Here is a 57671-nt window from a genome sequence, read left to right as displayed (position 1 = left end):
GGCCGCGTTCTTGCCCGATTACGCGCTGCAGTACCTGTTGCCGAGCCGCTACTGCCCGAGCGACCGTGCGTTCCAGCAGGCGCAGGCCATCGTGGAGGCTGCCGGCTCCCGTTCCGGCCAGGTCGGCGCCATTGTGGAATGGATCCGCACGCACATCGCGTACCGGTACGGCGTGAGCGACCCCAGCACGGACGCGCTTGGAACCATGGAAGCAGGGGCGGGCGTCTGCCGCGACTACGCCCACATCGGGATCATGCTGTGCAGGAGCCTGCGCATTCCCGCACGCATGGTGGTGGGCTATCTGTACGAGCTGGAACCCATGGACTTGCACGCTTGGTTCGAGGCCTACCTGGACGGCCGCTGGTACACGTTCGACCCGACGCAAGCCGCGCCCCGTGGCGGCCGGATCGTGGTTGCTTACGGTCGCGATGCGGCCGATGTGGCGTTCCTGACCAACTACGGTTGGCTGCAGACGGTGGACATGCAGGTATGGGTAGGTGAGCGGACCAATGACGTTTCACCCTCATTCTCGGGTGATGCTGGATAACCGTCGAGCCCCCTTTCAAAGCGTTGTGTTTACTGCGGAGCAGGGCCACGTCCGCTTCTGGCCGCTAGCGGACATGGCACAAAGTTAGCCAGTGATCTCGAGCGCTAGGCGCTCGACCACCTGTCTCAATAGTTCACCAATCGAGTGGTCGGAAGCCATTTGCAGCCGGGTTTTTCCTAAGGCAGACCGGAACAATGCTGTGAACCGGAACCCATCGAAGTCGCCGTCGAGGCGACGCTCGGGTCTGAGATTGGGCTCACATTACGCTCCGAGCGGCCGCTTCGAGGGCTTCCGAGGTAAGCATATGATTTTGCGGGAAATCTGTTTCCGCAGCTGCCAACTTATGCAGGAATTCTCGGATAAGTTGACTCAAATGAGACAACTTTTGCAGGAATGCACACCTTGCGGTTCGCAGCTGATTGGTTGGTGGGCCCACCAGGACTCGAACCTGGAACCAAAGGATTATGAGTCCTCTGCTCTAACCATTGAGCTATAGGCCCGACGATGCTTTCAAGCGGATGTGTGCGATGCCCGGTGCAATCCGGTATACCCCTGCTTCCGGAAAGCCGGTTCCGCAGCGGTCCATCGCGCGCCGCATTGGAGCCGCGTGAGTATAGCGTTCGGCCATTGCGTGAGTCTTCCAGCCCCTTGTCGGCGGGTGGGTGCAGCGTCCTCACCCGCGCGCGTGGCGTTCTTCACGGTAGCTCGGTTACGGGACATGGCCCGTTGCCAGTGGCGTTCCGTAGCCCGACGTCTCGACGGTTGAAATGGGCGCGTCGCGGAATAGAATCCGGCGCGTGCGGTACGGGGTTGGATGAAGCATGACGGTGAAGACGATCACTGAGAATGGACACCAGCTGACAGTCCAGATATTGCAGAGGACCGACGCTTCCGGATTGAGCTACTGGCAGGCCCGGGCTATGTTTCGTGTGGCGAACCAGACCGCCAGGGGCGACGTGATCACGACATCCCGGCACGCCTCGACGGAGGCGGCGGAGCGGGCGGCCATTCGACTGGCGCGGGACCATGGCTGGGGCCGGAGCTGAGCCGGAGCGGCCGATCAGGCGTCGTTGACGGCGGCACCGACGGTGCCAAGGCGCCTTGTCCCAGGTCGCTTAGGCAAGAAGCGGAATTCGCGGCATGCCGAAAAGCCCCGGCAGCATCGGATCACGCGTCCTCTGCGCCGACCATCGGGCCATAGCTCCTCAGCGACGGCGTTGTGCCGGAGGCTTCAACGATTGAAGGCATGCCCTCGCTCCGGGAACGAAGTTCGAGCGCGCGGGCGAGCACGGGCGGGGGCGTGGTGTCCTCCGGGGTGCGGAACCACCCTGCGGCACACAGGCGGCCTCCGACTCGGGGCGACGCGGTCACCATGTTGATCGGCACCGACAGCACCATGCCCAGGATCACCGGCGCCATCCACGCCGCCAGCGCCGGCGACACGAGGTAGGCGAGCACGCCGCAGAAGAGGCCGAACAGCGTCAGCCCGGCATATCGCCGCACAAGGCCGGCGAGCGCGACGCTGCCGTCGTCGCGACGCTGGGTTTCCCAGCCCGAGTCGCGGCCGGCCAGCACTTCCGCCACGCCACGCGACTGCACGTACATGGTGACGGGTGCCATCAGCGCCGCCATCGCCGTTTCCAGCAGCGCACTGCCGGCGATGCGGGCGGCGCCGCCACATTGCCGCCGGAGCGCAGGGTCCAGCATCGTGGCGATGCAGCCCATCACTTTCGGGGCAAGCAGCACCGCCATGGTGAAGTAGAAGACCCACAGGAAGCGTTCGGGGTCGCCACCGCGCCAGTACAGCGCAGGCGTGAATCCCGCCAGCTGCGGCTGGTCCAGATGGAAGCCCGCCTGCTGCAGCGGGATCGCCAGGCCGACCAGCATCAGCATCGCCCACATCGGCGCGGTGAAGTAGTGGCCGATGCCCACCAGCAGGTGCAGGCGACTGATCCAGTGCAGGCCGCGTGCGGGCAGCACGGCACCATGCTGCAGATTGCCCTGGCACCAGCGCCGGTCGCGCACCAGCATGTCGGTCAACGAGGGCGGGCCCTCTTCGTAACTGCCGCCCAGGCCCGGCGCCATGTGCACCGCCCAGCCGCCCCTGCGCAACAGCGCGGCCTCGACGAAATCGTGGCTCAGCACCGCGCCCTCGAACGGCTTTCCGCCGCCCAGATGCGGCAGCCCTGCGTGCCGCGCGAAGGCCGCGGTGCGGATGATGGCGTTGTGGCCCCAGTAGTTGCCTTCGGCACCATGCCACCACGCGATACCGTGCGCGACGACAGGCCCGTACACGCGGCCGGCGAACTGCTGCATGCGCGCAAAGAACGTGCGCCCGTTGACGATCATCGGCAGTGTCTGCACGAGCGCCAGCGCGGGCTGTCGCTCCATGGCCGCGGCCAGCCGGACCAGCGTATCGCCGGTCATCAGGCTGTCGGCATCCAGGATGAGGAAGTGCGGATAGGCGCCGCCGAAGCGACGGACCCACTCGGCGATGTTGCCCGCCTTCCGCTCGGTGTTTTTCTGGCGACGCCGGTAGAACACGCGGGCGCCGCTGCCGAGCCGATGCAGCAGTTCCCGCACGGCCGCGAGTTCTTCCTGCTGCGTGTCCGGCTTGGTCGTATCGCTCAGGATGAAGAAGTCGAAGCGATCCCCCTGACCGCTCTCCGCCAGCGATTCGTGCATCGCCTGGACGCCCGCGAGGACCCGCCACGGATCTTCGTTGTAAGTCGGCACTAGGAGCGCGGTGCGCTGGGTCAGCGCGGGCAACGGCGCATCCGGATCGATACCCAGCGGATGCGGACGCCTCGCGAGCAGCATGACGAAGCCTGCCAGGGCGCTCGAGAACGAGAGCGCAATCCACGCGAACAGCGCGACGAACAGCACGAGCAGGATGCCCTCGAGTACGTCGATGCCATCGCCCCGCAGCACCCACCACACCTGGTAGGTCGCGAAGAGCGTCAGCATCGCTGCGACGCCCATAACCAGCGCGCGACGCCCTCCAATCCCCGAGGGGGACGTGGGCGGAACACGCGATGGAAGACGACCCTCGCGCAGTTCCTGCACGGGCATGGGCAGGGGGGATTCGAGGGGCAGCCACTCATTCTGCAGAGGGGAGGAATGCGGGGTTCGGTCGTTCATGGCGGGCTCCAGCGGTACAGCCAGGTTTCGGACAGCGGCACGTGCCCCTCCAGCACGCGCGCATGCAGTTCCACATCATGTCTGTCCCCATGAGGACGGAATTCGAAGCTCAGCCGCCATCCGCCCGCTTCCGGATTCGGATACGCGACTGCATTCACGACGTCGCCATGGGCCGCCCACACGTCGGGCGTCAGCGTCGTGTCGTGGGCGATGGATGCCAGGCGCCCGCCTTCCAGGTCGATCACCACCAGGCGCCGCGTCGCGTCCGGGGCCGCGCCGATGCGGGTGGCGCCGACGGTGGCCAGCGCTGCCTCCCAGCTGTGCGTGTCGCACCAGTGCATGCGGTAGTCGAAACGGTATTCGCGGCCGGCACGCAAGGGCTGCTGCGGCCGCCAGAACGCCACGATGTTGTCGTGGTATTCGTCGGCGGTGGGAATCTCCACCAGCGTCACCGCGCCGTCGCCCCAGTCGCCCACGGGTTCGATCCAGAGGCTCGGCCGCTGGTGGTAGCGCGCTTCCGTATCCGCGTAGTCGGCGAAGTGGCGCTTGCGCTGCATCAGGCCGAAGCCTTTCGGGCGCGCATCCGCGAAGCCGCTGATCCTGACGCGCGGCGGATTGCCCAACGGCCGCCATATCTGCTCGCCTGCGCCATTGAGGATCGCCAGTCCGTCGGAATCGTGCACGGCAGGACGGTAGTCGTCGATACCGACACGGTCGCCGGCGTCGAACTCGAACATGCTGGTCAACGGCGCAATACCCGCACGGGGAAGATCCACGCGCGGATACAGGCGCGACTGTACATCGATGATCGTCTCTCCGCCGGGCCGGATCGCGAAACGGAATGCACCCGTGACACTGGGACTGTCGAGCAGTGCATGGACGACCAGATGGTCCGCGCCGGATGCGGGCTGCTCTATCCAGAAGGCGCGGAAGACGGGGAACTCCTCCGCGCCGGGATCGCCGCTGCCCAGGGCCAACCCGCGCGCGGACAGACCGTAGAGGTGTCCTTTGCCGAGCGCGCGGAAGTAGCTTGCGCCCAGGAAGACGATCAGTTCGTCATACACCGTCGCCCGGTTGAGCGGCGCATGCACACGGAATCCCGCAAACCCGGTGTCTTCTCCCAACTCCGCGCCGACGCCGGGTGGCAGCGAGAACATTTCCGGCGAGTAGACGAGCGGCGTGGCAACGCCGTCGTGCACCAGATGCAGATCCACGTGCTGCTTGAACAGGAAACCGCGATGGAACATCTGCAACTGGAACGGCAGGGCTTCGCGGCGCCAGATCGCCTGTTCCGGATCGAAGCGCAGGTCGCGGTAGGCATCGTAATCGGCGGCCAACGCGGCAGGCAGGCGGTCGTCCGGCGCGCGGAAGGGCTGTTTCGCCATCTCCTCCGCGAGGCGTGGAACCGTTTCCAAGTCGAATCGTGCAAGTGGTGCGGCGGTGTTCGCCGCTGTGGAGGCCTGCGCCATCACGCGGGGCATGGTGCCCAGCAACGCCATGGCGAGGACGGATTTCACTGCGTCCCGTCGCTGCACGCGGAAGTCTTGCTCGTGGGGTACCGTCAGTCTATGCAGGCGTGCGTGATGAAGATGAAAAGGCTGGCGTCATGGCGTCGCGCGGCCTGCACCAAAAACAAACGCGGCCCATCGGGGCCGCGTCTGTTTGGTGCATCTCGTTGCTGGATGCGTCAGTCGATGTCGAGGAAGCTGCGCAGCTGCTCCGACCGCGACGGGTGGCGCAGCTTGCGCAGCGCCTTCGCTTCGATCTGGCGGATGCGCTCGCGGGTGACGTCGAACTGCTTGCCGACTTCTTCCAGCGTGTGATCGGTGTTCATGTCGATGCCGAACCGCATGCGCAGCACCTTCGCCTCCCGCGGGGTCAGGCCGGCGAGCACGTCGCGGACCGTTTCCGAGAGATTGATGTTGGTGGTGTTCTCGATCGGGGACTCGACATTGGTGTCTTCGATGAAGTCGCCCAGGTGGGAGTCTTCATCGTCGCCGATCGGCGTTTCCATGGAGATCGGTTCCTTCGCGATCTTCATCACCTTGCGGATCTTGTCCTCGGGCATGTCCATTTCCTTGGCCAGCTCCTCCGGCGTAGCCTCGCGGCCGTACTGCTGGAGCATCTGGCGGGAAATGCGGTTGAGCTTGTTGATCGTCTCGATCATGTGCACCGGGATGCGGATGGTGCGCGCCTGGTCGGCGATCGAGCGGGTGATGGCCTGGCGGATCCACCACGTGGCGTACGTGGAGAACTTGTAGCCGCGGCGGTACTCGAACTTGTCCACGGCCTTCATCAGGCCGATGTTGCCTTCCTGGATCAGGTCCAGGAACTGCAGGCCGCGGTTGGTGTACTTCTTGGCGATGGAGATGACCAGGCGCAGGTTGGCCTCGACCATTTCCTTCTTCGCCTTGCGCGCCTTGGCTTCGCCATAGGCCATCGCGCGGCTGATGTCCTTGATGTCGGCCAGCGTCAGGTGCATCGCCTGTTCGACGGCGATGGTGGCTTCCTGCTCGGCGACGATCTGCTCGCGCACGTCGCGCAGGCCGGACGACCACTTCTGCTTGCGCTTCAGCACTTCGTCCACCCAACCGAGGTTGGTCTGGTTGCCTTCCCACGCGCGCAGGAATTCCTTGCGCGGCATCTTGGCGACGTTGGCGCACAGGTGCAGCACGCGGCGCTCGTGGTCCTTCACCTGGGCCACGACCTCGCGCAGCTTGCGGACCAGCGTGTCGGTCAGCGGCAGCGGCAGCTTCAGCGTGACGAAGGTCTCGGCCAGTTCGGCGCGCAGCTTGGCGACCGCCTTGTTGTCGGCACCGTTCTTGGCGTACGACTTCTTGAACTTGGTGTAGCCGTCGGCCAGCACCTGCATGCGGCGCGCGACCTCTTCCGGATCCGGACCGGTCGGCGCGGCTTCCTCGGCGGTGTCGTCGTCGCCGTCCTCGTCCTCGTCCGCCTCTTCGGCAGAATCCGAGGCTTCTTCGGCGGCCGGCACTTCAGGCGTCGGCTCTTCGACGTCGTTGAAGCCGACCACGACTTCGGCCAGGCGCTTCTTGCCGGCCTTGTGCAGTTCGTACTCTTCCAGCAGCAGCTCGATGGACCACGGGAAGTTGCCGAGCGACGCCTGCACCTGGCCGAGGCCTTCCTCGATGCGCTTGGCGATGGCGATCTCGCCTTCGCGGGTCAGCAGCTCGACGGTGCCCATCTCGCGCATGTACATGCGCACGGGGTCGGTGGTGCGGCCGCCTTCGGTGTCCAGCGAGGTCAGCGCGGCGGCCGCTTCTTCGGCCGCGGTCTCGTCGACTTCGCGGTTGCCGGTGTTGCCGTCGGCGAGCAGCAGGGTTTCGGCATCGGGGGCAACTTCATGGACGTCGATGCCCATGCCGTTGATCATGCCGATGATGTCCTCGATCTGCTCCGGGTCGACCAGGTCGTCCGGCAGGTGATCGTTGACTTCGGCGTAGGTCAGATAGCCCTGCTCCAGGCCCTTGCTGATCAAGAGCTTGATGTCGGACTGCTGCGCAGGACGTTCGTTGGCCATGGAGGTTGCGCCACCGGGAGTGAGGAAGGGAGAACCCCGTATTATACCAGCCCGGACCGGCTTGGGTTCCTGCTACCTGGTGCCCGGCAAGGGGGAAACGTCAGGGACGGAGCAGGAAGGTCACGGGCCCGTCGTTGACGAGGCTGATCACCATATGGGCACCGAAACGGCCCGTTTCCACCCTTCCGGCGTGCATTTGGCGACAGATTGCGACCAGCTGGTTGAAGCCCTGTTCAGCCTCGGCGGGAGGGGCGGCCGTGGTGAAGCTGGGGCGCATCCCCGACCGGGTATCCGCAGCCAACGTGAACTGACTGACCAGCAGCAAGCCACCGCCGGTATCGGCGAGGGAGCGGTTCATGCGGCCCGCATCGTCGGCGAAGACCCGGTAGCCCAGCAGCCGCTCGGCCATGCGCGCGATCTGCGCCTCGCTGTCGCCCGGCTCCATCGCCACCAGCGCGAGCAGGCCGCCGTCGATGGCGCCCACGACGACCTCATCGACGGACACGGAGGCCCGGGTCACGCGCTGGATCAGGGAAAGCATTGGGCAACGTTCCGGACGGGAAGGCGACAGGATAGCGGGCCCGGCAGGCCGCGCCAGCGGAAGCATCGCGCCGGTTGGCTACACTCGACGGATGAAACCGGACACCCTTGCCGCCCTCGGCTACCACGCTGCCGCCCTGCTCGGGCGCCTCCCCTGGTCCTGGTTGCGCGCGCTCGGCGACCTGATGGCATGGGCGTGGCGCAAGGCGGATGCGCGGGAGAGCCGGGTGACGCGGCGCAACCTCGAGATCGCCTACCCCGATCTGCTGCCCAGCCAGCGCGAGGACCTGCATCGCGCGATCCTCCGCACGACGGCCAGGCAGGCCCTGGAAACCCTCCGCTTCTGGACCCGCCCGCCCGCCGAGAACCTCGCCCACCTGCGCGAGCGCCACGGCGAGGCGCTGTATGACGCCGCGCTGGCCAGCGGCAAGGGCGTGATCGTCGCCGCGCCGCATTTTGGCAATTGGGAACTGCTCAACCAGTGGCTGGCATCGCGCGGCCCGCTGGCCATCGTCTATCGCCCACCAGCCTCGCCCGCGGGCGACGCCTTCCTGCTGCGCGTGCGGGGCGCCGACAACATCCGCCAGGTGCGCGCGGAAGGCCCGGCCGTGCGCCAGTTGTGGAAAGTGCTCAAGGAAGGCGGCGCGGTCGGCATCCTGCCGGACCAGCAGCCCAAGGCCGGCGACGGCGAGTTCGCACCGTTCTTTGGCAAGCAGGCGTTGACCATGACGCTGGTATCGCGGCTTGCCGAGCGCACCGGCGCGGTCGTCCTGTTCGCCTGGTGCGAACGGATCGGACCCGGGCCGGACTTCGCGCTGCACGTCGAACCCGCATCCCCGGCGATCGCGGATGCGGATCCGGTGGCAGCGGTCACCGCGCTCAACGAAACCGTCGAACGGATCGCGCGCCGCGATCCCGCGCAGTACCAGTGGACGTACAAACGCTATACGCTGCGGCCTGCGGGCAGCGGCGAGGACACACCCTACCGCTGAGGGGAACGGACAGGGGACGACGATGCGGATACGGGGATGGCTGACCGGGATGTTGGCTGGCGTGCTGGCGCTGCCGGCATGGGCGACACAGGACGTGTCCACGATGAACGACGTGTCGCGGACCTGGGAGCGCTACAGCGCCCTGAGCAGCCAGGACAAGATCGAGTCCGTGGACATGCTGTCGGCGTCCAGCCTGGCGCATGTAGGGTTTCTCCGCGACATGGCGCTGTATGCCTCGACCGAGCAGCTGCGCCGCCTGCCGGTCCTCGATCGCATCGTCGTCTACCTTCTGCGGGCCTCCCAGACCGACGACGCCCTGCAGGCCATGGACGCTCGCGCGGTTGCCACGCTGTGCGTGAGTCGCGGCTGGATCAATGTGCGGGCGCCCCAGGCGGGAATGGCGTTGCCTAGCCTGTCGCATGTCACCGTCCTGGGCGACCAGGCCATCGGGGAACTGAGCCCGCCGACGGAAACGCAATTCCATTTCGGGCCGGCGTTCGTTCGCGAAGACGGCCATTGGCGCTTCCTCTACATGTCGATGGTGGGTGATATGTCCACCGTCATGGACGAGCAGATCCGGCGTACCGGGATGAACGAATCCCGTGTGCTGGAAATGTCGATCTCCAATGCACTGAAAGGTCCGGCGCCCAGTCTGGCCACCCTGGACCGCGCGCCGCTGGACGACGCCGCCAGGCGGACACGGCTCAACGAGGCCTGGCCCGACTACGCCCAGTGGCTGCAGCTGCGCGTGCGTGCCATTTTCCGCAAGGCGGAGGATGGCGATGCGCTCGCGCAGTACGCCGCGGGCAGCATCACCTACGTGGGCGAGATGCCGGCCATCGCGCCCAAGGACGAAGCCGCCGGCCTGGCATGGTGGGAGAAGGCCAGCCAGAACGGACATGGCCTGGCGGCCTGGATGGCCTTCATGGCGATCACCGACGGCAAAGACGGGCAGACGGACGCGGCCGCGCTGCGCGCCCTGCCCCACCTGCAACGTGCGGCCGCCCAGGGCACGCCACCCGACGCGTTGCTGGCCCAGTCCAACTACTACCTGGATGGCATGGCCGGGCTGCCGCGCGATTGCAGGCAGGCCGCCGAGTGGGCCACGCGCGCCGAAGAAGCCGGCGTGGAAAGCGCGCGCAACGAGCGCGTCTGGATCTGGGCCACCTGCCCGGTGGACGGCCAGCGTGATCCTGCCCAGGCCCTGGCACTTGCGCAGTACATGATCGACCGCGAAGACACCCTGAAGTGGCATGAACTCGACACGGTGGCCGCAGCGCTGGCCGCCAACCGCGACTTCCCGCAGGCGGTCCGGTTCCAGCAGCTTGCCGTGACGAAGATGGGCGCGGATCCCGAGTACACGGGCCGCGACCGGACGGCGACGCTGAAGCGGATGAAGGCGCGCCTGAACCGCTATCGCGCCGGGCGCGACTATGTGCTCGACTACCGCATGATCGACGAACTCAGGACAGGCAAGCAGTGACATCCCCCGGCATTGATGCACCTTCGACCGACGCGTGGCATGCCTTGCCCGGCCGCGGCGCCTGGCTGGCCGCACTCGGCGGGGCGGCGCTGCTGTTCCCGCTCGGTTTCCCGGTGTTCTTCATTTCCCGGTCGACGGATATCGTGTCGCCCTGGCTGGCGGTGCCGGTCGCGGCCATCGTCGGGGCCGCTGTGGGCGCCTGGGTCGCCGTCAAGCGCCACCGGCGCACGCGCTGGCGCCTCGACGACCGCGGCTTCGCCGTGCGCCGCGGCAACTGGTGGCAGAGCGAAACGCACGTGCCGATCTCGCGCGTGCAACATCTCGACCTGAAGCGCGGGCCGCTGGAGCGCAGCGCCGGGCTGTCCACGCTGGTCGTGCACACGGCCGGCACGCGCATGGCCGCCGTCAGCGTCTCGGGCCTGGATGCGGACGATGCGGAGCGGCTGCGTGAGCGGCTGGCGACCCGGGTCGACCACGACGACGCCCTGTGATGGACGATACACGCCAAGCTGCGCCTTCCGACGAACGCCGCCTGCATCCCTGGTCGTGGCTGTTCGTGCTGTTGCAGCAGCTGAAGCAGTTCATCTTCCCGCTGGTCGCGCTGGTGGTGTTCGGCGCGCGCAGGAGCAGTGGCGACGGCGAGCTGTGGGCCTCGCTCGCACCCGTCATCGGCATAACGGTGCTGGTGGTGCTGGCCATCCTGCAGTACTTCACGTATCGCTACACGATCGGGCGCGACGGACTGACCGTGCGCGAAGGGTTGCTGCACCGCTCGCGCCGCGAGATCCCGTTCTCGCGCATCCACAACGTGGTCGTGCACCAGTCGCTGCTGCACCGCGTGTTCGGCGTGGCCGAAGTCAGGCTGGAATCGGCCGGCGGCACCAAGCCGGAGGCGCAGATGCGCGTGCTCGGCCTGCACGATGCGCTGGCACTGGAAGACCTGGTGCGCCACCAGGCGCACGGAACCGCACCGGTTGCCTCCGGGCAGGAAGCGGCGCCGCGCGACGAAGGCACCACACTGCTGTCGTTGTCGACGATGGAAGTCCTGCGGCTGGGCCTGATCTCCAATCGCGGCATGATCGTGGTGGCCGCCGGCTTCGGTGCTGCGTGGCAGATCCTGCCCGAGAACATGATGGCGCAGTTCTTCCGCCAGGGCGCGAAACAGGCCTATGGCTATGCCGAGGGCCTGCACCTGGGCTGGCTGACCGGCGCCGTCGGCGGCGTCGCCCTGATCGGTGTCGCGCTGGCGCTGGTGCGCCTGCTGTCCGTCGCGCTGGCGCTGTCGCAGTTCCATGGTTTCCGACTGACGGAGGAGCCGCGCCGCCTGATGGTGGAACGCGGCCTGTTCGCGCGCCTGCGCACCAGCGTGGCGCGTCGGCGCATCCAGGCGTGGACGCTGCACGAAGGCGTGCTGCATCGCTTGTTCGGGCGCCGCTCGCTGCGCATCGACACGGCGGTCGCCGAGAAATCGGGACAGCAGGACACGCGCGCACTGAAGGACGTCGCCCCCATCGCGCCACCCGAGGCCTGCGACGCGCTGATCTCCCACCTGTTGCCGCAGGCGCACTGGCCGCGCGACGACTGGCGGGCGGTCGATGCGTCCGCGCGCTGGCGCCTGTGGCTGCCTTCGCTCGCGTGGCTGCTGCCGGTGACGGCTCTGGTCGCCTGGCAGTTCGGTGCATGGGTGTGGTTGCCCGGGCTGGCGTGGATGCTCGCGGCCGCGTACGCCGCACGCCGGCAGGCGCATCGGATCGGATGGGCGCTGGACGACCACCTGGTCGCCGTGCGCAGCGGCTGGTGGTCCCGCTACTGGCGCTTCGCCGAGATCGACAAGCTGCAGGCGCTACGGCTGTCGCGTTCGCCGCTGGACCATCGCATGGGCACCGCGACGCTGTGGCTGGACACGGCCGGCGCGAGCGGCATGTCCGCGCCGCTGGCGCTGCGCTTCATCCCCGAGGCCGACGCCGTGGCCGTCCACGAACGACTGACCACGGCACTGGCACGGCGGCGCCTGCACTGGTGACCCGATGCTGATCCAGGTTCCGACTCCATGACCTCTCCGCTTCCCCTCTCCGCCGTCATCATCACCAGGAACGAGGCCGACCGGCTGGGCCGTTGCCTCGCTTCGGTGCGTGATGTGTGCAGCGAGATCCTGGTGCTGGACTGCGGATCCGACGACGGAACGGTCGCGTTGGCGCAGTCGTTCGGCGCGCGCGTCGAACACCAGGACTGGCTGGGTTTCGCAGAGCAGAAGAACGAAGCCATCCGCCGTGCCACGCAGCCCTGGCTGCTGCTGATGGACGCGGACGAGTGGCTCGCCGACGGCAGCGAGGCGGCGCTGCGCGCCCTGTTCGCCAGCGGTGCGGTCGAGCGGTCGGACGTGTGGAAGTTGAAGCGATGCAACTGGTTCCTGGGGCGCATGCTCAGCGGATTCGAGCGCACCGAGCGGCTGGTGCGGCCGGACCACCGCTACCTGCCGATGCGCGTGCACGAGAAACCCGACCTGTCCGGCAAGCGCGTGCAGGACTGCGACATCGTCATCGAGCACAACACGGCACGCACGCTGGACGCGCATCGTGCGAAGAACGCGCGCTACGCCCGCCTGTGGGCCGAGCAGCGTCATGCCGACGGCAAGCGCTGCTCCGCGCTCAGCCCATGGACCCACGCCACCGCGTACTGGCTGAAGATGTACCTGCTGCGCGCCGCCTGGCGCGATGGTCGCCAGGGCTGGTGGTTCCACGCCAGTCACGCGCAGGCCGTGCTCGACAAGTACCGCCACCTGCACGCATTGGGACGGACGCCGTGAGTGCGAGCGCCCGCCCGCTGATCGTGCGCTGTGGCGCCCTCGGCGACATGGTCATGCTGACCACGCTGATCCGCCTGCTGCATGCGCGTTACGGCCAGCGCGTCGACGTGCTGACCACCGGCGCATGGACGCCGCCCTTGCTGGCGCCCATGCCGGAAGTCGGCGAGATACATCTTGTCGCCAGCCGTAATACGCCCTACCTGCTGTGCCCGAGCCAGTGGAGCGCCGTCCGCTGGCTGCGCAGCCGGGGCCGTGGCCCCGTGTACGTGTGCGACACGGATGCGCCGACCCTGCGCCTGCTCGCGCGTGCCCCCCTGCATCCGGACGACGTCGTGCAGCGGCGCGCGGACGACGACGAGGAAAACGGCATCACCCGCCTGTGGCCGGACCGCTGGATTCGCGTCGGCATGCGGGATCCGGCCCAGCCGTATGCCACGGCACCGGTCGAACCCGCGGCGTTCCGGCTTCCATCGCTGCGCGTCACCGATCAGGACCGCCAGGACCTGGCGCACTGGCGTGCCACGCACGGACTGGAGGGAACATGCGTCCTGTTCCAGCCGGGCAACAAGCGCACCCACAAGCGCGGCAACGTGGCCACGGCATCGCACCCCAAGTACTGGCCGCCGTCCGCGTGGGCCGATGTGGCGGCGGCGGTCTGGCAGCGCTTCCCGCAGGCCCGCATCGTGCTGTGCGGATCGCCGGCCGAACAGGGCGTACTGGACGAGATAGCGGCAGCCACCGGACGCGACCCGCGACTGTACAACGCCGCCCGCGAATTGCCGGTACCGCGCCTGCTGGCGTTGCTGGAACAGGCACACAGCCTGGTCTCGGTGGACACCGGTCCGGCGCATGCGGCGGCGGCGCTGGGCTGCCCGCTGGTGGTGATGTTCGGGGCGGCGTCGCCGGCGAAATGGCGCCCGATCGGACCCGGTGCGATCACGGTACTGGGCGGCGAACGGGGTGAAGCCAGCCGTGTGCGCGACATCCCCGCGACCGACGTGATCGCCGCATGGTCGGCGCTGCCGGACCGCGACGCCGGCTGAGGCGTTCAGCCCGCCGGACTGCCGGCGGACTTGTCGATGCCGTACGGTGTCCAGGTGATGCGCTGCGCACGCGTCTGCGCACGGATGGCGAGGTTGCGCTCCACCGACTCGCGGGTCTTGTAGCCGCGCGCATGGTCCAGGTGCACGCAGACGGCACGGTGGCGGACCTGCTTGCCGCGGATGCCGTTGTTCTCCAGCCGCTCCCCCAGCTCGCGATCCGGCCCGCCGTACTTCATCCGCTCGTCGTAGCCGTTGATCGCCAGCAGGTCCGACTTCCAGGCCGATGAATTGCAGTTGTTGAACGTCGGCCGCGTGGTGGTGATGGTGTCCAGCAGCTTCGCCGTCACGGTACCGGCACCCAGCTTCAGCGTGTTCGACAGGCCGAGCCGATCCTGCGCGCGCAGCCAGCCGCGGTCGAAGGCGCGTCCGTCACGGATATCGTCGGGACCGATCGCCTTGCTGAGTTTCATGCTCAGCTTGCAGTAGCCGCCGGAGAGGAACCGGCCCGGCTCCGCCTGCTCGGCATGGACCTGCACGAAATCGCGCCGCGGGATGCAGTCGCCGTCGGTGAACAGGAGGTAGTCGTGCCGCGCTTCCAGGATGGCCACGTTGAGGATTTCCTGGCGCCGATAGCCCTCGTCTTCGTGCCAGACATGCCGCAGCGGCACCGGATAGTCGGCGGCGAACCGTTCCACCAGCGCGCGGGTCGATTCGCGCGACCCGTCGTCCGCCACGATCAGCTCGAAATCGCGCCAGGTCTGGCAGCGGTAGCCCAGCAGGACCTTTTCCAGCCACTCCTCGGCGTTGTAGGTACTGGCGATGACGGTGATCTTCATGGTGCCCCTCCACACATGCGCGGCGTCGACGCCCCCTCGACGTGTTCCCCCGCGGGATTGTGCCGCCAATGGATGACGACAGGAAGACGAACTTCGCGGCCTATCCGCGCGACAGGCCCCAGTACCCCAGTTCCCGGCGAATCTGCAGGCCGCGCAGCAACCTGCCTATCGGCTTGCGACCGAGCGCACCGAGCCGGCCGGCGATCAGCGCGTCGGTCGCCGCGATCACGCGACGCGAGGAAAGCCCGTCGCGGCGCGGATGGATCTCGTCGGCGTATGCCGCCAACGCATCGCGCAGCGCCTCGGACGGCTCGAACGCCTGCCGCAGCATCTCGCGCAGATCTCCCGGGTCTTCGAACTCCAGCATGTGCGGCTTCGGTGCGCGATTGCGGAACGTCACTACCGGCTTGCGCTGCACCACGAACTCGCTGACCACCGAGGTCGTGTCGGCCACCAGCACGTCGGCGGCGCGCTGCGCGCTGACCAGGTCGACGGCCTCGACGAATGCCGCGTTCGGCCCGCACAGGCTGCGATAGCGCGCGAACAACGCCTCCGGGCACTTGGGATGCAGGGTCAGCAGCCAGAAGCGCCGCCCGTCGGCCACGTCCGCCGCGATCGCATCGAACAGGTGCGGCGCCGCACTCAACCGCTCGGTGAACGTCGACGCGAACATCACCACCGGGCGACCGCCCGCGGCGGCACGCCAGGCATCGGCCATCGCGTCGTCGCCGCGGAACAGCGGATCCAGCTTCGGCCAGCCCGTCTCGACGACCTTGAAGTGACCCTCGCGCGCGGCCAGTGCAGCGAACGGCGCGGTGGTCGCCGGGCCCTGCGTGCAATACAGGTCGAACAGGCCGCGCACGCGGAAGTGCCCGCGTGCGGCGTCGCGCTTTTCCACGTTGAACCCATGGAAGAGCTGCACCTTCGCGCCGGACACGAAGGTCGGCACCCAGTTGGCGGCGCTGAATATGGCCCGGGGTCGCAACGCCACCGCCGCACGCGCGTCGGCGACGGGCCGCACGTCGCCGCGCAGCGCCGTGCCTCGCGCGCCATCGACCAGCCAGGCGTGCACACCGTGGCCAGCGTCTTGCAGCGCATCGGCGAGCGGCTGCAAGATGGGCAGCGCATAGCGCTCCGTCCCGAACAACAGGTACTCCGCCATCAACGTGTCCTCATCCCGCCCGCCTGCGATCTCGGCGTGCATTATCGCGTTCAACGAGGCCGACCGCATCGGGGACTGCCTGGCGTCGCTGGCCTTCTGCGATGAGATCGTGGTGGTGGATTCGTATTCCACCGATGCGACCGTGGCCATTGCACAGGCGATGGGCGCACGCGTGCTGCAGCGGCCGTTCGACGGGTTCCGCAGCCAGAAGCAGTATGCGGTCGAGCAGGCCCGGCACGATTGGGTCTTGTGCCTGGACGCGGACGAACGGGTGGGCGAGACACTGAAGGCATCCATCCTGCAGGCGCGTGCGAACGGCTTCGGCATGGCGGCGGGCTTCCGCTTCGCCCGGCTGTCGGACTACTTCGGCCGCTTCCTGCGCCATGGCAATGCCTACCCCGATCGCGTGCTGCGGCTGTTCGACCGTCGACGCGGCGGCTGGCGCGGCACGCGCGAAGTGCACGAAGCGGCCTCGGTGGACGGTCCCGTGCAGCGTCTTGCCGGCGACCTGGTCCACTACCCCTACCGCTCGCTGGAACAGCAGTTGGCCAAGACGCAGCGTTACGCGCGGATGATGGCGGAGCACGACTTCGCCCGTGGCCGCCGCGCGACGCTGACCGCGCTGGTGCTGTCGCCCGCATGGCGCTTCTGGCGCGGCTATCTGCTGCGTGGCGGCTTCCGCGATGGCTGGCATGGGCTGGTCTACGCGTACGTGCGCGCCAACTATGTGCGGCAGAAGGCGATCATGCTGTGGATGCTGCAGCACGGACTTCCGGTGTCCACGCCCACGGCGACACAGGACTGACGCGCCATGTGCGGCATCGCAGGCGCCATCGCGCCCAACGCACGCCACGACGAACAGGCCCTGCATGGACTGGGCAACGCGATGGGCCTTGCCATCGCGCACCGAGGACCGGACGACGCCGGCACGTGGGCCGACGCGGAGGCCGGCGTGGTGCTGGCGCACCGGCGGCTCGCCATCGTGGACCTCAGCCCGGAAGGCCACCAGCCGATGGTGTCGGACGATGGGCGCTGGGTGATCGCCTTCAACGGCGAGGTCTACAACCACGCCGCCCTGCGCCGCGAACTCGCCGCGCAGGGACAGCGCTTTCGCGGCCACTCGGATACCGAGGTGCTGCTGGCCGCCATCGCCTGTTGGGGGGTCGAGGCGGCGCTGGCGCGAAGCAACGGCATGCTGGCCCTGGCCGCATGGGACCGGCGCGCGCGCACGCTCTGGCTGGCGCGCGACCGCGTGGGGAAGAAGCCGCTGTACTACGGCTGGACAAGTGACGGCACGTTCCTGTTCGGCAGTGAACTGGCCGCCTTGCGCGCCTGCCCATCGCTGCAGGCGGAAGTCGATGCCGATGCGCTGGCGCTGCTGCTGCGGCTGGACTACATCCCGGCGCCGCATTGCATCCTCAAGGGCATTCGCAAGTTGCCGGCTGGCGCGCTGGTGCAGATCGACAGCACGCACGTGGCGACGCGCACGCTGCCCGACACGTCTCGCTGGTGGGATGCACGGGCACGTCAGGACGATGCGATCCGGACAGGGTTCGATGGCGACGAAGCCGCCGCCCTTGAGGCACTGGACGGCGTACTGCGCGATGCCGTGGCGCTGCGCATGGAGGCGGACGTGCCGCTGGGTGCGTTCCTTTCAGGCGGCACGGACTCTTCGCTGGTCACCGCGCTGATGCAGGCGCAGTCCACGCGCCCGGTCCGCAGCTTCTCCATCGGCTTCGACAATGCGGTGCACGACGAGAGCGCGCATGCCGCCGAGGTGGCGCGTCACCTCGGCACCGATCACACCGAATTGCGCGCAGACGGCCACGCGGCACTCGACCTGGTGCCGGCCATCGCGCGCATCTACGACGAACCCTTCGCGGATTCTTCGCAACTTCCTACCGCCCTGCTGTGCCAGCTGGCACGCCGACACGTCACGGTGGCCTTGTCGGGCGACGGCGGTGATGAACTGTTTTTCGGTTACGGCCGCTATGTCCGCGCCCTGCGCAACGACGCGCGACTCGAACGCCTCCCGCGCCGCCTGCTGTCCCGGTTGGCCGGCGAACCAGGCGAGCGCGCGCGGTTGGGTGGATTGCCCGCACTGCGGGCGGAACTGGCGACGCGCAACCTGCAGGAGGTCGCTCGCCACCGGATAAGCCGCTGGCGGCAACCGGAGCGCGTCGTACGCCAGGCACGCCCATGCACCACCGCCTACGACGACCCCGCCGCGCTGCTCCGCCACGGCACGCCGGCCGACCAGCTGATGGCGATGGACTTCGCCTGCTATCTGCCCGAGGACATCCTCACCAAGGTCGACCGTGCCAGCATGGCCGTCGCGCTTGAGGCGCGTGCGCCCTTGCTGGACTGGCGCGCGGTGGAGCTGGCTTGGTCCTTGCCGCTCTCCCTGAAGTACCGCCATGGCGAACTGAAGTATCTGCCGAAGAAACTACTCTCCCGCTACCTGCCCGCGCCGCTGGTCTACCGCGGAAAGTCCGGTTTCGGCGCGCCGGTCGGCGACTGGTTGCGCGGCCCCCTGCGCGAATGGGCCGAAGCCCAGCTGGAGGAGCAACGCCTGCGAGAGGACGGGCACTTCGATGCTGCCGCCATTCGCGGAATCTGGAAGGAGTTCCTCGCCGGTGAGCGCAAATGGCACACCCATCTGTGGAGTGTGCTGATGTTCCAGGCATGGTGGCGAGAGTGGCGCTAGGCGCGGTGGTCCTTTTCCGTTCCACCGGGTGGCGATGACCCGCCAGCGGTGGAAGCGCGGCATACGACGCGAACGAAACTCAAATCTCTGCGGACCGCGCCTCGACACCCAATGACCATTCTGTATTGCGTATCGGCGCAGGCAGTATGGGACGGGTATCCGAAGCACCGGCCAGGCCACGGACCGCATCCACCAGGCGTGAACGGAACGCCAGATCATTCTCGAGAAAGAAGCGGCGCGCCTCGGCCTGCATGTTCGCGCACTCCTCATCATTCAACGCGAGTGCGGATGCCACCGCGGCTTCAAGCGCCTCCGCTTCGACCAGATAACGCTGCGCCAGTTGCTGCCGGTCGGTACGCGCATACGGCATCAGGATGCCGCGCTCGGGAGTCACGAGTTCGTTCATCGGTTCGGCGTCGGTCGTCAGCACGATCGCGCCGACGCTAAGGGCTTCGACGATGTAGTGGCCGAAACCTTCGGTCTCGGAAGGACACACGTGGAACAGATTGGTGTTCTGGATCTCGCGCAATTCGGCATCGTCGAGATAGTCGACGCGGTGCACGATGTTCGCTGCCGCTGGCCGGAAATCCGCAATGCGCGGATGCTGCACGACGGTCAGCAAGGGCCACTCCGGATGCCGTGCCCAGGTCTCCAGCACCATCCGCGTGCGCTTGGCGCTGCTGCGTCCTGCCAGGTGCAGGAAGGTGCGCCGGCGCTCGACGCCAGGCAGGTGCCGGTCGCCGCTGGTGAAGCCGATCGGCGCCACATCACAACCGCGCGCCTCGAACAACCCTTCGGCGTGGCGGGTCTTGGTCATCACCCGGTCGATGTGGCGCAGCCGGCGCACGTCGCTTGGCAGGCACCATTCCGGATTGGGGATGAAGGCGTTCCGATCCGCCGCCTGCAGGTACTCGGGCTTCACGTGCTCGAGCATAATGTTCAGATCGTAGCGCTCGCGGCCAAGCAGGCGCCGCCCGCCGAACCGAGCCCGCTGCAGCCACGGCCCCAGCCATTTCCTCAGCTTGCCGCGGCCACGCGCCGGCTGGAGATGGACCTGCATCCCCGCTTCCCGCAACACGTGTTCGATGAGGCGCAGGTCACGGCTCAGACCGACGCCGTTGTCCCAACCGATCAGGTTCACGCGAGGCATAGAAAATGGGACGTGCGGGGGAGCGCCGATTCTAGGAAGCGGTTTCTGACTCGAATGTGAGAGCCGTCGGAGGCGACCGGAGGACATTCCGCCGCAGTTTATCTATGTGAATAGTCCCCGATCGATCGGTCCGCATCGCGCACCAGGGCGCCTCCCAGCAACAGCCCTCCGAACACGACAAAGGCACTGGTGCTGAGCCCATGGGCGAACATCGACTGCGTCAGCCCCGACACCACATAGGTCGCCACCAGCATGCCGACGGTCCATGCCGGTCCGATGGGGGCGTGGAGGCGATCGCGCCGGATCTGTCGCGCAGCCACCCACACGGGCGTCCCGTACAACATCGCCAGGCCGGCGATGCCGATCAGTCCCATCGTCGCGCCCCACTGCGCAACGTCGTTGTGCGCATGGCCGAGCCCGCAGAAGTGCCGTTGCGCGTCCTGGCAATAGGCGCTCGCATCGATGCGGTCGGCGAAGGTCCCGACCCCGGCCCCCGTCATGGGCGACGCGCGGAATGCGTCCCAGGCGACCGACAGCAACCCCATGCGCGCACTGATGGGTTGATCGACCTCACCGGCGGCGAAGCCGGACACATCGTCGTGCAGTTGGTCGAGCCGGAACTGGCCGGACAGCCACGGTATCGTCCACATGGCGGCAAACAACGCGGCGAGCAGGCAAGCTGCGCCTCCCAGACGCCACCAGCGGCGGCGGGCCGTGGTGCCGACCAGCAGCATCAGCATCACCAGCCCGAGCCCGGGTAGGACGCCGCGGCTGCCGCTGAGGATGACCACCACATTGGCCAGCACGATCACCACGGCCAGCAGCAGCCGCCAAGGCCATCCGTCACGGGCAGGGCGACAGAACACGGCGAGCACCAGCAGCGCCAGCACCGCATTGGCGAACACGATCGGGTTCGCATCGCTGCCGGCCCGTTCGACGCCCAGTGATACCTGTGCGATGGAGACGACGAAGGCGATCAACAGCCCCGTCAACGCGCCGTACCACAGGCCCGGCACGCGCATGCGCGTCGTCCATGCTAGCCACGCACACCACGGCAACAGCAACGCACGCGAAGGATTGTCCAGCACCGACAACGGCGCACCATCCCTCAACATCGAAACCGCCACGACCGCTATAACGCCCAGTGCGCCAGCCAACAGGACGTACAACGCGCGCGGCACGGGCCGCCCGCTGCGCCAGGCATCGGGCAACGCCAGCACGGTTGCAGCCAGCACCAGCACGGCGAATACCGAAAGGCCCTTCGGTACCACCAGCAACGCGGCGGCAAAGAATCCAGCAAGCCACGCCAACCCGCGCGCGACATCCTGTCGACGTGTACTTCTTCCCTGCATGTCCTAGGGTCCTGCGAATGGCAACAGCGCGATCATGAAAGCAGCGGGCCGGAAACTTCCTGAGTCAGGAAGTCTGCGCCATCCCCTCCCCCACCACGTCAACGTGGCGTGAACCGATGGCCTGCGGCGCGCGCGAAGTATGCCGCAGGCCAACCGCCTGCGAGCGCGCGTTAAAGTGAGACAGGATAGCGGCGCGGCATCCTGCGACGCGCCTCACGCTTTGCGCATCGACGCATAAAAGAAGCCGTCCATGTCCTGTTCGCCGGGCAGGCGCTGCCGTCCCGCGCCGTCCGCATGTCCGCAATGCTCTTCCAAGGACTCGATCCGTGCGTCGGGATGCCGCGCGCGGAATGCATCGATCTGCGCCGCGTTCTCCTTGCGCAGCAGCGAGCAGGTCGCGTACACCAATCTTCCCCCCGGGCGCAGCACGTGCCAGGCCGCCTCCAGCAGGCGCGCCTGCAGGGCGGTCAGCGCCACCAGGTCTTCGGGGCGCCGGTGCAGCAGCACGTCCGGCTGCCGGCGCACGATGCCGGTCGCCGAGCAGGGCGCATCCAGCAGCACCGCATCGAACGGCTGCCCGTCCCACCAGCCGGCGGTGTCCGCGGCATCGGCGGCGCGCAGTTGCGCATCCACCCCCACGCGCTGCAGCGTTTCGTGTACGCGCTGCAGCCGCCGCTCGTCGACATCCAGCGCCAGTACCTGCAGCGTCGGGTCGCGTTCGAGCAGATGCGCGGTCTTGCCTCCTGGCGCCGCGCACAGGTCGAGCACGCGCGCACCCTGCGGAAGATCGCGGAACAGATCGGCGACGCACTGCGCCGCTCCGTCCTGCACGGAGACATCGCCATCGCTGAATCCCGGCAAGGCGGTCGCTGCGACCGGCGCATCCAGCACCAGGGCATCCGCCAAGCCGTCCGCGGGAGTGGCGACGATGCCCGCCTGCTGCAGACGCTCCCGATAGGCGTCACGGCCATGTCGCTGCCGGTTGACCCGCAACCACAACGGCGCCTCCTGCTGGCTGGCGGCAAAGATCGCGTCGGCCTGCAACGGCCAGTCCTCGCGCACCTGCTGCCTCAGCCACGCGGGCCACAGGGCATCTGCAGGCGCCGTCGGCAGGCCCTCCCTCTGCGCGCGTCTCAGCAGTGCATTGACCAGTTTGTCCTGATGCGGGCGCCCCAGCGCACGGACCGCCTCGACGGTCGCCGACAGGGCAGCATGGGCCGGCAACTCCATGACCACCAGTTGCGCGAAGCCGACATGCAGCAGCGCGCGCAGTTCGTTGTCGGCGCGCCCCAGCGGCCGTGGCATCCAGGCTGCGAGCGCGGCCTCGCTGCGGGCACGCGAACGCAGCACCGCGAAGCAGATCGCCTCGAGCAATGCGCGATCGCGCGGGTCTTCGATCCGGGGCAGGTTCGCCGCCAGTTCGGCCTTCAGCGAACGGCTGCGGTACATCACGGCGTCCACCACCCGCGCCGCCATCACCCGCACGGCCACGCCGGCCTGCGTGGTCACGACGACACCAGGTCGCGCCTTGCGTTGAGATAGTCGGCGGCGGTGATCGCCTTGCCGCCCTCGCGCTGGACCACGCGCAGGCGCAGCACGCCGGCCCCGCAGGCGATGTCGAGCCCTTGCCGGCTGGCGGCCAACAGCGTGCCCGGTGCCGCCGCATGCGCCTGCTCGACCGCCACCGCGCCATGGATGCGCAGGCGCTCGCCGGCGACCTGCGCTTCGGCGACTGGCCACGGATTGAAGGCACGGACCTTGCGCGCAAGCACCTCGGCCGGCTGCGCCCAGTCCAGCTTCGCCTCCGCCTTGTCCAGCTTGTGCGCATACTCGACGCCCACCTCCGGCTGTGGGTGCGGAGGGAGCCTCACGCCGGCGCGCAGCAGGCCCAGCGCATCGCGCAGCACCTGCGCACCAAGGTCGGAGAGACGGTCGTGCAACTGGCCGCCGGTGTCGTCCGGCCCGATCGGCAGGCTTTGCGCCAGCAGCACCGGTCCGGTGTCCAGGCCGGCTTCCATCTGCATCAGGCAGACGCCGGTTTCATCGTCGCCCGCTTCGATCGCGCGCTGGATCGGCGCCGCGCCACGCCAGCGCGGCAGCAGCGAGGCGTGCACGTTCCAGCAGCCGTACTGCGGAATGTCGAGCACCGCCTGCGGCAGGATCAGGCCGTAGGCCACCACGATCATCACGTCCGGCTGCATCTCGCGCAGCGCATCCTGGGTGGACTTCTTCTTCAACGACACCGGCTGCAATACCGGAATGCCGCGCTGGATCGCCTCCAGCTTCACCGGCGAGGGCGTCAGGCCACGCCCGCGGCCGGCCGGCCGGTCGGGCTGGGTGTAGACCGCGACGACTTCATGGTGGGCATGGGCCGCGCGCAGGCAGGGAACGGCAAAAGCCGGCGTGCCGGCGAAGACGATTCTCATGGGGACCGATATGAGTAGGGGAAGGACGGAACCGGCGGGAGCATCCCGTACGCCCGGTTCCGCGGCGCGGCGATCAGGCCACGTGCTTGCGTTGCTTGGCCAGCTTCTTGCGCACCATTTCGCGCTTCAGCGGCGAGAGGTAGTCGACGAACAGCTTGCCGTCCAGGTGGTCCATCTCGTGCTGGATGCACACCGCCAGCAGACCGTCGGCGCGCAGTTCCTGCGGCTGGCCCTGGCGGTCGAGGAAACGCACGGTGATCTCATCGGCGCGGGTGACGTCGGCAAAGATGCCGGGGACCGACAGGCAGCCTTCCTGGTATACCTGCTCGCCTGCCTTGTCGCTCAACTCGGGGTTGATGAAGACCTGCGGCTGGTTCTTCTCTTCGCTGATGTCGATCACCATGAAACGCTGGTGCACGTCCACCTGGCTGGCGGCCAGGCCTATGCCGGGCGCGTCGTACATGGTCTCGAACATGTCGTCGAGCAGGCGCTGGAATGCGGGCGTCGTCACATGACCGGCGTCGACCGGCACCGCCTTCGTGCGCAGGCGCGGATCGGGGAATTCGAGGATGGGGAGCAGGGCCATGGTACGTCTCGGGGTGGGGGCGCCAGTGGAATCCGGCAAGGCCTCACGAATTCTAACGCGGGCGCTTGCGTTGCGCCGGGTTTTCTGGACTATAGTGCTGACCACCTGTCGGGGAATCAGGTAGATACCGCCATGTTTAAATGTTTTCGTACGGTTTTCGCCGTTGCGGTGCTGACCGTCGGCACCTACGCGGCTGCCGCCGAGATGGCGGAACGCCATCCTGATACCTATGTGGTCAAGCGTGGCGACACGCTGTGGGACATCTCGGCCCGCTTCCTGAAGAAGCCGTGGCTGTGGCCGGAGATCTGGCAGGCCAACCCGCAGATCCAGAACCCGCACCTGATCTATCCGGGCGACGTGATCAGCCTGGCCTACCTGGACCGCGTCGCGGTACAGCCGGGTCCGCGCCAGGAAGCGCCGCTCAACGCCATTCCGCTGTCCGACATCGAGGCCTACCTGAAGGACCGCCGCGTCGTCGACAGCTTCGAGCACCTCCCGCACGTGGCGGCGCTGGAAGAGGACCGCCTGCGCGGTTCCGGCGGCCACAACATCTACGTGCGCGGCCTCGACGGCGCGCAGGCCGGCCAGCGCTTCCTGGTCGTCCGTCCGACCGCCCGGTTCACCGACAACCCGCGCGCCCAGGACCTGGACTTCCGCGGCAAGACCATCCGCGGCGAGATCGACCAGTGGAAGGACATCGTCGAGCAGACGGGCAAGGGCGCGTTCCTCGGCTACGAACTGGCCAAGGTCAACGTGGCCACCTTCACCCGCGGCGTCGTGCCGGGCACCGAGGTCAGCACGCTGGTCGCCGACATCGGCGGTCACGAAGTGCGCGTCGGCGACCGCCTGATCCCGGTCGATGCCCAGCCTTACGACCTGCACTTCTTCCCGCATGCGCCCGCCGCCGATCCGGCCGGCAAGCTGCGCGTGCTGGCCGTGGCCGACGCCCTGACCTCGGGCGGCACGCGCGACGTGATCGCCATTTCCGGTGGTCGCCTGGACGGCGTGGACAACGGCACGGTGTTCTCGGTCTGGCGCAATGGCAGCCACACCGCCAACCGCATGGCGCATCCCGGTTCTTCCCGCATCAGTGAATCGACGAAGTCGGGCGCCGGCCGCGTCAGCCTGCCGGACGAGTACGCCAGCCATGCGATGGTGTTCCGCACCTTCGACAAGGTCAGCTATGCGCTGGTGATGGAAAGCGTGGACGCCACCCGCGTCGGTTACGAACTGAAGCACCCCGACGCGACCTACTGACGCAGGTCAGGCAACTCCTACGCAACACCGCGACGGCGCCCGAGGGCGCCGTCGCCGTATGCGGCCTACGCTGGCGCATGCCCAACGAAGACCTGATCGCACTGGCCCGGCTCGTCCTGGCCGGTGGTCCCGTCCTGCCCCGCCGCCGTCTGCTGGAGCGGCATGCGGCGCCAGCCCTCGTGCTCGCCGCCGGCGCCGGCGCCTGGCGGGCGGAGGGACTGGACGCCACCCAGATCGCGCGCCTCCAAGGCGGGGATACCGAGGGTGCGCTGGCGCGCACGCGACACTGGCTGGAGGAACCGGGCCACCACCTCATCGGCTGGCACGATGCGGACTACCCGGCCCAGTTGCGGGCGATGCCCAGCCCACCGCTCGCGCTGTTCGTCGATGGCGATCCCACCCTGCTCTGGCGTCCCGCCGTCGCCATCGTCGGCAGCCGCAGCCCGACCAGCGGTGGCCGCGACAATGCGCATTACTTCGCGCGCGCGTTCGCTTCGGCCGGGATCGTCGTGGTCAGCGGCATGGCGCGGGGCATCGATGCGGCCGCCCACGAAGCCGCCTTGGCCGCCGGCAGCGGCACGACGGTGGCGGTGGTGGGCACGGGCCCCGACATCGCCTACCCGCCCGCCCACGACCGCCTTCGCGACCGGCTGGCCATGCAGGGGGCCGTGGTCAGCGAGCACCCGCCCGGCACGCCCGCGGTGCGCAGCCACTTCCCGGCGCGCAACCGGATCCTCGCCGGACTGGCGCTGGGCACACTGGTCGTGGAAGCGGCAGAGCAGTCCGGTGCGCTGATCACCGCCCGGCAGGCCGGCGAAGCGGGACGCGAGGTCTTCGCCGTTCCCGGGTCGATCCACAACCCCAGGGCCCGTGGCTGCCATCGGCTGATCCGCGATGGCGCCGCGCTCGTGGAAGACCCCCGTGAGGTCGTCGACGGCCTCGCCCATCTGGCGGCCGACCTCGCCGACGCCCTGCGCGCGCGGCTGGGCGAGGCTGGATCGGGAGCGATCGCAGGCCCGGGAGAGACACCGCAGCGCCTGGACCCGGACTACCAGCGATTGTGGGAGGCACTCGGTCATGACCCAACAGGTATGGATCAGCTCGTCTCACGCACCCGATTGACGGCCGCGGAACTGTCCTCCATGCTGCTGGTCATGGAACTGGATGGCTTAGTAACGGCGGAACACGGCCGATACCAGAGAAAGACCGGTTTCTTCACCTCCACAGCGTCGTTGACGCAGGCCGAGGGGCAATGAAAGAGAGCATCCTGGATGTACTGCTGTACCTGTTCGAACACTACTTCACCGAAGATGCGGACCCTGTCCGCGACCGCGACTCTCTCCAGAACGGCCTGATCCAGGCCGGCTTCAGCCCCACCGAGATCAGCAAGGCCTTCGACTGGCTGGACGCCCTGGCCGACCAGCGCCCCGCGGCATCCACGCCGCGCGCCGGTGGTCCGACCCGGGTGTTCCATGGGCCGGAACTCGAGAAGCTGGACGTCGAATGCCGCGGCTTCCTGCTGTTCCTGGAACAGCACGGTGTCCTCGACGCCGACCAGCGCGAACTGGTGCTGGACCGCGCGATGGCCCTGGACCAGGACGAGCTGGATCTGGACGACCTGAAGTGGGTCGTGCTGATGGTGCTGTTCAACCAGCCGGGTTCCGAAGCCGCGTACGCGTGGATGGAAACCCAGATGTTTGCCGACGAGCCCGAGCCGGTACACTGAGGCGTTGATCCGCTTCAGGGGGAAGCATGTCGGGTTGGTATTACGCCGACCGGAACCGTGAGCAGCACGGTCCGGTCTCGTCGGATGAGCTGGTCGCCCACTATCGTTTCGGACGCGTCGCGCTGGACAGCCTGGTCTGGCGCGAAGGCATGGCGCAGTGGCAGCCACTTCAGGATTTCGCCGACGAGATCGGCCTGAATCCCTCCCCCGTCGAGGCGGCCACCACGCCGCCCCCGGTCCCGCCCACGCCTTCCGCGCCCGCCGCCATCTCGCCGCAGGACCGCCTGGTGCGCACACCCGTGGCACCGGCACCCAAGCCACGCATGTCGGGTGGCAAGATCGCGCTGATCGTCATTGCCGTGCTGCTGGTGCCCTGCCTGGGCATCGGCGCGATCCTCGCCGCAATCTCGCTGCCCGCCTATCAGCAGTACACGCTGCGCACGAAGGTCACGCAGGCGATCACCGACAACGTCGGACTGCGCACCGACGTCAAAGCCTTCCTCGAGGCGGAAGGCCGCTGCCCGAGCAATGGCGAAGGCAACATCGGTACGCCCGAGCGCTACGCCAGCACCTACGTCACGCGCGCGACCGTCGGCGAGTTCGACGACGGCACCTGCGGGTTCGAGCTGGAGTTCGGCAACACCGGCAACGCGGAGATCGACGGCCGCAAACTGTGGTGGGACCTGGGCAGCGACAACAGCGAGTGGCACTGCTCGTCGGAGATCGAGGACAAGTGGCTGCCGCTGGACTGCCGCGGCTGAACAACGTCAGCGTGGCGACGCGGGCCACGCTTTTCATCGGGGAATGATGCAATGACGCAGTGGTACTACGCCGACGCCAGCGGGCATCGGCAGGGGCCGTTCTCGGCCGAGGAACTGGAAGGTCACGTGCGCCACGCGCGCCTGGGTGCGGCGTCGCTGGTGTGGCGCGAAGGGCTGCAGGACTGGCAGCCGCTGTCCACCGTGGCGGCGGAGCTCGGCCTGCCACTCGACGCGCCGGCCGCGCCCGCCATGGACGCCGTCGTGCCGGCGGCGGACGCGCCCTACACGCCGCCGACCGCCGACCTCGCTTCGTTCCAGCCGGTGGTCGCCGGCCACATCGTGCACGGCGGCCTGTGGAAGCGCTTCGCCGCCAGCTTCATCGACGGCATCGTCACCACCGTTGTCAGCTACGCGCTGATGATCCCGCTGATGCTGATCGGTGTGGGCGTGATGGGCGCCGGCGGCTCCGACAATCCGTTCGCCACCGGGGCCGGCCTCGCCTCGATGCTGGCGATCTATCCGATCCTGTTCCTCGCGCCGTGCGTCTACTTCGGCTGGATGCAGTCCTCCTCGCTGCAGGCCAGCCTGGGCAAGCTGGCGGTGGGCATCAAGGTGGCGCGTACCGACGGGCAGCGGATGAGTTTCTGGCGCGGCTTCCTGCGCTCGCTGGCCTACCTGGTCTTCACCATGGTCACCTGCGGCCTGGGCGTGCTGATTTCCGGCCTGATGGTGGCGTTCACCGACCGCAAGCAGGCACTGCACGACATGCTCTGCGACACGCTGGTGGTCGACAAGTGGGCCTTCACCGCATTCCCCGAGCGGCAGCGCGATGAGCTGGGCGTGGTCACCATCGTCATCCTGGTGCTGGCCGGGCTGATGATCTTCGGCAGCCTGGCGATCTACGGCGTCATGGGAGCGCTGATGATGAAGGGGCTGTCATGAGCCAGTGGTACTACGTCGACGCGCACCAGCAGCGCCACGGTCCGGTCGACCCCGGCAGGGTCGCCGACCTCTTCCGCGACGGCACCCTCACGCGCACATCGCTGGTCTGGCGCGAAGGCATGCAGGAGTGGACCGCACTGATCAACGTGGCACCGGAGTTGCGGCTGGACATGACGCCGCCGCTTCCGCCCGTGCCCGAGACGACCGACGCACCGGTAACGGCCACGGCCGAGGAAGTCCGCCCGCTCACGGGCCGCGCCGTGTTCACGGCAAGCGAGCCCACCTACGCACCCGCCGCCGCGCCGGTCGCGCGTCCGGACGCCACGGTCACGACCGGCGACTCTCCCTACGCCGCACCGCACGCGGACATCGGCGCCCATGCCTATGCCCCCGCGGTGCGTGAGGGACACGTGGTCTACGCGGGCTTCTGGAAACGGGTGGCGGCCTGCCTCATCGACGGCTTCGCCCTCGGCATTCCGGTCGCCATCATCGTGACGATCGTCGGCGGCCTGCTGGGCTGGGGAAGCAGCTTCAGCGGCACCTTGTTGGGACGCAGCCAGTTCAATCCGGCCGAGACCGTCATGTCCTGGGTGTTGAGCGCGCTGGTGTTCGCCTGGTTCCATTCCAGCGCCGGCCTGTTGGCGACGCCCGGCAAGCTGGCCATCGGCATCAAGGTGGTCCGCACCGACGGCGGCCGGATCAGTTTCCTGCGCGGCTTCGCGCGCTACTGGGCGTACATGCTCAGCAGCCTTCTGTTGTGCATCGGCCTGCTGATGGCCGCCTTCACCGGCCGCAAGCAGGGCCTGCACGATTTCATGTGCGACACCCTGGTGGTCGACAAGTGGGCCTTCACGTCCCACCCGGAGCGGCAGCGCGATGAACTGGGCACGGTGGCCGTGGTCGTGCTGGTCCTGGGCGGCCTGCTGATCGTCGGCCTGCTCGTGCTCGCCGTGGCGGCCGGTTTCGCCATCGCCTCGATGGGCCGCTGAACCCGCCCCGGGGCGTGACCGGGGTCGCGGCCCCGGCGTCCGGCCCGGTACGGCGGCTTGACAGGCCGGCCCCGCCCGTGACACCACTATAAAAAGGAAATCTGAACGCCCGGGGCCCCCGCTCCGGGCGTCCGCTTCTCTGGCGCCCGCATCTGGGCCACCCTTGCCGGCCCCGGACGGCCCATCCGAACCCCTGAACCCCTGACATGCCCAAGCACCTGCTCATCGTCGAGTCGCCCGCCAAGGCCAAGACGATCAACAAATACCTCGGCAAGGACTTCACCGTCCTGGCGTCCTACGGCCACGTCCGTGACCTGGTGCCGAAGGAGGGGGCGGTGGACCCGGCCAACGGGTTCGCCATGCGCTACGACCTGATCGAGAAGAACGAAAAGCACGTCGATGCCATCGCCAAGGCCGCCAAGGGCGCCGACGACATCTTCCTGGCGACCGACCCGGACCGCGAAGGCGAGGCGATCAGCTGGCATATCGCAGAGATCCTCAAGGAGCGCGGCCTGCTGAAGGACAAGCCCCTGCACCGCGTGGTGTTCACCGAAATCACCCCGCGTGCCATCAAGGAAGCGATGACCCAGCCGCGCCAGATCGCCGGCGACCTGGTCGATGCCCAGCAGGCGCGCCGCGCGCTGGACTACCTGGTCGGCTTCAACCTGTCGCCGGTGCTGTGGCGCAAGGTGCAGCGCGGCCTGTCCGCCGGCCGCGTGCAGTCGCCGGCACTGCGCATGATCGTCGAGCGCGAGGAGGAGATCGAAGCCTTCGTCGCCCGCGAATACTGGAGCATCGAGGCCGAGTGCGCGCATCCGCGCCAGGCCTTCACCGCCAAGCTCACCAAGCTGGACGGCCAGAAGTTCGAGCAGTTCACCGTCACCGACGGCGACACCGCCGAGGCCGCCCGCCTGCGCATCCAGCAGGCTGCGCAGGGTGCGCTGCACGTCACCGACGTGACCAGCAAGGAACGCAAGCGCCGCCCGGCGCCGCCGTTCACCACCTCCACGCTGCAGCAGGAAGCCTCGCGCAAGCTCGGCTTCACCACCCGCAAGACCATGCAGGTGGCGCAGAAGCTGTACGAAGGCGTGGCCATCGGCGACGAAGGCACGGTCGGCCTGATCAGCTACATGCGTACCGACTCGGTCAGCCTGTCGCAGGATGCGCTGGCCGAGATCCGCGACGTTATCGCGCGCGACTACGGCACGCAGGCACTGCCGGACAAGCCGAACGTCTACGTCACCAAGTCGAAGAACGCGCAGGAAGCGCACGAAGCCGTCCGTCCGACCAGCGCACTGCGCACGCCCGCGCAGGTGGCCAAGTACCTGAGCGACGACGAGCGCAAGCTGTACGACCTGATCTGGAAGCGCGCCGTCGCCTGCCAGATGGTGCCGGCCACGCTCAACACCGTCAGCGTCGACCTGGCCGCCGGCAGCCAGCACAGCTTCCGCGCCAGCGGCACCACCGTGGTCGATCCCGGCTTCCTGGCCGTCTACGAGGAAGGCAAGGACCAGAAGAACGCCGAGGACGACGACGAAGGCCGCAAGCTGCCGCCGATGAAGCCCGGCGATTCGGTGCCGCTGGACCGCATCCACGCCGACCAGCATTTCACCCAGCCGCCGCCGCGCTTCACCGAAGCAGCGCTGGTCAAGGCGCTGGAGGAATACGGCATCGGCCGTCCCTCCACCTACGCCTCGATCATCCAGACGCTGATCTTCCGCAAGTACGTGGAAATGGAAGGCCGCGCGTTCAAGCCCAGCGACGTGGGCCGCGCCGTATCCAAGTTCCTGTCCGGCCATTTCACCCAATACGTCGACTACGACTTCACCGCCAAGCTGGAGGACGAGCTGGACGCCGTCTCCCGCGGCGAGGAAGAGTGGGTGCCGCTGATGGAGAAATTCTGGGGCCCGTTCAAGGAACTGGTGGACGAAAAGGCCGAGACGGTCGACCGCAGCGAAGCCACCGGCGCGCGCGAGCTCGGCACCGACGCCAAGTCCGGCAAGCCGGTCAGCGTGCGCCTGGGCCGCTACGGGCCGTATGCGCAGATCGGCGACAAGGACACCGACGAGAAGCTGGAGTTCGCCTCGCTGCGTCCCGGCCAGTCGATGCACACCATCACCCTGGAAGACGCGCTGGAGCTGTTCAAGCTGCCGCGCAAGCTGGGGCAGGACAAGGGCGAAGAGGTCAGCGTGGGTATCGGCCGCTTCGGTCCGTTCGCCAAGCGCGGCAGCGTGTATGCGTCGCTGAAGAAGGAAGACGACCCGTACACGATCGATCTGGCGCGCGCGGTGTTCCTGATCGAAGAGAAGGAAGAGATCGCGCGCAACCGCATCATCAAGGAATTCGACGGCAGCGACATCCAGGTGCTCAACGGCCGCTTCGGCCCGTACATCAGCGATGGCAAGCTCAACGGCAAGATCCCGAAGGAGCGCGAGCCCGCCTCGCTGACCTTCGAGGAAGTGCAGAAGCTGCTTGAGGAAACCGGCAAGCCGGTGCGCAAGGGCTTCGGCAAGAAGGCGCCCGCCAAGAAGGCCGCGGTGAAGAAGGAAGCCGCACCGAAGAAGGCCGCCGCCAAGAAAGCACCGGCCAAGAAGGCCGCGAAGAAAGCCGCCAAGAAGACCGCCACGAAGAAGGCCGCGACCAAGAAGACGACGGTGAAGAAGGCCGCCTCCAAGGTGGTTGCCGGAGACGACGCGCCCTTCTGATTCCACCCAGACGCCCAGACCATGCCGATCGACAGGACCATCGAGGAAGCAGCGGAAACGATCCGCAGCGGCGGCGTCGTCGCCTACCCCACCGAGGCCGTGTGGGGCCTGGGCTGCGATCCGTTCGACGAGGGCGCGGTGCACCGCCTGCTGGCGATCAAGCAGCGGCCGGTCGAGAAGGGCCTGATCCTCATCGCCGCCACGCTGGACCAGTTGAAGCCGCTGATCGACGTGTCGGCGGTGCCCACCGAGCGCCTGACCGAGGTGCTGTCCAGCTGGCCCGGCCCGCATACCTGGATCATGCCGGCGACCGTACAGGCGCCTCGCTGGGTCACCGGCGCGCACCGCGGCATCGCCGTACGGGTCAGCCAGCACCCCATCGTCGTCGGCCTCTGTCAGGCCTATGGCGGCGCGCTGGTGTCGACCAGCGCCAACCTCAGCGGCCAACCCGCCGTCAGCGAGCAGGCGGCGCTGGATCCCGCCCTGCTGGCGCGCGTCGACGCCGTCGTGCCGGGCGCGACCGGCGGCCTGGACCGCCCCACCGCCATCCGCGACGCACTGACGGGCCAGTCGCTGCGTGACTGACGGCCATACGGGCCGCGCCATCGCCTTTCCATCGACCGCTCCGGCGCGCACCATGGCGCCATGCACCTCGCCCTGCCCCTGCTGCTGGTCCTGCTGACGGCCGTGCCGTCCGCGGCGCGTGCGCAGGCGACCACGGGAAGCCAGGTGACCATCTACCGCTGCGTCGCCGCGAACGGCACCGTCGCCCTGCGCGACTCGCCTTGCCTGAAGGGCGAGAAGCAGGAAGTCCGCGCGATGCAGCGGCCGCAGGATCCGCCGCCGCGCCCCGCCGTCGCCGCCCCGGTGCCCGCACCGCAAGCCACGCCCACGCCCGCTCCACCCGCGCGCGTCGTGTACCTCAGTCCGCCCAAGCCCATGTACGAGTGCACCACGCCCGAGGGTCGGGTCTATACGAGCGACAACGACGACGGCAATCCACGCTGGGTGCCGTATGTCGTGGGGTACGCCGCCTATCCGGCGTGGCCGCGCGCCAGCGGCGGCAGCGTGTCGGGCAGCGTCTCGGTCGGCAACGGCAATCTGTCGTTCGAAAGCGGCGACCGTCGCCCTCCGCGTCCTCCGGGAGGCGGCGGCCATCATCACGGCCCGGTGATCGTGCCTGGCGGCGCCTGGGTGCGCGATGCCTGCCATCCGCTGCCGCAGGAAGAAGTCTGCGCACGCCTGTCCGACCGGCGCTACGAGATCCTCCGCCGCTACGGCGCCGCACTGCCCAGCGAACGCCGCACGCTAGACTTGGAACAGCGCGGCATCGATGCGCGCCTGGCCAACGACTGCAGGTAATGATGAGCCCCACCGTCCGCACCTTCGCCCGCCTGCTGCTTGCGCTGTCGTGCGGCATCTCCGGCATCGCCACCGCGACGGCCGCCGACATCACCATCTACCGGTGCACCGACGCCAGCGGCGCACTGACCCTGCAGAACGCGCCCTGCCCCAAGGGCATGAAGCAGGAAGCCCGGACCATGCAGGGCGTGAACAGCGTGCCGATGGCGCCCGGCCAGACGGGTACCGCGCCGCCACCGGCCACCGCGCCCGCCGCACCCGCTCCTGCGACGACGCCCACCACGGACGTCGTCACGCCGCCTGCGGCGCCAAGTCCCGACACCCGACGCCTGCCGCCGCCCGTCATGTTCCAGTGCACGACCTACGACAAGGGCCGCTACGTCACCGAAGATCCCGAACCGGCGTCCCGCTGCGTCGCGCTGCAGACCATCGGGCTGGACGGCAACCCGCAGTCCGGCGCCGGCCAGGCCTGCGAAGTGGTGCGCGACGTCTGCGCGCGCGTACCCGACGGCGCGCTGTGCGACGCGTGGAAGCAGCGCCGCGACGAAACCGAAGTCGCCTTCCGCTTCGCCCGCCCCGAGAACACCGAGAAGAACCGCGCCGAGTACGAGCGCGTCGCGCGCATCGTCGCCGAGAGCAGCTGCGGGCAGTAGGCGGTACTCAACCGCGCGTGCCCCTCATGCCGTCATGCATGAACTGCAGGTCCAGCGTGTGCACGCAGGCGAAGCCACCCACACCCACCACCAGCAAGACCATCAGGCACGCCAGCAGGCCGCGCGTGATCCATCGCTTCATGTCCGCTCCCGCTTCCGTCGATGCAGGCACGCTACGCATCGCGCGTAAAACGAACGTCAATCGCGCCTGCGGCGGTGGCCCGACCCGCCGGCATTGCGGACACGCGTGAGGCCCCTGCGCACGGCACGCTCGCTAGAATCGGCGGTTTCCCACCGCAAGGACCTCCGATGCCGCACGACCCGATGCCTCGCCTGCTGCGCGAAATGCGCCTGTTGCGCCTGTACGCCGGTGCGCTGACCCTCGCCTTCGTCGCCGTGCTGCTGACGGCCTTCAAGGCACCGGATCCGCACTTCGAACGTCTGTCGGTCGAGCGGCTGGACATCGTGGATGCCGATGGCGCCACGCGCATGGTGCTGGCCAACCAGCAGCGCTTTCCGCCGCCCATGTTGAACGGCGAGACCTTCAAGCGCGCGGTCACGCCCGCGGGGCTGGTGTTCTACGACCGCAAGGGCAACGAAGTGGGTGGGCTGGCGCTGACCGACGTGGAGGCCGGCAAGGTCTCCGCGCTCGCCTTCGACAATCCGAACATGGATGCCATCGGCCTGATGACGCGCATCGGCGCCGACGGCGAGCCGATCAGCAGCGGCCTGCAGATCAACCAGGCCGTGCCGTCGCACGTGAAGGTACTGGACGCGGCGAAGCAGGCCACGCGCCGCATCGCCATCCAGAACGAGCACAACGACGCCGAGATCCTGCTGGCCGACGCCAGCGGCAAGGACCGCATCCGCCTGCGCGTGGACCGTGCCGGCGACGCGCGCATCGAAGTGCTGGATGCCGACGGCCGCGTGGTGTTCAGTGCGCCGGAGGCGGCGACCCGGACGCCGTAGCGCAGGTACGCGACGCGCGACTGCCGTGCGCGCATCGCCTCACACTCGGGCATGGCTTCCAGCCCATGAAAGCGTGCGCTCGCGACGCGTAACGTCATCCGCATTCCGACGAGGGCGTGCGCGATGGCGACATGGATGAAGCGGTTGGCGCTGGTGTCCGCACTGGCCGTCGCGGCGGTGATCGGACTGGTGGTGTTCGGGGGTTTCCGTCTGAAGGATCCGCAGGGCAACATCGCGTTCGGCTGGGATGCGGACGCGCGGCGTTTCCAGATCATGGAGAAGCCGACGCTGGCCGCGGAAGGCCCACACGTCTTCCTCCACGACGGCGGCTACGAAGTACTCGCCACGCAGCAGGAGGCGGAAGCCTGGCGACTGGTCCGTACGCAGCTGCCCGCATCGCCATTGCCGACGCTCACCGTGCAGGTCGGCAATGCCGCGAAGACGCGCTTCCAGGTGACGCTGCGGCCGGCATCGCCCGCACGCAGCGCGGTGCACCCCGACAATCCTCCGCGCCTGCTGATGCTGTCGGACATCGAGGGCGGGTTCGACAGGCTCACCTCGCTGCTGCGCGCGAACGGCGTCATCGACGACGCCCTGCACTGGCGCTACGGCGACGGCCATGTCGCGCTGGTCGGCGACTTCGTCGACCGCGGCGACGACATGACCGCGGTGCTGTGGCTGATCTACCGGCTTCAGGCGGAAGCAGATGCCACCGGTGGACGCGTCCACTACGTGCTGGGCAACCATGAGCACCTCGCGATGTCGGGCCGCAAGAAGTACTGGCCCGGCGGCCTGGTCGCGTTCGCCACCGCCCTGGGCGACGACGGCGACGAGCGCCTGTTTTCCTCACAGTCCGTGCTCGGCGAATGGCTGGCGGAACAGCCGGTGATCGCGCGCGTTGGCGACCATCTGTTCGTCCACGGCGGCATCAGTGGGGACGTACTGGCACTCGACCTGGACATCGACCAGATCAACGCCCTCGCGCAACCGCACCTGCATGCCGAACCGGAGAGCCTGCAGGGCGACGCCGACACCCTGCTCGGCCGCACCGGCCTGACCTGGTACCGCGGCATGGCGATGCCGGACGACGCGAAGCAGCGTCGCGAAGCCGATCCCGCCGCCCACCTGCAACGAGTCCTTGCCCGCTACGGCGTCAAGCGCCTCGCCATCGGCCACACGCTGGTGCCGGACATCACGCTGGAGCAGCAGGGGCGCCTGCTGCGTCTGGATGTGCACCACGCCGAGCAAACCCCGCAGGCCGCGCTATACGAGGGCGACGAACTGTGGCGCGTGGATGCGGCCGGCGGACGTGTACGTCTGCAATGACGATCATCTGCGGTGACGCCGACAGACCTGCGGCGTGATGGTGTACTGCAGTCGCCGGCTTGGATCCGATGCAATCCGCTCGGCATCGCCGAACGCGGCGTATGCGAAATGGCCGGTCAACGCTGCGCCCGGTTCGATCCGCGTTCTACCGCAGCCGCCGGGGCAATAGACGCTGAGGAGAGGGCTCTTCACCGCCAGCGGACCGTCCATAGTCGACAGCGATACGACGGGGCTCTCGACCACCAGCGTCCCTTCGGACGATGGCCAGTCGTGCGCCCCCACGCACAGCGCGCGATCATGGTGCGATTGCAGTACGACATCGAATCGGCGCTTGGCCGGGTTGTCGATGACAGTGAGGCTGTATGCGTCCGACGTGAGCAGCGTGGACGTCGAGGCGCACGCCGCCGTCACCAGAGCGAGCATGCTGGCCAACATGCCGCATACGACGTGTGGCAGACGACGGCTCAGAACCCGTACCGCAGGAACCCGCCATCCACCGCGATGCATTCGCCAGTGACGTAGCTGGCGGCGGGCAGACAGAGAAAGGCGACAGCGGCGGCAACCTCTTCCGGTTCACCGATCCGCCGCATCGGCGTGCGCGCGATGACTTCGTCGTAGTAGTCCGCATCGGACAGCGGGCCGGAGGTGCGGCGCGTGCGGATGTACCACGGCGCCACCGCGTTGACGCGCACGCCGTCCTCGGCCCATTCGGCGGCGAGGTTGCGGGTGAGCTGGTGCAGCGCGGCCTTGGTCATGCCGTAGGGTGCGCCGCTGCGCACGGCGGTGATACCGGACACGCTGCCGACGTTGACGATGCTCGAGGCCGCATGCCGCGTCAGCAGCGGATGCGCATAGCGCGACAGCTCGAATGCCGAGAACAGGTTGGTCTCGAAGATGCCGCGCCACTCGTCCTCGGTGTAGTCCACCGCGGCACGGGTGACGTTGCCGCCGGCATTGTTGACCAGGATGTTGAGGCCGTCGCCGTGATCTTCCACCCAGTCGAGGATGGCGCGGCGGTCTTCGTCGTCGGCCACGTCGGCGGCCAGCGTGGCGATGGTGCGTTCAGGGAACTCGTCTGCCAGGTCCGTGCGCGCGTCCTGCAGCGCATCCTCGTCGCGCGCCACCATCAGCACGTCCGCGCCGAAGCCGAGCAATTCGCGCGCGATCGCCAGCCCGATGCCCGCGCTGGCACCGGTCACCAGCGCCAGTTGCCCTTCCAGTCGCCACCGGTTCGCCGCCACATGCGCCTCCTTCATCGATGGGCGTAGCATAGCGCCACGTCACAGGAGGACCGTCGCCATGACCCGGCTCCGCCTCACCCTGCTCGCCATCGCCTTGCTGGCCTGCACCGCCTGCCGCGCCCCCGAGCCACCGCCCACCGACGAGCCACCGGAACCGCAGGCGGCGCCCGCGACCTCCTGAGTCCTGCGGATCATCGCCACACGGCACGGATGGCGCCGCGTGGCACGCGACGTCGCCCTTCGGGATTCGACACCCCAAGACGCAACGGGCCGCGCGGTTGCCCACGCGGCCCGTCGATCACGCGTTGTCGCGGGAACTCAGAACCCGCAGAAGCAGTACGCCAGGCTCTTCACCGGCGCGCCGTTGCGATCGTTCACCGCCTCGTCGACGAAGCGCAGCTGCGCTTCCATCTCCGGCAGGCTGCGCGCCAGCAGCGCGCGGGCGAAGTCGGAATCCTTCAGCCAGGCCGCACCGATGCGGCTGCCGGCGAAGCCGCCCATGAACTGCGAGAACGGCGAGGACATCTTCTCGATGTAGCGCACGCGGTACTTGTCCGGCTCGCCCAGCTTGGCGCGCTTGGCCGCGTCGGCCACCGCCGCGTCGAATCCGGCGAGTTCGTCGACCAGCCCGCGCTCCTTCGCCTGCGCACCGCTCCATACGCGACCGCGCGCGACGGCATCGATCTCTTCGACCGGCTTCCTGCGGGCCTCGGCGACCTTGCCGGTGAAATCGGCGTAGCCCTTGTCGATGACCGACTGGATCACCTGGCCCACGGCCGGGTCCAGCGGACGGGTGATGTCGAACGCGCCGGCGAAGCGGGTGGTGCCCACGCCGTCGGTGCGCACGCCGATCTTCTCCAGCGTGCGCGGCACGGTGGGGATCACGCCGAAGATGCCGATCGAACCGGTGATGGTGGACGGGTCGGCGTAGATGCGGTCGGCATTCATGCTGATCCAGTAACCACCGGATGCGGCCAGGTCACCCATCGAGACGACCACCGGCTTGCCGGCCTTCTTCAGCGCGGCCACTTCGCGGCGGATCTGCTCGGAGGCATAGACGCCGCCGCCGGGCGAATCCACGCGCAGCACCACGGCCTTCACGTCGTCGTCGTCGCGCGCCTCGCGCAGCAGCGCCGAGGTGGACAGGCCACCGACGCGGCCGGCCGGCTGGTCGCCGTCAGTGATCTCGCCTTCCGCCACCACCACCGCGACCTGCGGACGCTTGTCGAGCGGATTGATCTTGGCGTCGAGATGGGTCAGGTAACCGGCCAGGCCGACGGCGCGGAAGCCGGTGTCCGAATCCTCGTCGGCCACGCCGCGCTCGATCAGCAGGTTCTCCACCTCTTCCTGCGTCTTCAGGCCGTCGACCAGCTTCTGCTGCAGCGCGTACTTGGCCAGATCGCCACCGGCGGCGGCGACGCCTTCAGGCAACGTGTCGATGCCGGCGGCCAGCGCTTCCGGCGTGGTCTTGCGAACCTTGGCGATGTCGGCCAGCAGGCGCTGCCACACGTCGTTCATCCAGAACAGGTCGGCTTCCTTGGCTTCCTTCGACGCGCCATCCAGCACGTAGGGTTCGGCGGCCGACTTGTACTCGCCCACCTTGAACAGGTGCACGTCCACGCCGAGCTTTTCCTGCAGGCCTTCGCGGTAGTACTGGCGGTAGCGGCCCAGGCCCTCCAGCATCAGGCTGCCCATCGGGTCGAGATAGACCTCGTCGGCCTGCGCGGCCAGCAGGTACTGCGTCTGGCTGATGTTCTCGCCGAAGGCGACGATCTGCTTGCCGGAGGCACGGAACTTCGCGAGCGCCGCGGCGACTTCACGCAGCGAGGCGTAGCCGGTGGGCTGCAGCTGGTCCACGCGCAACAGCATGCGCTCGATCTTGTCGTCCTTCTGCGCGGCCTCGATGGCGCGCAGCAGGTCGCGCAGCTGCACTTCCTCGGCGCTCTTGTCGCCGAACGCCTTGGCCAGCGCGCGCGTGGCGGGATCGGTGGTGAACTGCTCGACCAGGCGGCCTTCCGGCGCAAGCACGAAGGTGGTGCGCTCCATCATCGGCTTCACCCCGCCACTGCCGGCGGCGATGACGAACACGATGAAGACCAGGAACAGCAACCCGAAGAAGATCAGGTTGAGGACCAGCTTGCGGGTGAAGTTCATCACGTCCCACAGGCCGACGAAGAAGGCGACGATGGGGCTGCGACGCGGCGGGGGTGCGACTTGGTTCATGGAAAACTCCGGGAAACTGGGGCCACTGTAGCGTGCGCGTGTGAGGGTTTCATGCCCCGTTGGTCACCGTGACCGGGGCGGGAGCCGTGGACCATCGCCGGCTGCTGCGCTCGAAGCGCCAGCCCAGCAGCACGGCCGCGGCGGTCAGGCCGACGATCAGGCCCAGCCACATGCCCTGCGGGCCCCAGCCGAGCCCCAGGCCCAGTCCGGCGCCCAGCGGCATGCCCAGGCCCCAGTACGAGACCACCGCCAGCCACATCGGCACGCGGGTGTCCTTCAGTCCGCGCAGCGCGCCGGCCGACAGCACCTGGATGCCGTCGGGGAACTGGAACGCCGCCGCGAACAGCAGCAGCGTGCCGGCCAGCGTGGCCACCGCCAGGTCATCGGTGTACAGCGACACCACCAGGTCGTGGCCGAGCAGCAGGAACAGCGCCGAGATCGCCTGCGTGGCCAGTACGATGACGTAGCCCGCGTGCGCGGCGCGGCGGATGCCCGGCGTGTTGCCCGCGCCCACCGCATGGCCCACGCGCACCGTGGTGGCCTCGGCCACGCCCATCGGGATCATGAAGCACAGCGCCGACACGTTGATGGCGATCTGGTGCGCCGCCGCCGGGATGGCGCCGAGGCGCGCGATCAGCAGCGCGGTGACGATGAAGAGGCTGCCCTCCATCAGCACGGTGATGCCGATCGGCAGGCCGGTGCGCAGCAGCTGCATGATCGGCGCGCGACGCGGCGGATCGAACCGCGCGAACAGCTGCAGGTCGGCGAAGCGGCGCGCACGCGTCAGGTAGATCGCGAACGCGATCGCCTGCAGCCACATGGTCAGCGCCGACGCGATGCCCAGCCCGCCCGCGCCCAGCTCCGGAAAGCCGAACTTGCCGAACGCCAGCACGTAGCCCACCGGCGCCAGCACCAGCAGGCCGCCGAAGCCGAGGATCATCGTCGGCAGCGTCCAGTGCGTGCCTTCGCTCAGGTAACGCATGCAGAAGTAGAACGTCAGCGCCGGCACGCCCCAGCGGATGCCGTGCAGGAAGGCGGTCGCGCCGGGAATGATGTCGGGCGCGATGCCGAACGCGGCCAGCGCGTACGGCGCCACGCTGAGGAAGGCGAACATCAGCAGGCCCAGACCCAGCGACAGCCACAGCGCCTGGCGGAACAGCGGCGCGATCTCGCCGCGCCGGTTGGCGCCATCGAGCTGCGACACCGACGCGGTCAGCGAGATCAGCGTGCCGATCGGCACCATCATCGGCAGCCACAGCAGCGCGGTGCCCACGGTCACGGCCGCCAGCGTGGCAGTGGCGTGGTGGCCGGCGATGACGTTGTCGACGAAGCCGATCAGGCCGGTGGACACGTGGCCCAGCACCAGCGGCAAAGCGAGCGTGCCCGTGGCGCGCACTTCCTGGCCGAAGCGCGGGGTCGGGGAGGGGGAGACGGACATGAGGATCAACCGCCGGACTGCGGTCGCGCGGCATCGCGCTGGCACCGGGTCACGGGAGGCCGGTATCTTACCCGCTCGCCCGCCGCGCCACCCGAACGCCCCATGACCCCATCGCACGATGCCGACGCCGTGCACGCCAGCGCGTGCGACAACTGCAGGACGCCGCTGCAGGGCGGCTTCTGCCACGTCTGCGGACAGAACGCGCACAACCCGCTGCGCAGCTTCGGGCATGCGGTGGAAGAGGTGTTCGAATCGTTCTGGCACCTGGACGGGCGCATCTTCCGCACCCTGCGCACCCTGCTCTCGCCCGGCAAGCTGGCCAACGCCTACCTGGCCGGCCACCGCGCGCCGTACGTGGCGCCGCTGCGGCTGTTCGTCATCGTCAGCGTGCTGACGTTCTTCGTCGCCAGGCTGACCCTGCATATCGGCGAAGTGAGGCTGCCGGAGCCGCCACCGACCGCGGACGGCCAGACCAACCTGGTCGCCAAGCCGGACGAGTCCGGCATCAGCTTCGCCAGGCAGACCACGGTCGAGGCCGTCATCAAGGAGCGCGACCGCACCCTGGAAGGCCTGGTGGCGGCACGGACCACGCTTCCTCCCGGCCTGGGCTTCGTGCGCGAGCGCATGGACCAGAACATCTTCGCCACCCAGCGACTGGCGCGCGAACGGATTATCCAGTTGCAACCGGATCATCCGGCATTGGCGCAACCCGATCCTTATCCGGAGGGCAAGCCGCTGCCGGAGGTGCCGCAAGGCTCGCTGATCTCGATCGGCGACAAACCGTTCGACGCCCAGAGCAACCCGGTGAAGATCGGCTGGCTACCCGATTTCGCCAACGGCTGGATCAACAGGAAGTTGGCGCGTGCCGAGCAGAACATGCCGCGCGTGGCGGAGGACCCCGAGTATTTCTTCACCCGTCTGATCGGCTCGGTACCGTCGGCGCTGTTCGTGCTGGTGCCCGTCTTCGCCCTGCTGCTGAAACTCGCCTACATCGGGACGCGGCGCGTCTATCTGGAGCACTTGGTCGTGGCGCTATACAGCCATGCCTACCTGTGCCTCTGCATCCTGGCGCTGTGCCTCACCCAGGCGCTCGGCAGCGTGATTGCGACGGACAGTTTCTGGTGGAAGATCCCCTACTGGACGGTGCTGACGGCGATCCTGGTGTGGATGCCGATCTACCTGCTGAAGATGCAGCAGCGCGTGTACCGGCAGCACAAGATCGTCACGCTGATCAAGTTTTCGGTGCTGGGCGCGCTGTACTTCATGATGCTGCTGACGGCGCTGATCTTCCTGACGCTGACGACCTGGGTAAACGCCTAGCGACGTAGCGTGGAGCGCGGCTAACGGTCCCGTCGCTGCCGCAGCCACGCGCGGCGCTGGCCCTCGGGCACGGCCAGCAACGCACGACGGAATCCCTCGCGGTCCTGCGGCGGCAGGCGTTGCGCCAGCGCAGCAAGATCGTCGCGCTGTTCCGCATCCAGGCGCCGCAGCAATGCGAGCAGGCCATCGCGCTCTTCCGGCGGAACGTACGCGAACAGCGGCTGCAGTCGCGGCCAGTCCGCGCCGAGTTCCGGCCCCAGCCGCCAGCCCTGCCGCTGCATGCCGTCCAGCACGCTGAACTGCGTGCGCAGCGCGGCCTGGTGCTCCGGCGGCAGCGCCGCGATCTCGCGGGCGGCGGCGCGCAGGCGTGCACGCTGCACCTCGTCCAGCGCACGCCAGGCGGCATAGCGCGCGCGCCGGTCCTCACGCTCGTGCCTCGGCAAGGCATCCCACGCCGACCGGCGCTGCTGCCAGTCGGCCTGCGCGGCCGGCGACATCGCGGCCCAGCGGGTGGCATTCGCGGCATCCTGCGCGGTCGACGCGGCAATGCCCACCACGACGGCAAAGCCTGCCATCACGCAGGCTGCGGCACGGCGCCTGCGGTCAACGCGCATCTGCTCCTCCTGCATCCGCATCGGGCGAAGGCGCCGCGGTGGCACCGGCACCCGCGACATACCAGGCCAGGAAATCCGCCTCGCGCGCACGCGCTTCATCGTCGGCGTCCGTGAGGAGCTGGAAGTCCGGGTGCGATGCAGGCGCGACCGCTTCGGCCGGGGCTGGCAGCGGCGTGTTGTCGGCGGGAAGCGCGATCGATGTGATCTCCGGATCGGGCGGCAGTGGCGATACGCCGTCTTCGTCGGTCGGAATCGCCTGGGGCAACGCGGACGACGTCGACAATCCGGAACCCCGCCACCACCACAGTCCGGCCGCCAGCGCGGCCAGCAGGACAAGGGCCGACAGGATCCACGGCCAGCGCCGGGGCGTCCGCGCAACGGCCGGCGCGGGCGCCTTGGCCTCGACAGGCGGCAACCGCGTGCCGGCGAGTGCGTCCTCGCGCAGGCGCGCGAGCGTGGCCAGCCGATCATCGGGCAGTTCGCGAAGATGCTGCTGGATGGCGTCGGCCAAGGCGCGCCAGGCACCGGCATCGGGGTGGCCCAGGCTGTCCCGCGGACAGGCGCGGGCCAGCGCGTCGCGGTAGGCCGCGCCATCGAGGCCCAGGGCGTTGGCCGCCTCCGCCTCCTGCAGCCCCCCGGCGAGGCGCAGCAGCAAGGCCGCGCGGTCCGCGGTGGCGGGACGGGCCAGGGCGGCGAACGCGCCGGGCCAGCGGGCGGCAGGACCGTCGGCGCGCAACTGCGGCGTCGCCGCCAGCAGCGCCCAGAAGCGCACCGGCCAGTCCGCCATCGGCAGGGCGGCGGCCTTGCCGCGGAACGCGCGTAGGGCCGCGGCCAGGGCCACGTCGCCGCGATCGGCATTGCCGCACTGGAGTTCGGCGAACACGGCCCCCCGGCGTTCGCAGCCGCGGAGGAAGGCGGCAAGCGCGGCGGGCGCGGGAGAAGACGAGGCGGGGGAAGAGACCATCTTGGAACCGGTTGCGGACGTGCCGATCATAGTCACCCGGGGCGCCCGTACGGATGCTTGACAGGGCGTCGAAATCTGCTCTCCCCGGCGGCACAAGGGTTTCGGCGAAAAACGTTGTGCACAGCAGTCACCGATCTGTCATCCACTGCCCCCGTGAATCGGACCGATGCCATATGTCAATCGCGTTTCACGCCCAAGTGTCTGATTACATTGAATAAAGTCGTTCTGGCACTTTTTTGGCCAACCCGGTCCGGAGGCTTATGGAAGCGCCGTCGCGCCGTGAAGCATTCCCGCCATGCACAGATTTATCCACAGCAGGTGTGGATAAACCGGAATCTCCTTCAGGGATCAGCACTTGCGTGAATTTCGTCAAGATTCTGACAGGACATGGACGCAACTGCGTGAGATGTGACCCGCGCCCGGACGGGCCGATACACTGCCCGAAATGCCGCCCGTTTCCGTCCTCCAGGTCGCCCTGCCCGTGCCGCTGCCACGGCTGTTCGACTATCTGCCACCGCCCGGTCTCGTCGCCTCCCCCGGGGACGTCGGCAAGCGGGTGAAGGTGATGTTCGGCAACCGGTCACTGACCGGTCTCGTCGCCCAGGTCGGCCCGCCGGCCGACCCTACCCTCGAGCTGCGCCCGGCCGATGCCCTGCTGGACGATGCGCCCTTGCTGCGGGGCGAGTTGCTCGACTCGCTGCACTGGCTGGCCCGCTACACCCACGCCCCGCTGGGCGAGGTGGTCGCGACCGCGCTGCCCACCGCGCTGCGCCAGGGCGATCCGTTGCCCGACACCCATGCCTGGCACTGGCGCCTGACCGAAGCCGGCCAGTTGCAGCGCGACCGCCTGCGCGCCGGCAGCCGGCCGCGCCGCCTGGCCGACCTGCTGTCCGAGCACTCTTCGCTCGACGAAGACGTGCTGGACCTGCACCTGGACAGCGGCCGCGCCACCGCGCGCGACCTGGGCAAACGCGGCCTGGCCGAACGCTTTCCCGCCGCCGCCACGCCTGCGGCACCGACACCCCGTCCCGGTCCCGCGCTCAACGACGAGCAGCAGGCGGCGGCCGATGCCATCGTCGGCACCGCGGGTTTCGGCGCCCTGCTGCTCGACGGCGTGACCGGCAGCGGCAAGACCGAGGTCTACCTGCATGCCATCGCCGACTGCCTGCGGCGTGGACGGCAGGCGCTGGTGCTGGTGCCGGAGATCGGCCTGACCCCGCAGACGCTGGCGCGCTTCCGCGAACGGCTGGGCGTGCCGGTGCACGCGTTGCACTCCGGCCTCAACGATGGCGAGCGCGCCCGTACGTGGGCGGCCTGCCTGCGCGGCGAGGCACGGGTGATCGTGGGCACGCGCTCGGCGGTGTTCACCCCGCTGCCCGAGGCCGGGCTGATCGTGGTCGACGAGGAGCATGACGGCAGCTACAAGCAGCAGGACGGCATCCGCTACCACGCGCGCGATTTCGCGCTGGTGCGCGGCAAGGCGCTGGACGTGCCGGTGGTGCTGGGCAGCGCCACGCCGTCGCTGGAAACGCTGCACAACGCGCGCACGGGCCGCTACGTGCACCTGCGCCTGTCGCGCCGCGCGGGCGAGGCGCAGCCGCCGACCGTCCGCGTGCTCGACGTCCGCAAGCGCCTGCAACAGGCGGGCCTGCTGGCCGACACGCTGCAGGCGATCCGCCAGGCGCTGGACGCCGGCGGCCAGGTGCTGGTGTTCAAGAACCGCCGCGGCTACGCGCCCGTGCTGCTGTGCCACGACTGCGGCTGGAGCGCGCACTGCAAACGCTGCGACAGCCCGATGACCGTGCATGCCGGTGGCAAGCGTCTGCAATGCCATCACTGCGGCGCGCGCCAGGCGGCGCCGCCGGCCTGCCCCGACTGCGGCGGACTGGCCTTGCAGCCGCAGGGCATCGGCACCGAACGGCTGGAGGAGTTGCTGACCGAACAGTTCACCGACGTACCCGTGCTGCGTGTCGATCGCGGCACCACCCAGAAGCGCGACGGTCTGGCGCAGCAGCTGGCGAAGCTGGGCGACGCGCCCGGCATCCTCGTCGGCACGCAGATCCTGGCCAAGGGCCACGATCTGCCGCACCTGACGCGCGTGGCGGTCGTCGGCGTGGACGAAGGCCTGTTCTCCACCGATTTCCGTGCCGGCGAGAAGCTGGCGCAACAGCTGATCCAGGTGGCCGGTCGCGCAGGGCGCGCGGGCAAGCGCGGCGACGTGTGGCTGCAGACGCACCATCCCGACCATCCGCTGTTGAACACGCTGATCAGCGGCGGCTACCACGCGTTCGCCGAAGCGGAGCTCGAGCAGCGGCGCATGGCCGGCTTCCCGCCGTTCGCGCACCTCGCCCTGCTGCGCGCCGAAGCCCAGCATGTCGACGCCGCCCAGCAGTTCCTGCAGGCGGCGAAGCAGGCGCTGCGCCGGCACGATGCGACGCTCGAAATGCACGGTCCGCTGCCGGCGCCGATGCCACGCCGCGCCGGCCTGCACCGCGTGCAGCTGTTGCTGACCTCGCCCGAGCGCCGCACGCTGCATCGCACGCTCGATCTCGCCCTGCCGGACATCCACGCCCTGCCGGAAGCGCGCCGCACGCGCTGGTCGCTCGATGTCGATCCCATGGACCTCTATTGATGACGCAGACGCCACGTACCGCCCTGACCCCCACCCAGCGGCTGCGCAGCATCTTCAGCGGTTCGGTCGGCAATCTGGTGGAGTGGTACGACTGGTACGTGTACGCGGCGTTCTCGCTGTACTTCGCCGAGGTGTTCTTCCCGGGCGGCGACCGCACCAGCCAGTTGCTGAAGACGGCGGTGATCTTCGCGGTGGGTTTCCTGATGCGTCCGCTCGGCGGCTGGCTGCTCGGCCGCTATGCCGACCGCCATGGTCGCAAACGCGCGCTGATGCTGTCGGTGGTGATGATGTGCGCCGGCTCGCTGATCATCGCCTGCACGCCCGGTTACGCCAGCATCGGCATCGCCGCGCCGATCCTGCTGGTGCTGGCGCGGTTGCTGCAGGGCCTGTCGGTCGGCGGCGAGTACGGCACGTCGGCAACCTATCTCAGCGAGATGGCCACGCGCGAGCATCGCGGCTTCTGGTCGAGCTTCCAGTACGTCACCCTGGTAATGGGCCACCTGATCGCGCTGGGGGTGCTGATCGCCTTGCAGCGCGTGTTCCTCACCGACGACCAGCTGCGCGAATGGGGCTGGCGCATTCCGTTCGCGATCGGCGCGGTGGCGGCGCTGGTGGCGCTGTGGCTGCGCCGGAACATGGTGGAAACCGAGTCGTTCCAACGCAACGACGCGGCGGCGACGGGACAGCAGCGCGCCGAGGGCACGCTGCGTGCGCTGATGCGGCATCCGCGCGCGGTGTTCGCGGTGGTCGGCCTGACCATGGGCGGCACGCTGGCGTTCTATACGTACACCACCTACGTGCACAAGTTCCTGGTCAACAGCGCCGGCATGGCGGCCGAGACCGCCAGCCTGATCAATGCGTCCACGCTGTTCTTCTACATGCTGCTGCAGCCGGTGGTCGGCGCGCTGTCGGACCGGATCGGACGGCGGCGCATCCTGATCGCGTTCGGCGTGCTGGGCACCCTGTGCACCGTGCCGATCCTCAGCCAGCTGCAGGACGTACAGAGCGCCGCGCAGGCGTTCTGGCTGGTGATGGCGGCGCTGGTGATCGTCAGCGGCTACACCGCGATCAATGCGGTGGTGAAGGCGGAACTGTTCCCGGTGGAGATCCGCGCGCTCGGCGTCGGCCTGCCGTACGCGCTGACCGTGGCGATCTTCGGCGGCACCGCCGATGCGGTGGCGCTGTGGTTCAAGCGCATCGGCCACGAGACCGGCTTCTACTGGTACGTCACCGCCTGCATCGCCTGCTCGCTGCTGGTCTACCTGTGGATGCCGGACACGCGCGAGACCTCGCTGATCGACCGCGACCCGACCTGATCGGCATGCGCCGCATGCGACAATCGCGTGCGGTGCCAGGAGAATCGAGCATGCAGGCAGCACGTCCCCATGTGGTCATCGTCGGCGGCGGTTTTGGTGGCCTCTGGACCACGCGCGCCCTGGCGAACGCACCGGTCCGCATCACCCTGATCGACAGGCACAACCACCACCTGTTCCAGCCGCTGCTGTACCAGGTGGCCACCGCCGGCCTGTCCGCCCCCGATATCGCCGCGCCGCTGCGCCACATCCTGCGCAAGCAGAAGAACGTGGAAGTGCGGCTGGCCGAGGTGGCGTCGATCGCGCCGCAGGACAAGCAGATCGTGTTCGCCGACGGCACGACGCTCGCGTTCGACCACCTGCTGCTGGCGACCGGCGCGACGCATGCCTACTTCGGCCACGACGAATGGGCCCGGCACGCGCCGGGACTGAAGACGCTCGACGACGCGCTGCAGTTGCGCCGCCACCTGCTGCTCGCGTTCGAGCGCGCCGAGGCCGAAACCGATCCGGCGAAACGCGCCGCGTGGCTCAGCTTCGCCATCGTCGGCGGCGGCCCGACCGGCGTGGAGCTGGCGGGCACACTGGCCGAGATCGCACGGCACACGCTGACCAACGAGTTCCGCAACATCGATCCCTCGCAGGCCCGCGTGCGCCTGGTGGAAGCGGGACCACGCGTGCTGGCATCGTTTCCCGAGGCGCTGTCGGACAAGGCCCGCAAGCAACTGGAGAAACTCGGCGTGGAGGTCGTCACCGGCACGCCGGTCAGCGATATCACCGACGACGGCTACCGGCTGGGCGACACCTTCGTCCCGGCCAAGACCGTGGTCTGGGCCGCCGGCGTGGCCGCATCACCGCTGGCGCGCTCACTTGGCGTGCCGCTGGATCGCGCCGGACGCGTGCTGGTGCAGCCCGACCTCAGCGTGCCGGGGCATCCCGACATCTTCATCGCCGGCGACCTGGCTGCGGTGACGTCGGACGGTCGAGCGGTTCCCGGCGTTGCACCGGCGGCCAAGCAGATGGGCCGGCACGTGGCACAGGTGCTCCGTGCACGACTGTCAGGCGGCACGTCGCCCGGTGCATTCCGCTATCAGGACTACGGCAACCTCGCGACCATCGGTCGCATGGCGGCGGTAGTGGACTTCGGCCGGTTGAAGTTCTCCGGCCTGCTGGCGTGGTGGTTCTGGCTGACCGCGCACGTGTTCTTCCTGATCGGCTTCCGCAACCGGCTGGTCGTGCTTCTGAACTGGTGCTGGGCGTACTGGAGCTACCAGCGCGGCGCGCGGATCATCCTGGGCAAGGACGAGGATCAGGCCGGGTCGACGCGGCAGGCGTAGCAGCCGGGACGTGCGTTGTGCACGTGAAGGTACGCGACGCCCGGCTGGTCAAGCAGGCGTTGCAGGTACGGCATCGCTTCAACGCCCTCCACGACCTCGGCGTCGCGCATCAAGCCATCGGCATCGTAGGCGCGCAGCGACAATAGCCGGCGGGGAAACGAGGGCGGCAGTTGATCGTGGAATTCGGCGGTCCAACCCTGCATGGCGGCTTCGCGCACGTAGATCGGACCGCTCGCCCGATACGGCCCCGCGACATCGTGGTGCAGATAGGGCAGCAGCAACAACGCTTCGCCCTGTCGCGCGTCCTGCAGCGTGACGCGGCAGGGAAATCCTCGATCGCTGTCCGCGATGACGCGACGGATGTTGCGTGCCGCCAGCGCGGCATCGTCTAGGGCGAACAGGGGGCGGAACGGTTCGGGCGAGAGCCCGCGGATCACGAACGACATGGCATCACTCCGAAGCAGTGATGCCATGCTCGCGCCGCCTCACCGGCGGCGCTATCCGGATCTTGCGCGACCTACTTGCCGTCCAGCGGGTAACGCTTGCCGTCGGCCATGACCAGCTCACCGTCGCCGATCCGCTCACTGTCGGCATCGACGGTGATGAATTCGGCCTCCAGGCGTCCCTGGCCCTTGCTGCCTTTCAAGTCGAAGATGTAGCGCTCGCCGTCCGCCTTCCACGACGCGTCGCGGTCGAAGGCGGCTTCGCGGATATCGCCGATATGGCGCTGCACGACCGGGTGCGCCTGCATGGCCGCGTTGGCCTGCAGCACGAAGATCCCGTCCTGGCGCGCGAACGTGTCAGGGGCCTCGCCACGATCCGAATCGATGCGCGGCGCGGCGAGTTCGCCTTCCATCGGCGCCTCGCCCTCGAAGGCGATCTCGCGGCCATCCGCCAAGGTCAGCACGCCCCTGCCCAGGCGTTCGGTGTCGGCATCGACCGTGATGAACTCGGCGAGGATGCGTCCGCGCCCCTTGTCGCCGGTGAGCGCGAACACGAACTCTTCGGCGCCTTCCGCCTCGCCGGTGGCAGCGAGATCGAGCTCGAACGATGCGAGCGTACCGATGTGCTGTTGCACCAGCGGATAGCGCTGCACCGCCACACGCGCCTGGCGGGTGAAGATGTTGTCGCCGCCGAACAGGTCAGCGGCGCTGACGCCGTCCTCCGGCTCGTCCTCACCGCGGGGCTCACCTTCGAACGACAGCTTGCGACCGCCCGCCAGCGTCAGCACGCCCTTGCCGAGGCGCTCGGTGTCGGCGCTGACGGTGATGAAGTCGGCCTCGAGCCGCCCACGTCCCTTGTCGCCAGCGACGTCGAACACGAAGGTGTTCATGCCCGGTGCGGCACCGGTGGCATCGGTGTCGATCTCGAAGCTGGCGATCTGGCCGATGTGCTGGCGGATCAGGGGATAACGCTGCGCTGCCTCCTGCGCCTGGCGAATGAAGGCATTCGCGCCTGCTTCGACGTCTTCGTCATGCGCGTGGTCGTGCAAAGGAGGGCCATCCTCCGCGGCCAGCGCGTCGGCATCGCCTTCGATCTCGTGCCGGGTGCCGTCGGCCATGACCAGCATGCCGGGACCCAGGGCCTCCTGCGTGGCGCTGACGGTGATGAAGCGCGCGGTGACACGTCCCTTGCCGCGGCTGCCCTCGACATCGAACACCAGCACGTCGGGACCCGGCTCGTCCATGCTCGCGGCGTCATCAAGCGCGACCGTGCGGATCGCGCCAAGATGCGCAGCGACCACGGGATCCACCTGCATCGCGGCGCGTGCCTGCGCGTCGTACTCTTCGCGATCGATGGAGAAGCGGACGCCGCCCTGTCCTTCCGACGATTTCGTGTTGCCATCGTCGGCCGCGTGCGACGCCGCGAAACCCGACGAAGCAGCGAGACCGCTCGCCGCTGCCAACACCCACACGAACAGCCCCCGTCGCTTGTTGCCCCACCCCATGCCCTGCTCCTTCCGGTTATAGCGCCACCCATGTCGGGTCGCGGCGTAGTGGACCACATCCCCCGATGCGCACGCCACAAAAGAGAAGAGGCCCCGGTGGGGCCTCTTCGATATCACGTCACAACCAGGAAGGTCAGGCGGCGAACAGCGCCTTCATCTTCTTCAGCGCATTGGCCTCGACCTGACGGACACGTTCGGCGGAAATGCCGTATTCGTCCGCCAGCTCCTGCAGCGTGACCTTGCTCTCGCCGTCCAGCCAGCGGCGCTTGATGATGTCGCGCGAGCGCTCGTCGAGATTCGCCAGGCCTTCGCGCAGCAGTTCCATCTGGTTGTCTTCGCTGTCGGCACGCTCGTACGCCTGCGACGGATCCTCGTCCCGCGCGACCAGGTAGCTGGCCGGCGAGGGCGGCGCGTGGTCTTCGTCTTCGTCCGAAGGCGCATCGAAGCCGATGTCGCGGCCGGAAAGGCGCGACTCCATCTCCATCACTTCCCGCTCGGAGACATTCAGGTCCTTCGCGATGGCGCTGACCTCTTCGGCATTCATCCAGCCCAGGCGCGTCTTCGACTTGCGCAGGTTGAAGAACAGCTTGCGCTGCGCCTTGGTCGTGGCGACCTTGACGATGCGCCAGTTCTTCAGAATGAACTCGTGCATCTCCGCACGGATCCAGTGCACCGCGAAGCTCACCAGGCGCACACCCATGTCGGGGTCGAAGCGCTTCACCGCCTTCATCAGGCCGATGTTGCCTTCCTGGATCAGGTCGCCGAGCGGCAGGCCATAGCCGTTGTAGCCGCGCGCCACGTGCACCACGAAGCGCAGGTGCGAATGCACCAGTTCGCGGGCGGCGTCGAGGTCTTCGTCCTCGCGGTAACGGTTGGCGAGCGCGCGCTCGTCTTCCACCGTCAGCACCGGAATCTGGTGCACGGCGCTGATATAGGCGTCGAGCGAACCCAGGGCGCTGGGGATCGGCAGGTTGTTGGTGACCAGGGCGGTAGTGGGGGTGTTCTGGCTCATGGGCATGGATGTTAGCAGTCGGGGAGTTCGACTGCTAACCGTGCCGGAAGTTCCGTATTGTTCCAGTGGTGCAACGAACAGCCGCCGATCCAGCTCGCACCAACCTGCCTTTGTAATCAGAGACTTGCAGGTACTGCCCTCGACCCTCGTCATTCCCTGAGGCGGACGAAAGGCTTTCGTTCAGGTCCGCGGCGGCGGCATCGGCATGACGGAAGGCGGCACGGCAGTCGCCTGCCGCCGCAGCACCGTCGCGGCCATGGCATCGGCGTCCGCCGCCAGCCGGGAAGGATGGAAGCCGGGGCGCAGGTACTCCGTCAGATGCCGCAGCGTCCGTCGGCCCATGCCATGCCCTGCGCCGACGTGGTGCGTCAGTTGGCGCCACGTGGCCAACCGCAACAGCCGGCGATCCTGCACGAGCAGCGACGCCGCCAGCCCCACGAGCAGCAGATAGAAGAGCGAGGTGGTCATCACCGCACCCAGCACCCGTACGGCATAGCGGGGCGAGACCGCCTGCAGCAGGTCGAACGCCACCGCCCGGTGCTCGATCTCCTCGGCGAAGTGCCACTCCATCAGGTCGCGCACGCGCGGATCGGCATCCGCAAGGATGGATTGCGTCAGGAACTCGTAGCCGAGGAAGGCGTTGATGTGTTCGACGCAACTCACCAGCGACACGCGCAACCACAACGGCGCGACACGATCCATCACACGGAAGATGCCCCGATCCACCGCGCGCTCGATGCCCCGGTATGCGTAGCCCTGCGCATCCAGATTGCCCCAGTAGCGCTTGTGCGCAACGCCATGCTGCGCCTCCTGCCGGATGAATGCCTGGCAGCGCTGGCGCAGGGCGTCGTCATGCACCTTCGGCAGGCAGGCATTGAGCGTGCGGATATAGAACGCCTCATTGGCCGGCACCAGGATGGTGTAAGCGTTGAGCAGCGACGAAACGACTTCATTGTCCGGCAACCAGTGCCGCGGAATGTCACGGGGAAGCGCGGCGATGAATCGCCTGGCGGTGATCGACTCTTCCATGATGCCTCCCTCTTGGGGCCATGCGTCCGAACCACTTTCCCGCGCGCCGCATTACGCCAAGACGAAACCGGCTTCAGCCCTCTGATGACGCGATCGCCTGCGCCTCCCGGATCACGCGCAGCAGATTGCCACTCCATATCTTCCGCACATCCTGCTCCGTGTAGCCGGCCGCCAGCAGCGCTTCGGTAATCTTCGGCAACGCGCTGACGTCTTCCAGCCCTGCCACGCCGCCGCCACCGTCCCAATCGGCACCGATGCCGACATGATCCACGCCGGCCACCTTCAGGATGTGAAGCACGTGCGCCATGTAGTCGTCGAAGGTCGCGTGCCTGGCGGGGTATCGCGCCTCGATCGCCCTTCGTTCCGCCAGATAAGCGGGCACGCGATCTACCGCGAGTTCGCTCTCGGGTCCGTACTTCTCACTCAGCGCGCCCATAGCTGTCTCGCGCTCGGGAATCTTCGGGATATCGATCAGATAGCCACCGTATGCATTCACGTGGATGACGCCGCCTTTCACCGCCAACTGGCGGAGCCGGCCGTCATCGATGTTCCGCGGATGGTCATACAGGGCATCCGCACTGGTATGCGACAGGACAATCGGGGTCTGCGACAACGCAAGCAACTGATCGAAGACCGCGTCACTGGCATGCGAAGCATCCAGCACGATGCCGAGGCGGTTGGCTTCCTGCACCAATGCCTTGCCGGCAGGACTCAGACCACTCCACTCTGCACCTGCCGGGTCCGTCGACGAATCACCGAAATCGTTGTTCCGTACATGCGTGATGCCGAGCATCCTCAGCCCGAGCCGATGGTAGGCGGTCAGCAGGCTGGGATCGCTGGCGAGCGGCGCTGCGTTCTCCATGCTGATGAAGGAGACACGCTTTCCGGCTTTCGCGATGCGTTCCGCATCGTCCGCGGTAAGCGCGAGCTCCATGTCTCCTGCATTCGCCGCCAGCATTTCACGGATGCTCACAAGACGATCCAGCCCGTGGTCGCGTGCGGCATGCTTCCCGGCTTCGTCACGGGCGCCCTGTGCGGTGTAGATGACCCAGAAGCCCCCATCCAGGCCACCCGCCTTCATGCGCGGAAGATCCACTTGCGAGAGATCGCCTTCGTGCGCATGGTCGTCGACGATGCTCCAGCCGGGACGACGGAAGTTGGCCGGCGTATCCAGATGGGTATCCAGCACGATCGCGTCCTCGTGCACGCGGCTCACCTCTGCAGACACGCCTTCGGCCGACGCCCCATCGATACAGATTGACAGCGCACTGGCCAACGCTATCCGACACAACCTCATGCTTCGCCCCCCCTCGATGAGATGAAATTCGATTGTTGGCGAAAGCCGCGCAAGAAAAAACCCCCAGCCTTACGGCTGGGGGTTTTGGGATAAAGCCCCTGGCGATGACCTACTCTTGCATGGCTTAAGCCACACTACCATCGGCGCGGCTGCGTTTCACTTCCGTGTTCGGGATGGGAACGGGTGGGACCACAGCGCTAATTTCACCAGGGAGAGGGTTGGAGCGTCGCCATCCAGTTAACGGATTAAGGCGCCAATCTCTCATAGGGTCTTGTGACGTAGCGGGCATTGGATTTTCTCTGACGATATCGTCGAGTCCAAGGCCACTTGAGGTTATATGGTCAAGCCGCACGGATCATTAGTATCAGTTAGCTCAATGGGTTGCCCCACTTACACACCTGACCTATCAACCACCTAGTCTTGATGGTTCCTTCAGGGGGCTTGTGCCCCGGGAGATCTCATCTTGAGGCGCGCTTCCCGCTTAGATGCTTTCAGCGGTTATCGCTTCCGAACATAGCTACCCGGCAATGCCACTGGCGTGACAACCGGAACACCAGAGGTTCGTCCACTCCGGTCCTCTCGTACTAGGAGCAGCCCCTCTCAAATCTCCAACGCCCATGGCAGATAGGGACCGAACTGTCTCACGACGTTCTGAACCCAGCTCGCGTACCACTTTAAATGGCGAACAGCCATACCCTTGGGACCGACTACAGCCCCAGGATGTGATGAGCCGACATCGAGGTGCCAAACACCGCCGTCGATATGAACTCTTGGGCGGTATCAGCCTGTTATCCCCGGAGTACCTTTTATCCGTTGAGCGATGGCCCTTCCATACAGAACCACCGGATCACTAAGTCCTACTTTCGTACCTGCTTGATCCGTCGATCTCGCAGTCAAGCACGCTTATGCCTTTGCACACAGTGCGCGATGTCCGACCGCGCTGAGCGTACCTTCGAGCTCCTCCGTTACTCTTTGGGAGGAGACCGCCCCAGTCAAACTACCCACCATACATGGTCCCCGATCCGGATTACGGACCTAGGTTAGAACGTCAAGCACATCAGGGTGGTATTTCAAGGATGGCTCCACCGAAGCTAGCGCCTCGGTTTCATAGCCTCCCACCTATCCTACACAGACGAACTCAACGTTCAATGTAAAGCTATAGTAAAGGTTCACGGGGTCTTTCCGTCTTGCCACGGGAACGCTGCATCTTCACAGCGATTTCAATTTCACTGAGTCTCGGGTGGAGACAGCGCCGCTGTCGTTACGCCATTCGTGCAGGTCGGAACTTACCCGACAAGGAATTTCGCTACCTTAGGACCGTTATAGTTACGGCCGCCGTTTACTGGGGCTTCGATCAAGAGCTTCGCCTTGCGGCTGACCCCATCAATTAACCTTCCAGCACCGGGCAGGCGTCACACCCTATACGTCCACTTTCGTGTTTGCAGAGTGCTGTGTTTTTGATAAACAGTCGCAGCGGCCTGGTTTCTGCGACCCCCCTCAGCTATAGCCCGCATGGGCCACCAAAGGGGGTGCACCTTCTCCCGAAGTTACGGTGCCATGTTGCCTAGTTCCTTCACCCGAGTTCTCTCAAGCGCCTGAGAATTCTCATCCTACCCACCTGTGTCGGTTTACGGTACGGTCTGCGTGAGCTGAAGCTTAGGAGCTTTTCCTGGAAGCGTGGTATCAGTGACTTCGTCCTAAAGGACTCGTCTCGGTGCTCGGTCTTAAAGGATCCCGGATTTGCCAAAGATCCAAACCTACCGCCTTTCCCCGGGACAACCAACGCCCGGTACACCTAACCTTCTCCGTCCCTCCATCGCACTCACGCGAGGTGCAGGAATATTAACCTGCTTCCCATCGACTACGGCTTTCGCCCTCGCCTTAGGGACCGACTAACCCTGCGTCGATTAACGTTGCGCAAGGAAACCTTGGGCTTTCGGCGTGCGGGCTTTTCACCCGCATTATCGTTACTCATGTCAGCATTCGCACTTCCGATACCTCCAGCAGCCTTCTCAAGCCACCTTCGCAGGCTTACGGAACGCTCCTCTACCGCGCATAACAAAGTTATGCACCCCAAGCTTCGGTTTCGTGCTTAGCCCCGTTAAATCTTCCGCGCAGACCGACTCGACCAGTGAGCTATTACGCTTTCTTTAAAGGGTGGCTGCTTCTAAGCCAACCTCCTGGCTGTCTGTGCCTTTCCACATCGTTTTCCACTTAGCACGAAATTTGGGACCTTAGCTGTGGGTCTGGGTTGTTTCCCTTTTCACGACGGACGTTAGCACCCGCCGTGTGTCTCCCGTACAT

49 protein-coding genes, 1 tRNA gene and 2 rRNA genes (2 of these 52 running past the window's edge) are annotated in these 57671 nt (G+C 67.8%); 26 read left to right on the top strand and 26 right to left on the bottom strand.

All coding sequences use genetic code 11. The features are described 5' to 3' along the window. A protein-coding gene (locus ACGHX3_RS02175; protein WP_162338159.1) for a transglutaminase family protein crosses the window boundary here: on the top strand, positions 1-547 show its 3' portion. It extends 272 nt beyond the left edge of the window; the window shows 547 of its 819 coding nt (coding positions 273-819); its start codon lies beyond the left edge, outside the window; its stop codon occupies positions 545-547. Positions 548-971: 424 nt separating this feature from the next. On the opposite strand, the gene ACGHX3_RS02170 is transcribed toward ACGHX3_RS02175, so the two are convergent. The 5 genes from ACGHX3_RS02170 to dtd all read right to left on the bottom strand — a co-directional run bounded on the left by ACGHX3_RS02170 (position 972) and on the right by dtd (position 7770). Next, positions 972-1047: transfer RNA gene (locus ACGHX3_RS02170), tRNA-Ile, on the bottom strand. Between the two features lie 667 nt (positions 1048-1714). Beyond that, positions 1715-3688, bottom strand: coding sequence for a glucans biosynthesis glucosyltransferase MdoH (gene mdoH, locus ACGHX3_RS02165; protein WP_394696238.1), 1974 nt, complete (start codon positions 3686-3688; stop codon positions 1715-1717). After that, on the bottom strand, positions 3685-5205 hold the full coding sequence (locus ACGHX3_RS02160; RefSeq protein ID WP_394696237.1) for a glucan biosynthesis protein: 1521 nt from the start codon (positions 5203-5205) through the stop codon (positions 3685-3687). Before ACGHX3_RS02160 ends, mdoH begins: the two co-directional genes overlap by 4 nt. 170 nt (positions 5206-5375) lie before the next feature. Beyond that, complete coding sequence (gene rpoD / locus ACGHX3_RS02155) at positions 5376-7229, bottom strand: RNA polymerase sigma factor RpoD (protein ID WP_394696236.1); 1854 nt, start codon at positions 7227-7229, stop codon at positions 5376-5378. A gap of 100 nt (positions 7230-7329) precedes the next feature. Then, complete coding sequence (dtd, locus tag ACGHX3_RS02150; RefSeq protein ID WP_394696235.1) at positions 7330-7770, bottom strand: D-aminoacyl-tRNA deacylase; 441 nt, start codon at positions 7768-7770, stop codon at positions 7330-7332. Between the two features lie 91 nt (positions 7771-7861). Between dtd and ACGHX3_RS02145 the strand changes: the two genes are divergently transcribed. Genes ACGHX3_RS02145 through ACGHX3_RS02120 form a run of 6 tightly spaced genes read left to right on the top strand, consistent with a single transcriptional unit; the run spans position 7862 to position 14093 of the window. After that, the gene (locus ACGHX3_RS02145) at positions 7862-8761 is read left to right on the top strand and encodes a lauroyl acyltransferase (RefSeq protein ID WP_394696234.1); all 900 of its coding nucleotides are present in this window, start codon (positions 7862-7864) and stop codon (positions 8759-8761) included. Between the two features lie 22 nt (positions 8762-8783). Further along, positions 8784-10244, top strand: coding sequence for a tetratricopeptide repeat protein (locus ACGHX3_RS02140; RefSeq protein ID WP_394696233.1), 1461 nt, complete (start codon positions 8784-8786; stop codon positions 10242-10244). After that, on the top strand, positions 10241-10735 hold the full coding sequence (locus ACGHX3_RS02135; RefSeq protein WP_394696232.1) for a PH domain-containing protein: 495 nt from the start codon (positions 10241-10243) through the stop codon (positions 10733-10735). Before ACGHX3_RS02140 ends, ACGHX3_RS02135 begins: the two co-directional genes overlap by 4 nt. Beyond that, the gene (locus ACGHX3_RS02130) at positions 10735-12267 is read left to right on the top strand and encodes a PH domain-containing protein (RefSeq protein ID WP_394696231.1); all 1533 of its coding nucleotides are present in this window, start codon (positions 10735-10737) and stop codon (positions 12265-12267) included. The genes ACGHX3_RS02135 and ACGHX3_RS02130 overlap by 1 nt, the downstream gene beginning before the upstream one ends. A 27-nt stretch (positions 12268-12294) precedes the next feature. Then, positions 12295-13050, top strand: a complete 756-nt coding sequence (locus ACGHX3_RS02125; protein WP_394696230.1) for a glycosyltransferase family 2 protein — start codon at positions 12295-12297, stop codon at positions 13048-13050. After that, positions 13047-14093, top strand: a complete 1047-nt coding sequence (locus ACGHX3_RS02120) for a glycosyltransferase family 9 protein (protein ID WP_394696229.1) — start codon at positions 13047-13049, stop codon at positions 14091-14093. The genes ACGHX3_RS02125 and ACGHX3_RS02120 overlap by 4 nt, the downstream gene beginning before the upstream one ends. 5 nt (positions 14094-14098) lie before the next feature. On the opposite strand, the gene ACGHX3_RS02115 is transcribed toward ACGHX3_RS02120, so the two are convergent. Together ACGHX3_RS02115 and ACGHX3_RS02110 are read right to left on the bottom strand one after the other, a co-directional pair. Then, entirely contained in the window at positions 14099-14929 is an 831-nt protein-coding gene (locus tag ACGHX3_RS02115; protein WP_213604353.1) for a glycosyltransferase family 2 protein, read from the bottom strand. A gap of 100 nt (positions 14930-15029) precedes the next feature. Further along, positions 15030-16094, bottom strand: coding sequence for a CDP-glycerol glycerophosphotransferase family protein (locus ACGHX3_RS02110; RefSeq protein WP_394697218.1), 1065 nt, complete (start codon positions 16092-16094; stop codon positions 15030-15032). A 1-nt stretch (position 16095) separates the two neighbouring features. On the opposite strand from ACGHX3_RS02110, the gene ACGHX3_RS02105 reads away from it, so the two are divergent. Then, positions 16096-16896, top strand: coding sequence for a glycosyltransferase family 2 protein (locus ACGHX3_RS02105; protein WP_394696228.1), 801 nt, complete (start codon positions 16096-16098; stop codon positions 16894-16896). 6 nt (positions 16897-16902) lie between these two features. Then, on the top strand, positions 16903-18798 hold the full coding sequence (gene asnB, locus ACGHX3_RS02100) for an asparagine synthase (glutamine-hydrolyzing) (RefSeq protein ID WP_394696227.1): 1896 nt from the start codon (positions 16903-16905) through the stop codon (positions 18796-18798). Between the two features lie 79 nt (positions 18799-18877). Here the strand turns inward: asnB and ACGHX3_RS02095 are convergent, their stop codons facing one another. From ACGHX3_RS02095 to def, 5 genes are all read right to left on the bottom strand, one after another. After that, entirely contained in the window at positions 18878-19939 is a 1062-nt protein-coding gene (locus tag ACGHX3_RS02095) for a glycosyltransferase (RefSeq protein WP_394696226.1), read from the bottom strand. A gap of 107 nt (positions 19940-20046) precedes the next feature. Further along, positions 20047-21258 carry an O-antigen ligase family protein gene (locus ACGHX3_RS02090; RefSeq protein ID WP_394696225.1) on the bottom strand — a complete coding sequence of 404 codons (1212 nt, stop codon included), beginning with the start codon at positions 21256-21258 and terminating at the stop codon, positions 20047-20049. A gap of 255 nt (positions 21259-21513) precedes the next feature. After that, complete coding sequence (rsmB, locus tag ACGHX3_RS02085; RefSeq protein ID WP_394697217.1) at positions 21514-22776, bottom strand: 16S rRNA (cytosine(967)-C(5))-methyltransferase RsmB; 1263 nt, start codon at positions 22774-22776, stop codon at positions 21514-21516. 29 nt (positions 22777-22805) lie between these two features. Then, positions 22806-23726, bottom strand: coding sequence for a methionyl-tRNA formyltransferase (gene fmt, locus ACGHX3_RS02080; RefSeq protein WP_394696224.1), 921 nt, complete (start codon positions 23724-23726; stop codon positions 22806-22808). 73 nt (positions 23727-23799) lie between these two features. Next, a complete protein-coding gene (def, locus tag ACGHX3_RS02075) occupies positions 23800-24312 on the bottom strand; it encodes a peptide deformylase (protein ID WP_213604365.1) in 513 nt (170 codons plus the stop codon). Positions 24313-24444: 132 nt separating this feature from the next. Between def and ACGHX3_RS02070 the strand changes: the two genes are divergently transcribed. The 10 genes from ACGHX3_RS02070 (at position 24445) to ACGHX3_RS02025 (ending at position 34707) form a co-directional block, all read left to right on the top strand. Next, positions 24445-25569: a LysM peptidoglycan-binding domain-containing protein gene (locus ACGHX3_RS02070; protein WP_213604367.1), complete on the top strand. Its 1125-nt coding sequence runs from the start codon at positions 24445-24447 to the stop codon at positions 25567-25569. 77 nt (positions 25570-25646) lie between these two features. Further along, the gene (dprA, locus tag ACGHX3_RS02065; RefSeq protein WP_394696223.1) at positions 25647-26825 is read left to right on the top strand and encodes a DNA-processing protein DprA; all 1179 of its coding nucleotides are present in this window, start codon (positions 25647-25649) and stop codon (positions 26823-26825) included. Continuing rightward, complete coding sequence (locus ACGHX3_RS02060) at positions 26822-27295, top strand: DUF494 family protein (protein ID WP_213604371.1); 474 nt, start codon at positions 26822-26824, stop codon at positions 27293-27295. Before dprA ends, ACGHX3_RS02060 begins: the two co-directional genes overlap by 4 nt. Positions 27296-27321: 26 nt before the next feature. Then, complete coding sequence (locus tag ACGHX3_RS02055) at positions 27322-28056, top strand: GYF domain-containing protein (protein ID WP_213604373.1); 735 nt, start codon at positions 27322-27324, stop codon at positions 28054-28056. Positions 28057-28107: 51 nt separating this feature from the next. Then, positions 28108-28998, top strand: coding sequence for an RDD family protein (locus ACGHX3_RS02050; protein ID WP_394696222.1), 891 nt, complete (start codon positions 28108-28110; stop codon positions 28996-28998). Next, the gene (locus tag ACGHX3_RS02045; protein WP_394696221.1) at positions 28995-29987 is read left to right on the top strand and encodes an RDD family protein; all 993 of its coding nucleotides are present in this window, start codon (positions 28995-28997) and stop codon (positions 29985-29987) included. Before ACGHX3_RS02050 ends, ACGHX3_RS02045 begins: the two co-directional genes overlap by 4 nt. Before the next feature lie 206 nt (positions 29988-30193). Then, positions 30194-32692: a DNA topoisomerase I gene (locus tag ACGHX3_RS02040; protein WP_394696220.1), complete on the top strand. Its 2499-nt coding sequence runs from the start codon at positions 30194-30196 to the stop codon at positions 32690-32692. 21 nt (positions 32693-32713) lie between these two features. Beyond that, a complete protein-coding gene (locus ACGHX3_RS02035; RefSeq protein ID WP_394696219.1) occupies positions 32714-33277 on the top strand; it encodes an L-threonylcarbamoyladenylate synthase in 564 nt (187 codons plus the stop codon). A gap of 60 nt (positions 33278-33337) precedes the next feature. Then, a complete protein-coding gene (locus tag ACGHX3_RS02030) occupies positions 33338-34054 on the top strand; it encodes a hypothetical protein (RefSeq protein WP_394696218.1) in 717 nt (238 codons plus the stop codon). A 2-nt stretch (positions 34055-34056) separates the two neighbouring features. Continuing rightward, positions 34057-34707, top strand: coding sequence for a DUF4124 domain-containing protein (locus ACGHX3_RS02025; protein ID WP_394696217.1), 651 nt, complete (start codon positions 34057-34059; stop codon positions 34705-34707). A 7-nt stretch (positions 34708-34714) separates the two neighbouring features. On the opposite strand, the gene ACGHX3_RS02020 is transcribed toward ACGHX3_RS02025, so the two are convergent. Next, positions 34715-34849 (bottom strand): hypothetical protein, encoded by a 135-nt coding sequence (locus tag ACGHX3_RS02020; RefSeq protein WP_394696216.1) that lies wholly within the window; start codon positions 34847-34849, stop codon positions 34715-34717. Between the two features lie 167 nt (positions 34850-35016). Here ACGHX3_RS02020 and ACGHX3_RS02015 point away from each other — a divergent pair, with 167 nt between their 5' ends. Together ACGHX3_RS02015 and ACGHX3_RS02010 are read left to right on the top strand one after the other, a co-directional pair. After that, the gene (locus ACGHX3_RS02015; protein ID WP_394696215.1) at positions 35017-35676 is read left to right on the top strand and encodes a hypothetical protein; all 660 of its coding nucleotides are present in this window, start codon (positions 35017-35019) and stop codon (positions 35674-35676) included. 123 nt (positions 35677-35799) lie between these two features. Then, positions 35800-37002 (top strand): metallophosphoesterase, encoded by a 1203-nt coding sequence (locus ACGHX3_RS02010; protein WP_394696214.1) that lies wholly within the window; start codon positions 35800-35802, stop codon positions 37000-37002. Positions 37003-37005: 3 nt separating this feature from the next. Here ACGHX3_RS02010 and ACGHX3_RS02005 read toward each other — a convergent pair whose 3' ends face one another. Next, the gene (locus tag ACGHX3_RS02005) at positions 37006-37425 is read right to left on the bottom strand and encodes a hypothetical protein (protein ID WP_394696213.1); all 420 of its coding nucleotides are present in this window, start codon (positions 37423-37425) and stop codon (positions 37006-37008) included. Between the two features lie 41 nt (positions 37426-37466). After that, positions 37467-38243 carry an SDR family oxidoreductase gene (locus ACGHX3_RS02000; protein WP_213604505.1) on the bottom strand — a complete coding sequence of 259 codons (777 nt, stop codon included), beginning with the start codon at positions 38241-38243 and terminating at the stop codon, positions 37467-37469. A gap of 58 nt (positions 38244-38301) precedes the next feature. On the opposite strand from ACGHX3_RS02000, the gene ACGHX3_RS01995 reads away from it, so the two are divergent. After that, positions 38302-38424 carry a hypothetical protein gene (locus ACGHX3_RS01995; RefSeq protein WP_394696212.1) on the top strand — a complete coding sequence of 41 codons (123 nt, stop codon included), beginning with the start codon at positions 38302-38304 and terminating at the stop codon, positions 38422-38424. Positions 38425-38561: 137 nt separating this feature from the next. Here ACGHX3_RS01995 and sppA read toward each other — a convergent pair whose 3' ends face one another. Continuing rightward, positions 38562-40466 carry a signal peptide peptidase SppA gene (gene sppA / locus ACGHX3_RS01990; protein ID WP_394696211.1) on the bottom strand — a complete coding sequence of 635 codons (1905 nt, stop codon included), beginning with the start codon at positions 40464-40466 and terminating at the stop codon, positions 38562-38564. A gap of 49 nt (positions 40467-40515) precedes the next feature. Further along, positions 40516-41904 (bottom strand): MATE family efflux transporter, encoded by a 1389-nt coding sequence (locus ACGHX3_RS01985; RefSeq protein WP_394696210.1) that lies wholly within the window; start codon positions 41902-41904, stop codon positions 40516-40518. A gap of 102 nt (positions 41905-42006) precedes the next feature. Here ACGHX3_RS01985 and ACGHX3_RS01980 point away from each other — a divergent pair, with 102 nt between their 5' ends. Then, on the top strand, positions 42007-43224 hold the full coding sequence (locus ACGHX3_RS01980) for a DUF3667 domain-containing protein (protein WP_394696209.1): 1218 nt from the start codon (positions 42007-42009) through the stop codon (positions 43222-43224). A 20-nt stretch (positions 43225-43244) separates the two neighbouring features. Here ACGHX3_RS01980 and ACGHX3_RS01975 read toward each other — a convergent pair whose 3' ends face one another. Together ACGHX3_RS01975 and ACGHX3_RS01970 are read right to left on the bottom strand one after the other, a co-directional pair. After that, positions 43245-43838 (bottom strand): DUF3106 domain-containing protein, encoded by a 594-nt coding sequence (locus tag ACGHX3_RS01975; protein WP_394696208.1) that lies wholly within the window; start codon positions 43836-43838, stop codon positions 43245-43247. Continuing rightward, positions 43828-44802 carry a hypothetical protein gene (locus tag ACGHX3_RS01970; RefSeq protein ID WP_394696207.1) on the bottom strand — a complete coding sequence of 325 codons (975 nt, stop codon included), beginning with the start codon at positions 44800-44802 and terminating at the stop codon, positions 43828-43830. The genes ACGHX3_RS01975 and ACGHX3_RS01970 overlap by 11 nt, the downstream gene beginning before the upstream one ends. Positions 44803-45247: 445 nt before the next feature. Between ACGHX3_RS01970 and ACGHX3_RS01965 the strand changes: the two genes are divergently transcribed. From ACGHX3_RS01965 to ACGHX3_RS01955, 3 genes are read left to right on the top strand one after another with little or no spacing between them, the layout of a single operon-like run. Further along, positions 45248-47434, top strand: coding sequence for a primosomal protein N' (locus ACGHX3_RS01965; RefSeq protein ID WP_394696206.1), 2187 nt, complete (start codon positions 45248-45250; stop codon positions 47432-47434). Continuing rightward, positions 47434-48750: an MFS transporter gene (locus ACGHX3_RS01960; protein WP_394696205.1), complete on the top strand. Its 1317-nt coding sequence runs from the start codon at positions 47434-47436 to the stop codon at positions 48748-48750. The genes ACGHX3_RS01965 and ACGHX3_RS01960 overlap by 1 nt, the downstream gene beginning before the upstream one ends. A gap of 50 nt (positions 48751-48800) precedes the next feature. Continuing rightward, entirely contained in the window at positions 48801-50081 is a 1281-nt protein-coding gene (locus ACGHX3_RS01955) for an NAD(P)/FAD-dependent oxidoreductase (RefSeq protein ID WP_394696204.1), read from the top strand. Here ACGHX3_RS01955 and ACGHX3_RS01950 read toward each other — a convergent pair. From ACGHX3_RS01950 to ACGHX3_RS01920, 7 genes are all read right to left on the bottom strand, one after another. Further along, positions 50054-50527 carry a DUF1203 domain-containing protein gene (locus ACGHX3_RS01950; protein ID WP_394696203.1) on the bottom strand — a complete coding sequence of 158 codons (474 nt, stop codon included), beginning with the start codon at positions 50525-50527 and terminating at the stop codon, positions 50054-50056. The two genes, ACGHX3_RS01955 and ACGHX3_RS01950, sit on opposite strands and share 28 nt — an antisense overlap. A 71-nt stretch (positions 50528-50598) precedes the next feature. Further along, positions 50599-52029 (bottom strand): hypothetical protein, encoded by a 1431-nt coding sequence (locus ACGHX3_RS01945; RefSeq protein ID WP_394696202.1) that lies wholly within the window; start codon positions 52027-52029, stop codon positions 50599-50601. A gap of 133 nt (positions 52030-52162) precedes the next feature. Then, entirely contained in the window at positions 52163-53041 is an 879-nt protein-coding gene (gene rpoH / locus ACGHX3_RS01940; protein WP_213604413.1) for an RNA polymerase sigma factor RpoH, read from the bottom strand. Positions 53042-53221: 180 nt separating this feature from the next. Further along, positions 53222-54070: a metal-dependent hydrolase gene (locus ACGHX3_RS01935; protein WP_394696201.1), complete on the bottom strand. Its 849-nt coding sequence runs from the start codon at positions 54068-54070 to the stop codon at positions 53222-53224. 73 nt (positions 54071-54143) lie between these two features. Then, positions 54144-55367, bottom strand: a complete 1224-nt coding sequence (locus ACGHX3_RS01930) for a dipeptidase (protein ID WP_394696200.1) — start codon at positions 55365-55367, stop codon at positions 54144-54146. Positions 55368-55463: 96 nt separating this feature from the next. Further along, positions 55464-55578: ribosomal RNA gene (rrf, locus tag ACGHX3_RS01925) — 5S ribosomal RNA — on the bottom strand. Between the two features lie 126 nt (positions 55579-55704). Continuing rightward, positions 55705-57671 (bottom strand): 23S ribosomal RNA (locus tag ACGHX3_RS01920); it runs 912 nt beyond the window's last position.

It is taken from the genome of Pseudoxanthomonas japonensis, assembly GCF_043632995.1.
Lineage (GTDB): Bacteria > Pseudomonadota > Gammaproteobacteria > Xanthomonadales > Xanthomonadaceae > Pseudoxanthomonas_A > Pseudoxanthomonas_A japonensis.
The sequence above is the reverse complement of the archived record's forward strand: the minus strand, read 5'-3'. Positions and strand labels throughout refer to the sequence as shown.

Bases quoted from the DNA above. Each gene is read 5' to 3' on its own strand.
- mdoH (WP_394696238.1), bottom strand. From the start codon at position 3,688: ATGAACGACCGAACCCCGCATTCCTCCCCTCTGCAGAATGAGTGGCTG.
- rpoD (WP_394696236.1), bottom strand. From the start codon at position 7,229: ATGGCCAACGAACGTCCTGCGCAGCAGTCCGACATCAAGCTCTTGATC.
- dtd (WP_394696235.1), bottom strand. From the start codon at position 7,770: ATGCTTTCCCTGATCCAGCGCGTGACCCGGGCCTCCGTGTCCGTCGAT.
- ACGHX3_RS02145 (WP_394696234.1), top strand. From the start codon at position 7,862: ATGAAACCGGACACCCTTGCCGCCCTCGGCTACCACGCTGCCGCCCTG.
- ACGHX3_RS02140 (WP_394696233.1), top strand. From the start codon at position 8,784: ATGCGGATACGGGGATGGCTGACCGGGATGTTGGCTGGCGTGCTGGCG.
- ACGHX3_RS02130 (WP_394696231.1), top strand. From the start codon at position 10,735: ATGGACGATACACGCCAAGCTGCGCCTTCCGACGAACGCCGCCTGCAT.
- ACGHX3_RS02125 (WP_394696230.1), top strand. From the start codon at position 12,295: ATGACCTCTCCGCTTCCCCTCTCCGCCGTCATCATCACCAGGAACGAG.
- ACGHX3_RS02115 (WP_213604353.1), bottom strand. From the start codon at position 14,929: ATGAAGATCACCGTCATCGCCAGTACCTACAACGCCGAGGAGTGGCTG.
- asnB (WP_394696227.1), top strand. From the start codon at position 16,903: ATGTGCGGCATCGCAGGCGCCATCGCGCCCAACGCACGCCACGACGAA.
- rsmB (WP_394697217.1), bottom strand. From the start codon at position 22,776: ATGGCGGCGCGGGTGGTGGACGCCGTGATGTACCGCAGCCGTTCGCTG.
- fmt (WP_394696224.1), bottom strand. From the start codon at position 23,726: ATGAGAATCGTCTTCGCCGGCACGCCGGCTTTTGCCGTTCCCTGCCTG.
- def (WP_213604365.1), bottom strand. From the start codon at position 24,312: ATGGCCCTGCTCCCCATCCTCGAATTCCCCGATCCGCGCCTGCGCACG.
- ACGHX3_RS02070 (WP_213604367.1), top strand. From the start codon at position 24,445: ATGTTTAAATGTTTTCGTACGGTTTTCGCCGTTGCGGTGCTGACCGTC.
- dprA (WP_394696223.1), top strand. From the start codon at position 25,647: ATGCCCAACGAAGACCTGATCGCACTGGCCCGGCTCGTCCTGGCCGGT.
- ACGHX3_RS02060 (WP_213604371.1), top strand. From the start codon at position 26,822: ATGAAAGAGAGCATCCTGGATGTACTGCTGTACCTGTTCGAACACTAC.
- ACGHX3_RS02055 (WP_213604373.1), top strand. From the start codon at position 27,322: ATGTCGGGTTGGTATTACGCCGACCGGAACCGTGAGCAGCACGGTCCG.
- ACGHX3_RS02050 (WP_394696222.1), top strand. From the start codon at position 28,108: ATGACGCAGTGGTACTACGCCGACGCCAGCGGGCATCGGCAGGGGCCG.
- ACGHX3_RS02045 (WP_394696221.1), top strand. From the start codon at position 28,995: ATGAGCCAGTGGTACTACGTCGACGCGCACCAGCAGCGCCACGGTCCG.
- ACGHX3_RS02040 (WP_394696220.1), top strand. From the start codon at position 30,194: ATGCCCAAGCACCTGCTCATCGTCGAGTCGCCCGCCAAGGCCAAGACG.
- ACGHX3_RS02035 (WP_394696219.1), top strand. From the start codon at position 32,714: ATGCCGATCGACAGGACCATCGAGGAAGCAGCGGAAACGATCCGCAGC.
- ACGHX3_RS02030 (WP_394696218.1), top strand. From the start codon at position 33,338: ATGCACCTCGCCCTGCCCCTGCTGCTGGTCCTGCTGACGGCCGTGCCG.
- ACGHX3_RS02025 (WP_394696217.1), top strand. From the start codon at position 34,057: ATGAGCCCCACCGTCCGCACCTTCGCCCGCCTGCTGCTTGCGCTGTCG.
- ACGHX3_RS02020 (WP_394696216.1), bottom strand. From the start codon at position 34,849: ATGAAGCGATGGATCACGCGCGGCCTGCTGGCGTGCCTGATGGTCTTG.
- ACGHX3_RS02015 (WP_394696215.1), top strand. From the start codon at position 35,017: ATGCCGCACGACCCGATGCCTCGCCTGCTGCGCGAAATGCGCCTGTTG.
- ACGHX3_RS02010 (WP_394696214.1), top strand. From the start codon at position 35,800: ATGGCGACATGGATGAAGCGGTTGGCGCTGGTGTCCGCACTGGCCGTC.
- ACGHX3_RS02005 (WP_394696213.1), bottom strand. From the start codon at position 37,425: ATGCTCGCTCTGGTGACGGCGGCGTGCGCCTCGACGTCCACGCTGCTC.
- ACGHX3_RS01995 (WP_394696212.1), top strand. From the start codon at position 38,302: ATGACCCGGCTCCGCCTCACCCTGCTCGCCATCGCCTTGCTGGCCTGC.
- sppA (WP_394696211.1), bottom strand. From the start codon at position 40,466: ATGAACCAAGTCGCACCCCCGCCGCGTCGCAGCCCCATCGTCGCCTTC.
- ACGHX3_RS01985 (WP_394696210.1), bottom strand. From the start codon at position 41,904: ATGTCCGTCTCCCCCTCCCCGACCCCGCGCTTCGGCCAGGAAGTGCGC.
- ACGHX3_RS01980 (WP_394696209.1), top strand. From the start codon at position 42,007: ATGACCCCATCGCACGATGCCGACGCCGTGCACGCCAGCGCGTGCGAC.
- ACGHX3_RS01975 (WP_394696208.1), bottom strand. From the start codon at position 43,838: ATGCGCGTTGACCGCAGGCGCCGTGCCGCAGCCTGCGTGATGGCAGGC.
- ACGHX3_RS01970 (WP_394696207.1), bottom strand. From the start codon at position 44,802: ATGGTCTCTTCCCCCGCCTCGTCTTCTCCCGCGCCCGCCGCGCTTGCC.
- ACGHX3_RS01965 (WP_394696206.1), top strand. From the start codon at position 45,248: ATGCCGCCCGTTTCCGTCCTCCAGGTCGCCCTGCCCGTGCCGCTGCCA.
- ACGHX3_RS01960 (WP_394696205.1), top strand. From the start codon at position 47,434: ATGACGCAGACGCCACGTACCGCCCTGACCCCCACCCAGCGGCTGCGC.
- ACGHX3_RS01955 (WP_394696204.1), top strand. From the start codon at position 48,801: ATGCAGGCAGCACGTCCCCATGTGGTCATCGTCGGCGGCGGTTTTGGT.
- ACGHX3_RS01950 (WP_394696203.1), bottom strand. From the start codon at position 50,527: ATGTCGTTCGTGATCCGCGGGCTCTCGCCCGAACCGTTCCGCCCCCTG.
- ACGHX3_RS01945 (WP_394696202.1), bottom strand. From the start codon at position 52,029: ATGGGGTGGGGCAACAAGCGACGGGGGCTGTTCGTGTGGGTGTTGGCA.
- rpoH (WP_213604413.1), bottom strand. From the start codon at position 53,041: ATGAGCCAGAACACCCCCACTACCGCCCTGGTCACCAACAACCTGCCG.
- ACGHX3_RS01935 (WP_394696201.1), bottom strand. From the start codon at position 54,070: ATGGAAGAGTCGATCACCGCCAGGCGATTCATCGCCGCGCTTCCCCGT.
- ACGHX3_RS01930 (WP_394696200.1), bottom strand. From the start codon at position 55,367: ATGAGGTTGTGTCGGATAGCGTTGGCCAGTGCGCTGTCAATCTGTATC.